Raw genomic sequence first — 48932 nt, 5'->3', positions numbered from 1 at the left:
GGTCCGGGCTTTCGAGGAGCTTCAGCGCGATGGGGTAGGCCTCGTAGCGGTTGTACGGGCGCCCCGGCGGTGTCGCGCCGGGGCGACCCCGTGGCGTGCTACTCCCTGGTGATCTTGAAGGTGCTGGTGGTGTTCTTCACGTCCTGCACGTTGTCCGTCAGGCGCAGGTTGCGGAAGACGGCCTCGCCGACGGCCGGGCCCTGCCCCGGTTCCGGCATTTCGTTGGCCCAGATGCCGACGCCGGACTTGGCATCGAACTCGTCACCGCTCTTGTGGGCCCCGGAGATCGAGACGTCGGTCAGGATGGTGTCCTTGACCGGGAACTGCGGCTGACCTCCCACGTAGTTGGTCTGGAACATGATGCCGTGGTATGTCGGGTCGACGATGTCCACGTCGGTGACCCGGATGCCCTGGAAGACCTTCGAGGCGGAGAAGAGCCAGATGCCGGGGAAGGTCTGCTGACCCCAGAAGTGGCCGCCGGCCCGCTCGATCGTGATGTTCTCCAGGTTGGTGGGGTCGGTACCGAAACCGTTCATCGGGTAGCCGAAGTCCAGCGAGGAGATCGTGATGCCCGAGTAGACGAGGGTGTCGGCGATCCGGATGTTGCGGAAGGTGTTGTGGTAGCCGCCGTAGACGGCGATGCCCGCGGCGCGCCAGGTCAGCAGCGAGGTGAGGTTCTCGTAGACGTTGTTCTTCTCGTCCGCGCCGCCGGCGTCGATGGCCGAGAAGAGCGCGAAGCTGTCGTCACCGGTGGCCCTGGCCTCGCTGTTGGACACGACGTTGTCGGTGCTGCCGTTGGTCATGTTGACGCCGTCGGCGAAGGTGTTGCGAATGCGGGCGTTCTTGATCGTCATGTGGTCGGTGTTGGCGCCCCAGTAGAGGCAGACCATGTGCTCGGCCCAGATGTTGTCGATGGTGATGTCGGAGACGTTGGAGAAGTCGAAGACCTTGCCGGGGCCGTCGATCCGCGAGGTGTAGTTGCCGAAGTACGCGAAGCCGGAGAAGACGGAGCCCTTCGCGGTGGCGTCGGCGCGGAAGCCGATGTCGGTGTTGGATTGGGAGGAGGGGGCGCGGAAGCGGGTGAACCAGGGGCCCGCACCGACCACCTTCACGGCTTTGCCGTAGACCTGGAACTTGCTGGACGTCTCGTAGTCGCCGGGCGGCAGGTAGACGCCGACCAGTTTGCCGGTGGTGTCCATGCGTACCTTGTCCAGGGCGTTCTGCACGTCCTGGTGGCTGAAGCCGGCCGGTGCCACGTACGCCGCCGGGTCGGGGTTGGGGGCGGCGGTGACCTGCTCCAGGTCGATGAAGTCGATCGCGTACTGGGAGGTGTTGGCCGCGTCCTTCTGCAACCGGATCTTCGCGCCTGCCGGGACGGTCTCGCCCAGCAGGAGCTGCGCCTCGTCGTAGATGTGCCGCGGGCCACCGGCGCCGGGGTCGTTGCCGGGCCCGGTCTCCGCGCCGTACAGCCAGGCGTACTTCGAGGTCAGCGAGATGGCCTTGCGGAAGGTGCCGTTGACGTAGACGTTCAGCGTCGCGTCGGTGCCGCCGCCGCCCGGCGCGTCCGGGATGGAGAAGCGGGTGACGAGGCTGTTGGTGGCGGCCTTGGTGGTGAACTCGACGTACTCACCCGTGTTGTTCAGGGTCACCGCCTTGCGCCCGGACGCCTCACCCGCGAGGTCGCCGACCTTGCGGTTGGGACCGACGGACTTGGCCCCGCCGCCGAGCACACCGTCCTCGGCCTCGTACGTCTCGTACGGCATCGAGGCGCCGCGGCCGACGAACAGGGGCTTGGTGCTGGTGTTGTTCTCCCGCTTGGCCGGGATCTCGTTGGCGTCGTCGGCGACCGTGACCTTGACGGTGTACTTGCCGTTCGCGGCCGTCCAGCTGCCGAGCTTGACCGGTTCGGTGGTGCCGCCCGCCGCGATGGTGCCGTTGTAGGCGCCGGTCAGCGTCTTGACGGTGGTGCCCGAGGCGTTGACGACGGACAGCGTGAGGGCGTGGCTGCCGCTCGCCGAGGGCTGGGTGCCCTGGTTCTTCAGGGCGACGGAGAAGGCCACGCTGTCGTCAGCGGACGGGGCGCCGGGCGACCAGGTCACCGCGGAGGCGACCAGGTCGGAGCTGGCGACCGGCTTGACCGTGAGCGGGGTCTGGCTGGTGTAGCCGTTGTTGCCCTCGTTCTCCTCGATGACGGTGTTGGCCGGGTCGACGGAGGCGCTGAGGGGGTAGGTGCCCGCCTCGCGCGTACCGATGTTCTTGGTGACCGTCGTCGTCTCGCCCGCGGCCAGCGCGCCGACGGAGGCGGTACCGGCCTTCTCCCCACCGAGCTGGAAGGCGACGTCGGTCGCGGTGGAGGCCTGCGTCCCGATGTTGCGTACGGTGGCGCCGAGGGTGATCGCGTCCGACTCGACCGGGGACTGCGGTGACGTGGTCAGCCCGGTGACCTGCAGGTCCGGGTTGGGCGCGGGGACGCCCATGACCTGGAACTCCGCTGCCTGGCCGCCCGGGGCGCCGGAGTTGGCGGTGAACCTCAACTGCACATCGGCGATCCTGGCGGTCACCGGGATGGTGATGCTGTTGCCACCACTGGCCGGGTTGAAGGTGTAGTCCTTCGCGGCGACCAGGCCGGTGAAGCCACTGGCCTTCTGCTCGCGGCCCAGCACCTCGATGCGCTGGGTGCGGGTGGACCAGATGCTGTCGGGGTTGAGCTTGACGACGACGGAGCTGACGTCGGCGTTGGCACCGAGCTTCACTCCGAGGGTGGTCGGGTAGCTGCCCGGCGCGCCTTCCCAGTACGTGCTCGTCTGTCCGTCGTTGGCGTTCTTCGCGACGTAGGTCTGGGTGTAGGAGGAGGCGGTGACCTCCTTGCCCACGGCGAGGTTAGTGGCCTCGGCGGCGCGGCTCCCGTCCTCGCGTGCCGGCGACCGGCGCTCAGGAGCGGCCGGTGCAGTGGCCTTGGCCCGGCCCTTCTTGCGGGTCACGGCCCGGCTGTCGGGCGACTGGTTGCCGGCGGCGTCGCGGGCACGGACGGTGTACGTCACGGCGGCGCCGGCCGTGTCGGTGTCGGTGTACGTGGTCACCGTGCCCGGCAGGCTGGTGCGCAGCCGGCCGTCGGCGTACACGTCGTACGCGGTGACCTTCTTGTCGTCCGTCGCCCGTGGCCAGGTGAGGGTGGTGTGGCCGGGGCGCGAGGCGGCGGCCAGGGAGAGTCCGCCGGGTGCGGAGGGGGGCCGGTTGTCGCCGCCCGCAGGGCCGCGCACTTCGAGTTCCGCGAGTCTCCCGCCGCTGGGCAGCAGGACGCGGACGTAACGCGTCGCGGTGGTGCCGAGGGTGAACGTGACGGAGCGCTTGCCACTGCCGCCGAGCCGGTGTCGCTGTACTTGGGTCAGGTCGGTGAAGTCCTTGCCGTTGGTGCTGCCCTGCAGTGTGAAGGCCTGAGCCGGGGCCGGTCCGCTTCCGGGCAGCCGCAGGGTCACCTGGTCGATGCGTCGGGTGGCGCCGAGGTCGGCCCGCACCCACTGCGGGCGCTTGCCCTTCGCGCTCTGCCAGTACGTCGACGGATCGCCGTCGAGGGCCTGCGCGGCGCCATGGCCCCGCTGTGCGCTGCTCGCCTTGGCCTTCGTGCCTTTCGCGACGTTCGGTGCGGGGGCCGCGGTGGCCGCCGGCAACGGCAGGGCGGTCACCAGCAATCCGGTGGCGAGGAAGGCGACGGCGCGCCGTCTGGCCCGGTGTGGTCGTGGCAGGTGTGGTCGTGACATGGATCCCCGATCTTCTGCCTCGCACGCGCCCGGCGGCGAGGGAGCGGCTCTGGTGGGAGCTCCGGTACGGAGGTACGGAGCCGGGTCTTGCAGAAGCGTCAAGCGATCTAGTGCTCAGTTCTTGCGTTCAGCGGCTGGAGAATCCCAGACAATTGTCGAGTGGTCTACGTTCCTGCCTGACTTTCCTTCCGTTGCGGACGTGGTTCGGCGCGGTACGGAACCAGCGTTCACGCCAACTCCGCTGGCCAGGGCGGAATTGGTACGGACCGATACGTCGGCACAACTCATCTGCCCCTCGCCGCGAGGACTTTCATTGCCTTGCGTACGAGCAGCAAACCGCTTGCATCCCTTGCGATAGCGTTGCGGCCATGACGCGACGACTTGCTCAGGTTGCCAAGAAGGTCGGGGTCAGCGAGGCCACTGTCAGCCGGGTCCTGAACGGCAAGCCCGGGGTCTCCGAAGCCACCCGCCAATCGGTGCTGTCCGCCCTCGATGTGCTGGGTTACGAGCGGCCGACCCAGCTGCGCGGCGAGCGGGCCCGGCTGGTCGGGCTGGTCCTGCCCGAACTGCAGAACCCGATCTTCCCGGCGTTCGCCGAGGTGATCGGGGGGGCGCTGGCGCAGCAGGGCCTGACGCCGGTGCTGTGCACGCAGACCAAGGGCGGCGTCTCCGAGGCGGACTACGTGGACCTGCTGCTGCAACAGCAGGTGTCCGGCGTGGTCTTCGCCGGCGGGCTCTACGCCCAGGCCAACGCGCCGCACGAGCACTACGAGCAGCTCGCCGAGCGCAAGATCCCGGTGGTGCTGGTCAACGCGGCCATCGACGATCTGGGCTTCCCGTGCGTCTCCTGCGACGACGCGGTCGCCGTCGAACAGGCCTGGCGGCACCTCGACTCCCTGGGGCACGAGCGCATCGGGCTGGTGCTGGGCCCCGACGACCACATGCCCTCGCGCCGCAAGCTGGCGATGGCGCGGACGGCGGCCGCCGCGGCCGGGCGGACCCTCCCCGACGAGTACGTGGCGCGGGCGATGTTCTCGCTGGAGGGCGGCCAGGCCGCGGCCAACCGCCTGCTGGAGCGCGGAGTCACCGGCATCGTCTGCGCCAGCGACCCGCTGGCCCTCGGGGCGGTGCGCGCCGCCCGGCGGCGCAAGCTCGACGTACCGGCGGACGTGTCCGTGGTCGGCTACGACGACTCGGCGTTCATGAGCTGCACCGAACCCCCGCTGACCACGGTGCGCCAGCCCATCGAGGCGATGGGCCGGGCCGCGGTGGACCTGCTCTGCGCGCAGATCCAGGGCGGTGCCGTATCGCAGGAGGAGCTGCTGTTCGAGCCCGAGTTGGTCGTGCGCGGATCCACCGGACAGGCCGCACGGAAGCGCACCGCATAGCCACAACGGCGGTTCCTCGCCCGCCACTTCGGAAGCGGGCCCCATCTCTGTCAATTTTTTACGGACTCCGTTCGACATATTGCGGCCGACCGTCGGCGGTGGTTGAGTGTGCGCGCCGCACAGCCCTCTGCTGTGCGCTTCCCGCACTCCTGCCGTAAGGGGTCCACCGATGAGACGTTCCGGGTTCCGTCGTGCCTGCACTGCCGCAACTGCCACCGCGCTCGCGCTCACCGGGGTCGCCGCCTGCGGCTCCGGTGGTGCCGAGGCCACGGACGGCCGGACGCGCATCACGGTGAACTGCTGGCCGCAGCCGAGCGCGAAGATCGACCACAAGCGCTTCGACGAGGACGTGCAGACCTTCGAGGAGCAGCACCCGGACATCGATGTCGTCGCCCACGACGCGTTCCCGTGCCAGGACCCCAAGACCTTCGACGCCAAGCTGGCCGGCGGCCAGATGGAAGACGTCTTCTACACCTACTTCACCGACACCCGGCACGTCGTCGGCATCAACCAGGCCGCCGACCTCACGCCCTACCTCAAGGACCTCAAGGGCTACCAGGACATCCAGCAGGCGCTGCGCGACGCGTACACCGTGGACGGCAAGGTGTACGGCATCCCGCGCACCAACTACTCGATGGGCCTGCTCTACCACCGCACGCTGTTCAAGAAGGCCGGCCTGGACCCGGACAAGCCGCCGGCCACCTGGGCGGAGGTCCGCACCGCCGCCAAGAAGATCGCCGGACTCGGCGGCGGCACGGTCGGCTACGCCGACTACAGCGCGCAGAACCAGGGCGGCTGGCACTTCACCGCCGAGATCTACTCCCAGGGCGGCAACGTCGTCAGCACCGATGGCAAGAAGGCCACCGTCGACAGCCCCGAGGGCCGGGCGGTGCTGCAGAACCTCAAGGACATGCGCTGGAAGGACCGCTCCATGGGGTCCAAGCAGCTGCTCATCATCAACGACACGCTGCAGATGATGGGTTCGGGCAAGCTCGGCATGTACCTCGCGGCGCCCGACAACGTACCGCGCATCGTCAAGGAAGCGGGCGGCGACTACAAGGACCTCGCTTTCGCACCGATGCCCGGCGGCAAGGGCACACTCATCGGCGGCGACGGCTACATGTTCAACAAGAAGGCCACCCCTGCCCAGATCAAGGCCGGTCTGAAGTGGCTGGAGTGGACCTTCCTCACCCCCGGCAACGGCTACATGAACAACTACGCGCGGCTGGCGAAGGACGGCTCCCCGGTGGGCCTGCCCGAACCGCGGCTGTTCACCGGTGCCACCGACGCCACGGACCAGAAGCTGAAGAAGAAGTCCGCCAACGTCCCGGTCGGGAACTACGCGAGCTTCGTGGCCGGCAACCAGAAGCTCGACATGAAGCTGGAGCCGCCGAAGGCACAGCAGATCTACACCGTGCTGGACGGCGCCGTCTCCGCGGTCCTCACCAAGGAGGACGCCGACGTCGACCGGCTGCTCAAGGACGCCCAGTCGAAGATCGACGGCATTCTGGCCCGGGGCTGACACCGTCATGTCGACCGCCTCTCCCCACACAGCCCCACTTCCTGCCGCCCCGCCACCCGCACGGAGCGCCGCGCCCGCACCGCGGAAGGCCTCCCCCGGCCCCCGGCGCCCGCTCCGCCGCCGGCTCGCCGATCAGGCCAGGGCGTACGCCTTCCTCCTCGGCGGCCTGCTCTGCTTCGCACTGTTCTCCTGGTACCCGGCGCTCCGCTCGGTGGTCATCGCCTTCCAGAAGTACACTCCGGGCGCCGATCCGGAGTGGGTGGGCACCGCCAACTTCACCCGGGTGTTCCAGGACCCGGAGTTCGGCGCGGCCTGGCGCAACACCGCCACGTTCACCGTGCTCGCGCTGCTCATCGGCTTCGCCGTGCCCTTCGTCATGGCACTGGTCATCAACGAACTCCGGCACGCCCGCGCCTTCTTCAGGGTCGTCGTCTACCTCCCCGTGATGATCCCGCCGGTGGTCAGCTCCCTGCTGTGGAAGTGGTTCTACGACCCCGGCGCGGGCCTGGCCAACGAGGCGCTGCGCTTTCTGCACCTGCCCACCTCGAACTGGTCCAACGGCGCCGACACCGCGCTCGTCTCCCTGGTGCTCGTCGCCACCTGGGCCAACCTCGGCGGCACGGTGCTGATCTACCTGGCCGCACTGCAGAACATCCCCGGCGAGCTGTACGAGGCGGCGGAGCTGGACGGCGCGAGCGTGTGGCAGCGGGTCCGCCACGTCACCGTCCCGCAGACCCGCTTCGTCATCCTCATGCTGATGCTCCTCCAGATCATCGCCACGATGCAGGTCTTCACGGAGCCCTTCGTCATCACCGGCGGCGGCCCGGAGAACTCCACCGTCACCCTCCTCTACCTCATCTACAAGTACGCCTTCCTCTACAACGACTTCGGTGGCGCCTGCGCGCTCAGCGTCATGCTGCTGCTCCTCCTCGGCGCGTTCTCCGCCCTCTACCTGCGGTTCACCCGCACCGACGACTGAGAAGGAGGGCATCGTGTCCCAGGCCGACCAGCGTGCCGTGCGCACCCTCGTCTCCCCGCTCACCCTGGCCTCACCGCGCGGCAGGGTCCTGTACTGGACCGTGTTCGCCGGGGTGGTCCTGGCCTTCGCACTGGCCTTCCTCTTCCCCGTGTACTGGATGGTCACCGGCGCCATGAAGTCGCCGGACGAACTGGTACACACCCCGCCCACGCTCGTCCCCGAGTCGTGGCACCTCACCGGCTACACCGACGCCTGGGAGCTGATGTCGCTCCCCCGGCATCTCTGGAACACCGTCGTCCAGGCCTCGGGCGCCTGGCTGCTGCAGATCGTCCTGTGCACCGCGGCCGCGTTCGCCCTCTCCAAGCTCCGCCCCGCATTCGGCAAAGTGATCCTGGGCGGCATCCTCGCCACTCTGATGGTGCCGGTGCAGGCGCTGGTCGTACCGAAGTACCTGACCGTCGCCGACCTGCCGCTGCTGCACATCAGCCTGCTGAATGACCCGCTGGCGGTCTGGCTGCCCGCCGTCGCCAACGCCTTCAACCTCTACCTGCTCAAGCGCTTCTTCGACCAGATACCGCGCGATGTGCTGGAGGCCGCGGAGATCGACGGTGCGGGGAAGCTGCGCACCCTGTGGTCGATCCTGCTGCCCATGTCCCGCCCGGTGCTCGGCGTGGTGTCCATCTTCGCGCTGGTCGCGGTCTGGCAGGACTTCCTCTGGCCGCTGATGGTCTTCTCCGACACCGGCGAGCAGCCGATCAGCGTGGCGCTCGTCCAGCTCTCCCAGAACGTACCGCTGACCGTGCTCATCGGCGCGATGGTCATCGCCGCGCTACCCATGATCGTGATGTTCCTGGTGTTCCAGCGGCACATCATCGCCGGCATCGGCGCCGGCAGCACCAAGGGCTGACACCGGCACCCTGCTTCGCCCCGGCGGGCGGTACGGAATCCGCTCTCTCGCCGCCCCTCCCCCGCATCCTTGTTGATGCGCCCTGCCCGAAAGGAACCCGCTCATGGAAGGCAGCCGGCATTCCGGCGACGACTGGTGGCGGTCCGCCGTCATCTACCAGGTGTACGTCCGCAGCTTCGCGGACGGTGACGGCGACGGCACCGGCGACCTGGCAGGCGTACGGGCCCGGCTGCCCCACCTGGCCGAACTGGGCGTCGACGCGCTGTGGTTCACGCCGTGGTACGTCTCACCACTGGCCGACGGCGGGTACGACGTCGCCGACTACCGGGCCATCGACCCGGCCTTCGGCACCCTCGCCGAGGCCGAGAAGCTGATCGCGGAAGCACAGGACCTGGGCATCCGCACCATCGTCGACATCGTGCCCAACCACGTCTCCGACCAGCACCCGTGGTTCCGGGCCGCGCTGGCAGCGGGCCCCGGCAGCCCCGAACGCCGGCTCTTCCACTTCCGGCCAGGGCGCGGCGCGCACGGGGAGCTGCCGCCCAACAACTGGGCCAGCGAGTTCGGCGGCGTGCCGTGGACCCGGCTGGACGACGGTGACTGGTACCTCCACCTCTTCGCCGCCCAGCAGCCCGACCTCAACTGGGCGCACCCCGCCGTCCGCCAGGAACACGAGGACGTCCTGCGCTTCTGGTTCGAGCGGGGCGTGGCGGGGGTGCGCATCGACTCGGCGGCGCTGCTCGCCAAGGACCCCGAGCTGCCCGACATCACACCGGACCGCACCCCGCACCCGTACCTGGACCGCGACGAGCTGCACGACATCTACCGCTCCTGGCGTGCGGTCGCCGACGCCTACGACGGGATCTTCGTCGGCGAGGTCTGGCTGCCGGACTCCGAACGCTTCGCCCGCTACCTGCGCCCCGACGAACTGCACACCGCCTTCAACTTCACCTTTCTCACCGCACCTTGGGACGCGGCGAGCCTGCGCACCGCCATCGACAACACCCTGGCCGAACACGCGCCCGTGGGCGCGCCCGCCACCTGGGTGCTGTGCAACCACGACGTGACCCGTACGGTCACCCGCTACGGCCGCGCCGACACCGGTTTCGCCTTCGCCGACAAGGTCTTCGGCACCCCCACCGACCTGCGCCTGGGCACCCGCCGCGCCCGGGCCGCCGCGCTGCTCTCGCTCGCCCTGCCCGGTGCCGTCTACCTTTACCAGGGCGAGGAGCTGGGCCTTCCCGAGGCGGACATCCCGCTCGACCGCATCCAGGACCCCATGCACGCGCGCTCCGGCGGCACCGATCCGGGGCGGGACGGCTGCCGGGTGCCGCTGCCGTGGGCGGCCGGCGAACCGTACGCCGGGTTCGGCTCGGTGGGTGAGCCGTGGCTGCCCCAGCCGCCGGGCTGGTCGACGTACGCCGCCGACGTCCAGGCCGCCGACCCCGGATCGGTGCTCTCCCTCTACCGGGAAGCGCTCCGTCTGCGCCGTACGGAAACGGGTTTCGGCGACGGCGCACTGCACTGGCTGCCGTCCGCGGAAGGCATCCTCGCCTTCGCCCGCCCCACCGGCCTGACCTGCGTCGTCAATCTCTCCCCCGAACCTGCTGTCCTCCCCCACCACCGCGAGGTCCTCCTCGCCAGCGACCCACTGGACGCCGAGGGCCGGCTGCCGCAGGACACCGCGGTGTGGCTGCGCGACTGAGCGGAGACGGGCCGGGGAAACACGAGCGCGCGGGGTGCGTGTGCACCCCGCCCGAACTCCCGTACCCCTCACATCGGCGTTACTGTTACGCCGTGGACAGCTCGCTGTCCTCGCGCTCGCGCGCGACGCCGATCTCGTCCAGCTCGCTGTCGCGCCGGTCGGGGGCGAAGGCGATCGCCACCATCGCGATGAGCGTGGTGACGATGGCGAAAGCGATCACCATCCACAGGCTGCCGTCGGCCCAGAGAACCATCGCGCCGGCCAGCGCCGGGGTGAAGCTGGCGAGCAGGATCGAGGCCATCTGGTACCCGATCGAGATGCCCGAGTAGCGCACCGCGGTGGGGAACATCTCGCAGTACAGCGCGGGCAGCGGCGCGTAGACCATGGCGTGCCCGAGCGCCAGGAACAGCACCACACCGGCGACGATCGCCCACAGTTGGCCGGTGTGGACCAGCGCGAAGACCGGCCAGGTGGTGATCACGATCAGTGCCCCGCCGACGAGGAAGGTCCGCACCCGTCCGAAGCGGTCGGACAGCGCCCCGAAGACCGGGATCATCACGATGTTCACCGCCGCGCCGATCATCGACGCCGTCAGGCCGTAGCCCTTGGGCACACCGAGTGTGGTGGTGACGTACGACAGGATGAAGGTGGTGAACAGGTAGTAGTTCCCGGCCTCCGCGAACCGGCCGAACACCGTGATCAGCAGCGGCTTGCGGTGGTCGCGGAAGACGACAGCGGCGGGCGCCTTGCGGCGTTCCAGCTCGGCGTCCATCTTGGCCTTCTCGGCGAGGAAGGCCGGGCTCTCGGCGGCGCGCAGCCGGATGAAGAACCCGACGGTCGCGAGGATGGCGCTGAGCAGGAACGGCACTCGCCAGCCCCACTCGCCGAAGGCGTCGCCGGAGATCCACGACGCGAACGACACCGCCGCCGTACCCAGCAGGAGTCCCGCCGAGACGCCGATCTGCGGCCAGGAGCCGAAGTACCCGCGCCGGGCCCGCGGTGCGTTCTCCACGGCGACGATCGCCGCCCCGCCCCACTCGCCGCCGACCGCGAAGCCCTGTGCCAGCCGCAGTACGCACAGCAGCAACGGTGCCGCCACGCCGACCTGGTCATAGGTCGGCATGACACCGATCGCCGTGGTGGCCACCGTCATGATGGAGAACGTGAGGATCAGCGTGGACTTGCGTCCGAGCCGGTCCCCGAGATGCCCGGCGACGAACGCACCGATCGGACGGGCCAGGAACCCCACGCCGAACGAGGCGAGCGAGACGATCTGACCGATGCCGGGCGAGAGGTTCGGGAAGAACAACTGCCCGAACACCAGCGCGGCGGTGACACCGTAGACCGTGTACTCGTACCACTCGACGATCGCGCCGATGGTGCCGGACTGCAGTGAGCGACGGCGGACCTGCTCCGGCGTCAGGTTGGCGGCGGTGGCCATGGGATCTCCGTTGATCGGGGGGGGCGTGCGGCGGGGCGGTGGCGTCAGACGCGGGCGCCTTCGAAGTGGCCGGTCCAGGACAGCGGGGCACCGGCGTACTTGGCGGCCCGGACGTCACCGGAGCGGGCGTGGCCCTCGAACAGCTCGACGCGGGCCGCCCGGCCGCACAGCACACCGAGGTCGGCCGACGCCTGCTGGTCGCGCACCTCCTGGTAGGTGACGGTGCGGAGGTACATGCCCACCCACAGGCCGCCGGTGTAACGCGCAGCGCCGCGCGTCGGCAGCACGTGGTTGGTGCCGATCACCTTGTCACCGTAGGAGACGCAGGTGCCCTCGCCGAGGAACAGGGCTCCGTAGGCGTGCATCTTGTCGAGCGCCTCGCGCGGGTTCTCGGTGAGGACCTGCACGTGCTCGTAGGCGAAGCCGTCGGCGACGCGGTAGGCCTCGTCGAGGTCGTCGGCGAGGATGATCTGACCGTGGTCCCGCCAGGCCGGGCCCGCGATGTCACCGGTCGGCATGTCGGGCAGGATCTCGTTGATGTGCCGCTCGGTCTCGCTCGCGACGCGCTCGCTGGTGGTCACCAGCACGGCGGGCGAGTCGGGGCCGTGCTCGGCCTGCGAGAGCAGGTCGACGGCGACGACGAACGGATCGGCGGTGTCGTCGGCCACGACCAGGATCTCGGTGGGGCCCGCGAACAGGTCGATGCCGACCTCGCCGAACAGCTGCCGCTTGGCCTCGGCCACGTAGGCGTTGCCGGGGCCGGCCAGCATGTCGACGGGCGAGATCGTCTCGGTGCCGACGCTCATCGCGGCGATCGCCTGGACACCACCGAGGATGTAGATCTCGTCCGCACCGGCAAAGTACATCGCGGCGACGGTGGCGGCGGGGATCTCACCACGGATCGGCGGGGTGCAGGCGACCACCCGGGGTACGCCGGCGGCCTTGGCGGTCACGATGGTCATGTGCGCGGAGGCGGTCAGGGGGTACCGGCCGCCGGGGATGTACGCGCCGACGGACTGGATCGGCACGTGCCGGTGACCGAGGAAGACGCCCGGGGAGGTCTCGACCTCGATCTCCGACATCGACTCGCGCTGCGCCTCGGCGAACCGGCGGACGTTGGCCTGGACCGTCTTGATGTCCTCGATGACCTGGTCGTCGAGCGTGCCGATGATCTCGGCGAGCTGCTCCTCACCGAGGCGGAAGGACTCCGGCTCCCAGCGGTCGAAGCGAACCGACAGCTCCCGGACGGCCTCGTCACCGCGCTTCCGGACGTCGGCGATCAGCTCTCGTACGGCCTGCCCGACGGTGTCGTCGCCCGACGGCGCGGTGGACGAGGTGGTGGCGGCCTTGATGGTGCGGGACACGCCCAGCTCCTTTGCTCGCGGTGTGGATACGTATCCAATGGATGCGTATCCACAGAATGCGAGACGGATGGCGGAGCGGTCAAGGGGTGTCCGGGAAGCAAACGAAAAGGAGCCCCTCGGGCGGGGCTGCGCACCGGGGAATCAAGATGCCCGGTGAGAGGACGTGCGTACGGCGGCGCGGTGCGCCTCAGACCCTCACACCGGGGCGGTGGTGGAACGCCCGACGAACTCCACCGGCAGGACCTCGTGCCGGTGCGGTGCGTCCGGATTCGCCAGCCGGTCCAGCAGCAACTCCACGCCGACCTGCGCGATCCGCTCCAGCGGCTGACGCACCGTCGTCAGATCGATGCGTTCCCACGACGACAGCGGCACGTCGTCACAGCCCACCACGCTCAGCTCGCGCGGTACCGCAACGCCCGCCGCCGCGGCCGCGTTCAGCGCCGCGTACGCCATGACGTCGTTGTGGCAGAACAGCGCGGTGGGCGGCTCGGCACCGGCAAGCAGCGCGCGCACCGCGTCGTAGGCGGTGCCGTAGTCGTAGGCGCCGTCCAGTTCGGTCAGGGCGACCTCCCCGCAGTCCCGCACCCTCTCCCGGAACCCGCGGCCGCGCTGCTCCGCCGTGCTCGCCCCGGCCAGGCCGCATACCATCCCGATACGGCGATGTCCCAGGTCCAGCAGGTGCTCGGCGGCCAGCCGGCCGGCGGTGACGTTATCGGCCTCCACCTGGTCGGCTTCGAAGTCGTCGAGGGTGCGGTGACACAGCACAACGGGTATGCCGTGCCCCCGGATGCGGTGCGCCAGCGGTTCGTCCCGTACGGCCGAGGTGAACACCACGCCGTCCACGCCCTCGCGCCGCAGCAGCGCCAGGCCCTCGTCGGCGGTCATCACATCCGTCACCAGCGACAGGCGCAGTCCCTGCCCGTGCAGCACCCGCTCCATCGCCTTGACCATCACCGGATAGAACGGGTTCGTCAGGTCGCGGATGACCACGCCGATGAGCCCCGAGCGGGCCCCCACGAGACTCCGTGCGGCCTGACTGGGCTGGAAGTCGTACTTGGCCACCACGTCGAGCACCCGTTGCCGGGTCTCGGGGGCCACGCTTCCGCCGTTGAGGACGCGGGACACGGTCGACTGCGCCACACCCGCCTCACGGGCGATCTGCACGCTCGTGACGGTCGGCCGCCGTGCCATGGGTCCCCTCACCTCCAGCTGGTATCGGAGCCACCATACCGCCCCCTTGCGGCGGTACCGGGCTCCGCACGCGGCGGGCGCGGGTTCAGCACCTGGGGAAATCCCTCACCCACATCAACTCAACTTCGTATCCAGGGAGTTGGTTACGGATCAGGAATGGCTGCGGCCCCACCCGACTGCGACCTCTGGCGTCTGCAGAAGGGTGGGGCCGGCGGAGTGTGCCCGGCCGCTACGCATCAACGGCGGGATATGGGCCGCGCACCCGCGCCTCCCAGCACAGTGCCCAGCCCGCCTCCGCGCACGGCCGGCCAGGCATTCGCGTGAACGCTCCGCAGCAGCGAGGGGCCCGTGCACCACACCGGGGCTCGCGCCGTCGGCGGTCAGGCGCCCGTGACGACCCGTACGAAGACGACCGGTTCGGCGCCCCCGTTCCGGTAGGCGTACTCCTGGTCGGTGGGGATAACGGCACTCTGTCCGGGACCCAGCTCCCGGGGGCCGGCCGAGAGGGCGAGGGTCAGGCGGCCGGACAGGATGTGGTGGATCTCCTGTGCGCCGCGGCGGTCGGGCTCGGCGTCGTAGTGCCCACCGGGCGCCAGGGTCCAGCGCCACAGCTCGGCCCGCGGTTCCTCGGTCGCGCCGAGCAGGAGCGCCCGGCTGCCGTCCGGGGCCTGCCACACGAGCGTCCCCTCGACCTCCGCGTTCGCCGCATCGTCCGCGGGCAGGGCCAGGGCGGCGAAGTCGGTGTCCAGGGCCCGTGCGACCCGGTCGACAGTGGCGAGGCTCGGGTTGGCCTGGCCCAGCTCTATCTGGGTGAGCATCCGCCGACTGACGCCGCCGGCCTCCGCCAGCTGCTGCACACTCCAGCCGCGCTGCTTGCGCAGCGCGCGGATGCGCCCGCCGATACGGGTGACGAACTCCTGCGTGGCACTGCTGCCGACGGCGACCTCACTCCTCATAGCGAGCAGTATAGTGCGCAAAAAGTTGCCAGGATCCGCGAGTGGGCAATATATTGCTCATCATGCGTGTGATCACCTCTCCCCACGTCTCCGAGCAGGCCGTGCTCGCAGCACTGCGCGAGGCCTTCGGAGCCGTCTCCCCCACCGATGACCCCACCGATGACCCCACCGATGTCCCCACCGATTCGGCCGCTCCCGGCCGGTTCGTCGTCGACCTGCCCGGCGGCGGTGACGTCATCCACTTCCCGGCCGTACTCCCCGCCGCCGGGGTGTACGCGGTCAAGGTCTCCCCGTACCTGCCCCGGCCGGCCGGCCCGGCGGTCGTCACCGCCTGGACGATGCTGGTGAGCCTCTCCACAGGGCAGCCGGTCGCGCTGCTGGACGCCTCGGACCTGACCGTGGAACGCACAGCGGCCACCACCGTGCTGGCCGCCGACCTGCTGCTGCCGCCCGACGCCCGGAGTGCGGCCGTCATCGGGTACGGGCGCGTCGGCCGCGCCCACGCCCGCTATCTGCGCCAGGTACGCCCCGGCATGACCGTGCGCGCGGTCTCCCGGAAGCGGCCGGAGCAGGTCGACGACGGCGTCCGGGCCGTCGCCACCCTTCAGGAGGCCGTGGCGGGCGCCGACCTGGTGATGCTGTGCACCTCGGCAGCCGAGGACGTCCTGGACCCCCGGACCCTGGAGCCGGGAACGGTCGTCACCTCCCTCTCCACCAACGCACCCGGAGCGCGCGAGATCCCGTCCGCCGCGGTGCCGGAACTCGACGTGTACGTGGACGCACACACCAGCCTTGAGGTGGCCACCGAACTCGTGCAAGCCACCGCATCCGGCTGGGATTCCGCCTCCGTACGCGGCGACCTCGCCGGCCTGGTCACCGGCAGCGCACCGCGCCCGAGCGGGGACCGCCCGGTGTACTTCCGATCCGTGGGACTCGGGATCGAGGACGCGGCGGTCGCCTGGGCCGCCTGCCGGAGCAACGACAACGACACGACGGAGGAGCAGTCGCGGTGAAGATTCGTGAGTTCGCGGTCGAGCAGTGGATGAACGAGTACGAGGAGACCTGCCGGTACAACCTGGCCGAGACCTGCGTCCGCTCCCTCACCACCGGTGAGCTGCTGAACCTGTCCGGCCGACGCGAGGACGTGCTGACCGAGCTGGCAGCCACCCCGCTCACCTACGGGCCGATCCCGGGCAGCCCCCGCCTCCGCGCCCTCGTCGCGGACCTGTACGCGGCCCAGGCCCCGGACAACGTCCTGATCACCCACGGCGCCATCGGCGCCAACGCGCTCATCCACGCCACCCTCGTCGGTCCCGGCGATCACGTCGTCGCCGTGGTCCCCACCTACCAGCAGCACTACTCCATCCCGGACAGCTACGGCGCCCGCGTCGATCACCTGCCGCTGCGCGAGGACCACGGCTGGCTGCCCGACCTCGACGCACTCGACCGCCTGGTCACCCCGGACACCCGGCTGATCGCGGTCAACAACCCGAACAACCCCACCGGCGCACTCATCGACGAAGCCGGGCTGGACCGTATCGCCGAGATCGCCGGCCGCGTCGGTGCGTGGGTGCTGTGCGACGAGGTGTACCGGGGTGTGGACCAGCACGGTGACGGCTTCACCGCCTCGATCGCCGACCTGTACGAACGCGGCATCTCCACCGGCAGCATGTCCAAGCCGTACTCCCTGGCCGGCCTGCGACTGGGCTGGATCGTCGGCCCCACCGCACTGCTCGCCGACGTCGCGACGCACCGCGACTACACGACCATCAGCGTCGGACGCATCGACGACCTGCTGGCGTGCGTCGCACTGGAGAACAAGGACGCGATCCTCGCCCGCTCCCACCGGATCACCCGCACCAACCTGGCGATCCTCGACGAGTGGGTCAACGGCCGCAACGACATCACCTACGTACGCCCGGCCTCGGGCACCACCGCACTGCTCCGCTACGACGCTCCGCTCGGCTCCTACGAGTTCTGCACCCGCCTGCTGAAGGAGACCGGCGTCATGTTCACCCCCGGCGCGGCGTTCGACATCGAACACACCGTACGCATCGGCTTCGCCGATGACACCGAGACCCTGCGCACCGGCCTGCGACTGGTCGGCCAGTTCCTCGACGGGCTCGCGCCCACGGCGTGAACACCGACCGATCTCCCGTCACCGGGTCGTGAGCGGCACGACTCAAAAAGTCCCACCTCAAAGGTCCCGTCTCACTTCGGTGTTCACGGCCGTGAGCATGCCGACCGAAGTGCCGGCGCGACAACGCATTTCTTCTCTCGGAGCCGTACTCCCTGACCGCCATGCGAGCGAAAGGGCGCGCCCGGACGTTCGGTGCGGGGGTGCGGCGCGGGATGTCACCGGGGGAAGAAGCCTGCGGCGCAACGGCGAAAGGTCCGGCAGTGGTGAGACAGGTGGACAGTGGCGCGGGCCCGAGTGGGCTGTGCATCGGTGCGGTCGTACCGCGGACGGGCCGGCTGGCCAAGCTGGGCGACCCGCTGTCCTTTGTACTCGACCGCCTGGCACCGCGGCTGTCGCAGCCGGCCCGCGGCTCGCGCCGGAGACCGGTCCGGCTCGCGTGGCGTGACAGTCTCTCCGACCCCGAGGCCGCGCGGCGGGCGGTATCGGAGCTGGTGCACCGGGAGCGGGTGCAGCTGGTGGTGACCATGGCGGGCACGAAGGTGCTGCCGGCCGTGGCCGACGCCTGCGAAGAAGCGGGCGTGGCGTGCGTGACCACCACTTTCCCCTGGCAGGCGTTCGTCCACGGACGCGGCGGCGATCCGCGACGGCCGTTCACCTGGACGTACCACTTCGCCTGGGGGCTGGACGACATCGCGGCCGTCTTCGCCGAGATGTGGGAACAGCTGGGTACGCAGCACACCGTCGGCTGCCTGTGGAACGACGACCTTCAGGGGCGGCTGCTGCGCCACGCGGAGCACGGATTCGTACCGGTGGCGGCCGGCCGGGGCCACCGCCTGGTCGACCCGGGCGGCTATCAGGAGCCGGCGCGGGACTTCACACCGTCCCTCGACTCCTTCCGCGAGCAGGGCGCCGACATCGTCACCAGTGCCGCCACCGCCGAGGACCTCGCGCTGTTCCACCGTCAGGCGCGCGAGCGCGGGGCGCGGCCGCGCCTGATCACCTGCTCGCGCTGGCTGGCCTACCCGCGCGGGTCGACGCTCGCCGAGCTCGACCGGGCGGGCGTGGCCACCCTCGTGTACTGGTCACCCCGGCACCCCTACCGGTCCTCCCTGGACGGCACCACGGCGGCCCGGCTGGCCGAGGAGTACGAACAGCGCACCGGCAACCGGTGGCTCCAGCCACTGGGCCTGGCCCACGCCCTGCTGGAGGTCGCTGCCCACGCCCTGGCGACCGCCGACGATCCCCACGACCGCCGCTCGGTCGCCGACGCGGTCGGACGCACCCGCCTGTCCACCACCGCCGGGCTGCTGGACTGGACGAGCGGGCCCACTCCCAACGTCGCGCTGGTACCGCTGGCCGGCGGGCAGTGGAAAACGGGAGGCCACCACGGCCATGAACTCGCCGTGGTGGCCAACTCCCGCTGCCCTGACGTTCCGGTGGAGGCCGACCTCACTCCCGCGTACTGAGCGCCGTACGGCCGTCGTTGTTCAGCAGCTGAGGTTGCCGCCCGCTTCGACGCCGAGGACCTGGGTGAAGCGCTGGTAGTTGTCGATGCGGCTCTGCACCTGACCCGGGTTGCCGCCGTTGCATTCCAGGCTGCCGTTGATGGCGCGGATCGTCTCGCCGAAGCCGGCGCCGTTGACCATGGCGTCGTGCGGTGTCATGGTGCCGGGGCCCTTCTGGGTGTTCCAGTACCACAGGCCGGTCTTCCAGGCGACGGCCGCGTCGTTCTGCACCAGGTCCGGGTTGTTGAGCAGGTCGATGCCGAGCGCGTCACCCGCGGCCTTGTAGTTGAAGTTCCAGCTGAGCTGGATGGGCCCGCGGCCGTAGTACTTGTCGTTACCGGCCGGGCAGCCGTAGGGCTGGGTGGTGTCGCAGTAGTGCGGGTAGTTGGCCTCGTTCTGCTCGACGACGTGGACCAGCCCGCCGGTCTCGTGGCTGACGTTGGCGAGGAAGGCGGCGGCCTCCTGCTTCTTAACCGTTTCGCTGCCGGTGTTGGAGAAGCCGGGGTAGGCGCTGAGCGCGGCGGTGAGCCCGTTGTACGTGTAGAAGGAGTTCCGGTTCGGGAACATCTGGTTGAACTGGGCCTCGCTGACCACGAATTCGGCGGCAGCGATGTTCTTGTCGGCCTTCTGGGCGGAGGCCGTGGGGGCCAGCGTCAGGGTGCAGAGAGCGGCGGCCGCACCGGTGGCGGTCAGCAGTCCGAGTATGCGACGGTGCACGGGGTCGACTCCTGAGGGGTGTGGGGGTGTGGGGCGGGCCGGCCCCTCGCGGGGCCGGCCCCCGAGCTGCCTGTCAGCCGCCGACGTTGACGTCGATGCAGGCGTAGAAGGCATTGTCGGTGTCGGCCACGTTCCAGACGGCCAGGACCTTCTGCTTGCCGCTGAGGTTGCCGAAGTCGACCTGGTGGTTCACGACCTCGCCCGGCTTGGCACCGCCGTCGTCGAACAGGGCGATCCGCTGGCCGCCGACGTAGTACTCCCAGGTGCTGGTGGAGTGGCGCGCGGTGAGCTTCCACGAGAACGTGGTGTTCTTCGACACCGGCGTGACGGTCCAGCCCTTGCTGTCGTCGTCCAGCTCGGCGAACCGGCTGTTGCCGCCGCTGCAGCTGGACAGGCCCTTGGGGCCCTCGACGCTCTGCGGCTCGTACGTGATGTCTCCGCAGGACACCGTGCCCGCGGCGCACTGCGCCTGACGGCTGGGCGGGTCGGAGATGTAACCGTGGGCGCTCGCCGAACCGGCGGGGAGGCTCAGGGCGATGACGGGGGCGAGAGCGGCGCCGATCAGGGCAGCCGTCTTCCGGGTGGTGCGCATGGGGGAACTCCTTCACATCAGGCCCTTCCCCGGACGCACGCGGTCGTGTGGGGTGCCGCGTGCGGTGGGGCAGGCCTCTCGTGGGTGGGGCCAAGAGGCGCGAAGGTGACGCGCTCTCACCGCCCGCGCAGGGAGAAGTTGCGTCCCGTGCGGGACCAACTCCCGGCTCGAACCGGCGAGTTCTTTGGACTAGACCATACAAGCGGCGGTCATCACCGTGTCAAGGGTGTGACAGAGAGGTATCCGTGGGGCGCCGGGCACGCGTCAGACCGGCGGGGCGGGCCGTGCCACCCCGCCGGGTCCCTCTTCTCACTCCCCCTCGCCCCCGCCCTCCCTTCTGTCGATGGCGACGAGACCTTCCAGGATCCGCAGTGCCTGGGTCAGTCCGCCCGGGCGGTGGATGCCCGGAGTCGGGCGCGGTGGCCAGCCGGGACCGGTGGCCAGGACGGCCGGGTGGAAGCGGGACCCCTTCAGGCCGCGGCCGGGGCCGTGCGCCAGGGGGAACAGTGCGGGGTCGGCGGTGGAGCGGGTCTGCGACCACAACACAACGGCACACGACCCGGCTCTCCGTACCGCCTCGGCCAGCGCGCCCGTCGGCACCGCGCAGCCGAACATGCGTACCGGGACGCCACGATCCCCCAATGCCGCGGTCAGCGCCTCCAGCCCCAGGGTGTGGCCCTCCCTCGGGGCGCAGGCCAGCACCACGGGCCGCCCGCCCGTGGCCGTCGCGGCGAATCCGGTGGACCGGCGCAGCGCCGTGGAGAGATGCCAGGACAGCAAGTGTTCCGCCTCCACATACCGTTCACCGTGCGGGTCGCCGGAACAGGCCCACTTGCGGCCGATGGACCGCAGGGCCGGGGACATGACGCGTTCCCAGGCACCGACCAGGCCGTACTCGGCGAGTGTGTCGGTGAGCAGCTCGTCCAGCAACTGGGCGTCGAGGCGGACGGCGGCGCGGCCGAGGCCCCGCACCCGCCGCCGGGCGTCCGCATCGTCATGCGTCGTCGCCGTACCGTCGGTGGGAGTGTCTCCTGTCCCGGAGGACGCGGAGCGGCTTTGCCGGGGCAGGGCCCACACCTCCTCCGCCACCTTCTTCGGTACGTCGCCGGCGGCACGGGCCAGTTCGGCGGCCTCCGCTGTGGGCACACCGTGGGCGGTCAGCTCGCACACCCGCTCCAGCACCGCGATGTCCCGCTCGGTCCAGCGCCGGTGTCTGCCGCCCTGGTGGCCGGAGGGGCCCAGGCCGTAACGCCGGTCCCACGAGCGCAGCGTGGCCGGGGCGACGCCCAGCCGAAGCGCGACATCTCCAGTGGTCAATCTCGCCTGGCGCGTTTGAGGTGGTGCGGTCTCCATGACGGAACGGTAGGGCCTACGGGCGTGGCGTGCCGCCCACTCGGCCCATCACACACCGGGCAGGCGGCACAAACGCCACACTCCCACGCCCCAGCGTGAAGGGCGGCTACCGCGACACGAGCGGGGACCGGGCCCGTGCCACTCCGCCGCGTGCGGCGTCACCGGCCGGGGACTCGGTTCCGGGCCGGTGACGCCTGGACGCGGGGATGCGGTTGTCCCTGTACTCCTTGCCCTCGCATGGTGCGTCCGGGCGGGATGCAGGCGCCAGCTGCATCGTTCGTGCCACGCTTCCGCGCTCGCGGCGTGCCTCCGACGCCAACGACGACCGCCCACAACGATCGCCGGCGATGACCGCTAGCGATGACCGCTGACGAAGCAGAACTCGTTGCCCTCAGGGTCGGTCAGTACCTGGAACTGCCCATAAGGATTGGTCACCAGCTCGCCGACGGACACCGCGCCCACCTCGACCGCTTCGGCCGTCGCCGTGGGGATGTCACCCGCCAGCAGGTCCAGATGTACGCGGTTCTTGGTGTTCTTCGGCTCCGGTACCCGCTGGAAGGCCAGGCGTGGCATGTCGGGCGGATCCACGTAGCTCCAGTCCGCGTTCCGCCGTACCGGTTCGCCGCCCAGCAGCCGGGCCCAGAACGCGGCCAGCTGCTGCGGAGCGTGACAGTCAAAAACGATCTCGTCCAGTCGTGCGCGCATCCCCGCACTCTAGGCGTGACCCGGTGTGTCAGAACGGCTCGTCGAGCAGCGTTTCCAGTGTGACCGTGGTCCCGGCGTCGCACGCGACGACGTCGAACCAGTCCGCGAGCGCACGAGCCACCCACAGACCACGGCCGTGCTCGGCACCGTCCTTGCCGAAGGGTTCCGCACCCGGTACGGAAGGCGCCGTGCCCGGGCCCTTGTCGGCGATGACGCACCGCAGTCCGGTGCCGGTGTGGGTCAGGACGATGCGTGCCTTGCCGCCGCCGTGGACGATGGCGTTGGCCGCGATCTCGTTCACGGCGAGGATGAAATCGCTGGTCCGGTGCGGCGTGAGCCCCATCTCCATGGCACACTGCCGCACGCGGTGACGCAGCCCGGCCAAATCGGTGGCCGCTTCGAAGGTCAGGTCGAGCACAGTGGCGGGCATCGTGGCTCCCTCGACAGGTACGGCCCGTGGAGCCGGACTGCCGTCCCCGTCCTGGCCGTTGCTGTCGCAGTTGAGGGTCACTGCGAGGAACTCCTCTCGTCGATGACGAGTTGAGGAACGCGGGCGCTGCCGCACAGTCGGATCACCGTGCTCTGCTCCGGCCGGCAGCGCACTTCCAGGGCCTGGCCATCAAGGTGCCGGCTCGCCATGTGCACCAGGGCCGCAGCACTGCGGACGTCCATGAAACACAGCTCGGTGAGGTCGAGTACGGCGACCCGCCCCGGCCCGGAGAAGGCTTCGGCCAGGACCGCCATGAACTGCTCGCGCGTATTCAGGTCGGCCTCCCCGGCGACCCGCAGCCCGCTCCCCGAGCGTGTGACGTCCAGTGCGCCCAACCGCGGCAGTACGTTGTGGGAGTGGGCGCGCAGGACACGGTCCCACAGGTCGTCGCCGAACATCCGCCGGTCGTACTCGCAGATGGCCGTGAAGCCGATGTCGGCGAAGAGGGGTGAGAGCCCGGCCTCGTACTCGACCAGCAGATCGTGGTCGCAGCCCGGTGCGGCCGCCCATCCCATGTCACCCATGATCCGGATACCGGAGTAACCCTGGCTCCGGGCCTGCATGGTCAGCTCCATCCAGAGGCGGACCCGCTCCGCCGGAGCGAAACCGCCGCTGCTGCCCGGGCTCGCCCCTGGCACCTCGTTGCGCACGACCAGTTGTCCGTTCGTGAGCGCGGCTCCGTGGTGAAAGCCATGGGCATACAGCCGCTCGGCCGCGATGTCGGGAGTGATTGCCAGATCCGTGAAGAGGACGACGTTCTCGTCGCGGGATACACCGATGTCGGCATAGGCCGCCCGGATCTCCCACAAGGATTCGTCGTCGTCAAAACCCAGGCATGCGTGATCCCCGGAGACCATACGGGTGACCGAGACTGCCCCGACTGCAGAGCTCACGTCCATACATGAAGACTCTAAAACCTGGCGCGGGGCCGAGGTGAGCGGTGACCGCAGTTGCCCGAACCCACCCCCTTCGAGACCAGGTCGGTCTGTACCGGTCTGCCGCGTGATCGGCGATGCCGCCGACGCGACACGTTCCCGCGTTATTGCAGGCACGAACGGGCACGACGAAGGCCCGCACCCTGCGGGGTACGGGCCTTCTGTTGCGCGTGGTGGTCAGGAGGAGCGGCGCAGCCAGTCCTCGAAGCGGGTCTCCGCCAGACGGGCGCGGCCCTCGACGGGTACGAGGCTGCGCTCCCTCAGCTCGGACCCGAAGTAGCGGGCGTGCGGGTCGGCGACGACCTTGCGCGGGTCCTTCCACGCACGCAGCGCCTCGGCGATCAGCTCGTCGAACCGGAACACCTCGGGTCCGGCCACCTCGGTGATGCCCTTGAGCGGAGCCTCGACGGCCGTCCTGGCCACCGCTTCGGCGACGTCGTCCGCCGCCATGGGCTGGAAGAGCACATGCGGGAGATGTACGGTGCCGCCCTCGGTGGCGGTGTCCGCGATGCCCTTGACGAACTCGAAGAACTGCGTCGCCCGGACGATCGAGTAAGGGATCGGCCCCTGCTTGAGCAGCTGCTCCTGGGCCACCTTCGCCCGGAAGTACCCGTTGTCCGGCAGGTCGTCGACGCCGACGATCGAGAGTGCCACGTGGTGCGTCACGCCGGCCCTGCCTTCGGCGGAGAGCAGATTGCGGGTGGAGGTGGTGAAGAACTCCAGCACCGCCGACTCCTCGAAGGAGGGCGAGTTGGACACGTCCACGACCGCCCGGGCTCCGGTCAGCGCCTCGGCGAGCCCTTCGCCGGTGAGGGTGTTGACGCCCGTGCTGGGCGCGGCGGGCACCGCCTCGTGTCCACGGTCATTGAGCTTGGCGATCACTTTGCTGCCGATGAGGCCGGTGCCTCCGATGACCACGATCTTCACGGTGCGTACTCCCTGAGTGATGGCGACCTGTGTGGCGGCGAGTTGCCCGGCGGCCTGTGGGCGGTACTCGTCGTGGGCGGTACTCGTCAGGTCTACGGAGGTCTGCTACGACGCGCGCAGGTGTGCTCGTTGCTTCAGTTCATCGTCGTCGACCAGGACGAGCATGGGCTCTCCCGGCGCGCAGAACATCGTGACGAGGAAGCGCAGGCGTGTGTCGTTGCTGGCGTTGCCGTCCTGGTAGTGGATGACGTCTCCGCCGGGCTCCCAGAACGTCTCCCCTGCCCGTACGATCCGCTCCGGCTCGCCCTCCAGCTCGAAGCGCATCTCGCCCTCCAGTACGTAACCGAAGGCCGGGCCGGAGTGGCGGTGCGGCGGGGTACCGGGGTCGCCGGGCGGGAACTCGATCTGCACGGTCATCGCGTGCGCGCCCGCCGGCGCGGCGGGCGGGGTGACCTCTTGCAGCACGGTCAGCGCGGTCTTCCACGCCTCGGAGCGCGGCTGCCGCTCACCGGTGTCGGACATGGCGGATCTCCTCCTGCTGTCTTGCCGGCGGGTTCGCGGGACACGTGCCCGAGGAGGCCCCATTCTTCAGAGCCCCGGCAGGCTCGGTGAGCGCTGATCCGGACACATCCCGGGCACCGCATCACGCCACACTGCTTCTTCGGGGGTACACGGCTGCTCTTCAGGCGTACGCGCCGTGGCGGACGGCGCGGGGGAACTTACGATGGTCGTCATGGTTGCCGAGTCGCGGGGTGAGAGCGTGGGCAAGAGGGGGACGGCCGGCGGCCCGTCGATGGATGCCGAGCTCACCCTCCCGGAGCTGTTACGCCGCCTCCGTCTGAACCGCGCCGGTGGCGGAGATCTGCCGTTGCGGAGACACCACGGCAGCACCACAACGAAAGCGGCCCGCCGCTCCGGGAAGAGCGACGGGCCGCGTTACCGGGAAATGCTCACATGCCGGGGTGCTGGGACGTCGGCACGGCGTCGGCGCGGACGACGATCACGCTGGCGATCTTGTCGGCGAACGTCTGGCTCTTGGCGTCCCAGATGGCCCACCACCAGCCCAGCCCGAACACCACGTTGTTGAGGAACTGGAGCAGGCGGCGGCCGAGGGCCAGGCCCACGCCGAGCATCCGGCCGTCAGCGGCGCGGATGGCCCGGATGCCGAGGACCTTCTTGCCCACGGTCTGTCCGGTGCGGCCTTCGAGCCGCAGCTGGAAGACCACGGCAACGATCATCGCCAGGATGCCGACCCAGCCCAGGATGGTCGCCAGTGCGTCTCCGCTCTCGCCCGTGCTCTCCTCGATCGCGGTGCTGATGCCGACCATTACCCACAGCGGGCCGAAGTTGATCAGAACATCGATCAGGAACGCGCCCGCGCGCTGGAACCAGCCCGCGTACGGCGGCTGCTGCTGCGGCGGGTACGGCGCCCCGGCCTGCTGCGGATACCCGTACGGCTGTTGCGGCGGGTATCCGTACGCCGGCTGCTGGGGCGGGTAGCCGTACGACGCCTGCGGCGGCGGCCCGGGGTGACTCACTGCTCATACTCCTTCGGTTCACTGCTGGCCCATGAGGGATGTGCAGGACACAGCGTATGGGGCAGGAGTGGCAGCGGTTATCCGACGGGGTGCAGCGCGACAGCCCGGAGGAGCGCCTCCCGGCACGCGAGGATGGCGGGGTGCCGGCTGCGGCCCCGACGTACCACGGTGAAGACGCGGCGGGCGCGCCGGCCACGCGGGAGTCGCCGGAGGGGGACGGCCGGTTGTTGTCCGCGCCAGAGGAGGTCGGGAAGGAAAGCGGCGGCGTGCTGCTGCTCGACGAGGCGGAGGTGGAGCAGGAGATCCGTGGTCTCGAACCGCACATCAGGCTCGAATCCGGCGTTGCGGCACAACGTCATGGCCCAGTGCCGGGCGGCGGTGTCTTCGGGCTCCATCACCCAGGGGTGGTCGGCGAGTGAGCGCAATGCCGCCAGCGGACTGTCGGCAGTGCTCGCCTTGTCGGCCGCTGCGGGCAGCGCGAGGCGGAGGGGGTCCTCGAAGAGGTCTTGCTGTTCGAGGTCGGCGGGCCGCGGATTGGGGTTGCCGGGGTACTCCTCGGCGAGCACCAGGTCGAAATCGCGGGCCTGGAGGGCGGGCAGTGCCCTTTCCGGTTCCATGTGCGTGAGGTGGACGCGCAGGTGCGGGTGGCGGTCGCGCAGCAGGTCGAGCGTGGTCGGCACCAGGGCGAGCGCGGCCGTCTGGAACGACGCGACGCGCAGGGTGCCGGTCAGGTCGGCGAGAGAGGTGGCGATGTCCGCCTCCGCGCGCTCCAGACGTTCCAGTACCGCTTCGGTGTGGGCGACGAGGATCTCGGCCTGCTCGGTCAGCCGTACCCGCCGCCCGACCGGTTCCAGCAGCCGGACGCCGACCTCGGCCTCCAGCTGGGCGAGCTGCTGGGAGACGGAGGACGGGGCGTAGGACAGGGCAGCGGCGACGGCCGCGAGCGTGCCGCGCTGCTTGAGTTCGCGCAGCAGGCGCAGTCGGTGCAGGTCGAACATCGGCAGGCGGGTCTCCTTGCCGTCGCGCAGCGCCGGCCATCGGTTTTGGTCGGGTTTTCCGAAGAGTATCCGTCGGAAACATTCGCTGGACCGATCGGAGGGACGTACCGGACCCTGATCAATGTGACTGATCACGTGGCAAGAAACGCGTCCTCCCTCCGTACGCTGCCGTGGTACGACCGGCCCAGCGCCCGTACGTGGCGGTGCGCACCCGCGCCCGCCGATGTGCGGAGCTTCCACTCCTCCCTGCCCGACTACTCCCCCACTCCGCTGACCGACCTCCCGCCCCTCGCGGCGGAGCTGGGGGTCGGCCGGGTCTTCGTCAAGGACGAGTCGTCCCGGCTCGGGCTGCCCGCCTTCAAAGCGCTCGGCGCGTCCTGGGCGGTCCACCGCACGCTGGCCGAACGGGCCTCGAACGGTGCGGAGCCGGGCCCGGTGACCCTGGTGACCGCCACCGACGGCAACCACGGCCGGGCGGTGGCCCGTACGGCACGGCTGCTCGGGCAGCGCGCCCATGTCTTCGTTCCGCAGGGCGTGCACCCGCGGGCCGTGGCGGCCATCGCCGCCGAGCAGGCACAGGTCACCGAGGTCCCGGGACCGTACGACGAGGCAGTACGGCTGGCCGACCGGGCAGCCGCCGCACCGGACGCCGTCCTGGTCCAGGACACCGCCTGGCCGGGGTACGAACAGATCCCGGGCTGGATCGTCGAGGGCTACAGCACCCTCTGCGCCGAGATCGACGAACAGCTGGCGGCCGCGGGGATCGCGCAGGGGCCCGGCCTCGTCGCCGTGCCGGTGGGTGTGGGTTCGCTCGGCCAGGCGGTGGTCACCCACTACCGCAGCCGCCCGTCCGAGCGCGCCCCGGCGCTGCTGTCCGTGGAGCCGGAAGCCGCGGCCTGCGTCCTGGAAAGCCTCGTGCTCGGCGAACCCGTCAGTGTCACCACCGGCGAGACCATCATGGCCGGGCTGAACTGCGGCACGCCCTCCAGCATCGCCTGGCCCTACCTGCACGGCGGGCTGGACGCCGCTGTCGCCGTCCCCGACGCCGACAGCGTCCGCGCCGCCGCCGACCTCGCCGCGCTCGGCGTCTCCTCGGGCCCCTGCGGGGCCGCGGCGCTCGCCGGCTTGCGTGCGGCGCTCACCGGCGCGGACGCCGACGCACGCCGTACGGCACTGGGCCTCGCCCCGCACTCCGTGGTCGTACTCCTGAGCACCGAGGGCACCACCGCCAACCCGCACTCCCCTGCCGGTCCATGCTGACCCCGCTCCTGGCCGCAGTGGGTGTCCTCGGCCTGCTGACCATCGTTCCGGGCCCGGACATGGCGATCGTCACCCGACGCGCCGTCGTGGCCGGGCCCCGGGACGGGCTGCGGACGGTCGGTGGCATCGCGACCGGGCTGCTGGTCTGGGGCGCGCTGACCGTCGCCGGGCTCGCTGCCGTACTGGCCGCCTCGCCTGCCGCATACCTCGTACTCAAGCTCCTGGGCGCCGGTTACCTGGTCCTCCTGGGCGCACAGACGCTGTGGCAGCACCGCCGCGCCGCCTCTCCCGCCACACCGGATGCCGACGCCCGGGCCACCACCGGCAGTCCATGGCGGACCGGCCTGATCAGCAACGTCCTCAACCCGAAGATCGCCGTCTTCTACACCGGGCTCCTGCCCACCCTGGCCCCCGACGGGCTCCCCACCGCCTGGGCCATGACGCTCCTCGTCCTCCTCCACGCCGCCCTCACCCTGGCCTGGCTGAGCGGCTACGTCCTCCTGCTGTCCCAGGCCGGGCCCGTACTCCACAGGCCGCGGGTCCGCCGCGCTCTCGAACGGACCACGGGCGTCGTACTGATCGGCTTCGGCCTCGCGGTCGCCGCGGCCTCCGGGTGACGCGCGACGTGGAAGGATGCAGCTCACGCAGGCCACCGGGGGCTGACAGAGCATCATGAAGAGAAAGTGACTCTGCCGATGTACACCGCTTCACTCAACGGCACCGTGCTCGCCTACGGCGTCCAGGGACCCGCCGACGGCACACCCGTGCTGCTCGTTCACGGACATCCCTTCAACCGGACGCTGTGGGAACCGCAGGCCGACGCCCTTGCCTCGGCCGGCTATCGGGTGATCACCCCGGACCTGCGAGGTTACGGGCAGAGTCCCGTGAGCGGCGACATCGTGTACCTGTCCGACTTCGCCGACGACCTCGCCGCCCTCCTCGACCATCTGGGCATATCCGCGGCAGTGGTCGGCGGCGTCTCCATGGGCGGCCAGATCACGATGGAGATGCAGGCCCGCCATCCCGACCGCGTCGCCGCCATGGTGCTCTCCGACAGCTCGGCGCCGGCGGAGACACCGGACGGGAAGCTGTTCCGCAATCGCCTGGCCGACCGTCTCCTCGCCGAGGGCATGGACGGGTACGCCGGTGAGGTCATCGACAAGATGCTCGCCGCGTACAACGTCCCTGCCCTTCCCCATGTCGCCGACCGGGTGCTGACGATGATGCGCGCGACCGACCCGCGGGGCGCGGCGGCAGCGTTGCGGGGCCGGGCCGAACGCCCCGACTACCGCCCCGGTTTGAGCAGTGTGGACGTACCGGTGCTGCTCCTCGTGGGGGCCGATGACGTCTACACCCCACCGGCCGACGCCGAAGAGATCCGACGCCATGTCCCGCACGCCCGGCTCGCGGTCATCGACCGAGCGGGCCACCTGCCCGGGGCCGAACAGCCGGAGGTCTTCAACCGGCACTTGCTCAACTTCCTGGCCCGGGAGGTTCCCGGCGTCCCGAAGTAGGCCGTTCCCCGCGGGTCCCGTTCAGCCGAGGATGAGGGGGAGACGCATGGCCGGCTCGCCGAGTGCTGCCCTCTCCCTCTCGGTCGGCGTGCGCCGGCCGGTGCCGATCAGCAGCGCGTCCTTGTCGGAGAGCGCGGCGGGAAAGCCGGCGCCGGCGATCCTCTCCAGTACTGTGCGGGCCGCCGCGAGGGTCTCGGCGGGCGGCTCGGCGGCCGAGGGCCGGTGGGCGATCAGGTCGAGGTGGTGCAGCGTCCATTCGAGTACGTACGCGGACAGGTAGTCGCCGACGGTCAGTACCTTGTCCTGAGTGCTGACGCGGGCGGTGGGATCGGCGAGTCGGGCGGCGCGCCCGGCTGCGGAACCGACGTCGTCGAGGTGGAACTTGAGCCACCTCGGTTCGCCGTACGCGGCGGCCAGCCGGGGGATCAGCGCGTCGAGCGGTTCCTCGCCGGTCGGGGGTGCGTCGGCGAGGTCCCAGTAGGTGGCCGCATCGACGGTCGGTTCGGTGTCGGCGGGCGTGACCAGGGTGATCAGGACGTCCTGGGCGTCGATGACCAGGTGGCACACCAGGTCCCGGACGAGCCAGCCGGTGCAGCCGGACGGCCGCTCGAAGTCCTCGTCGGGGGTGTCGGCGACGGCCGTGAGCAGCGCCGTCCACGAGCGTGAGAAGAGATCCACGGCGGCACGGTACGGCCGGACCGGAGCGGTGGACAAGCGAATTCGGGCGGGCGGGTGGATACCCGGGTGAGTGGGTCGGCTCACGCACCGCACCTCTCTCTGCAATTTCGGAATAGCGTAATATCGGGCCATGGCTGATGCTCTCCCGGCGGACGACTCCACGGGCGGTGGCTCCCCGGCAGGTGGCTCCCTGCCGGAGCGGGTCGCCGCGCTGGAAGAACGCGTAGCGCGGCTGGAGTCGGGTCCCCGAACACCGCGGCATGAGGTGTTCTGGGCTCTTGAGGGGCTGCGTGAACGGCTCACCGGGAACGGGGAGGTGTTGTTCACCGGTGCGCTGGAACTGCCCACGGGCGAACACTACGCATGGCAACAAGGCGCGGTCGCCGAGGAGTTGCTCGAAGCGGACTGGGCGGAGCACGCGGCACCGTACGCGGCGCTCGGGCACCCGGTACGGCTCACCCTGCTGCGGGCTGTCCTGCGCGGGATCCGGTCCGCGGCCTCGTTGCAAGAAACCGCCGGGCTGAACACCACCGGGCAGCTGTACCACCACCTCAAGCAGCTCACGGCCACCGGCTGGCTCCAGGCGGAGGGACGTGGCAACTACCACGTGCCCGCGGGCAGGGTGGTACCGCTGCTCGTGCTGATGTCGGCGGTGGTTCCGGCACCGAATTCAACGACGGAGGGGTAGTTGATGAACCGACGGAAACTTCTGGGCGTGGCGACGGCCGCGGCCGGTGTGTCGCTCTTGCCCGGTAGGGCGATGGCCGCTGAGGGCGATCTGGCCGCGCGGGTGCGGCGTTACCTGGATCGCGCGTTGGAGCACGACAGCCCCAGCGTGGTGTGCGGAGTCATCCGCGGCGCACAGGAGTACATAGCGGGGGCGTCCCGGAAGGGGCGCGACGCGGCACCGGACCGCAGAACGGTGTTCCAGCTCGGCTCGATCGGCAAGACGCTCACCGCCACGGCTCTCGCGCGCGCGGTGAGTGCGGGCACGGTCCGTCTCGACGCGCCGCTCACCCTTCCCCCCGGGTTCACCGTCCCGGGCAAGGGCCCTCGGCGGATCACCCTGGCCGACCTGGCGACCCACTCCTCCGGCCTGCCCCAGCTGCCGCCGAACCTGCTGGCGGAGGCGGACCCGTACGACCCGTACGCGCACTACACGCTGGACGACCTGGCCGCCGGTCTGGAAAAGACGACGCTGCTCACCGACCCGGGCACCGCCTACCAGTACTCGAACTTCGGATTCGGGCTGCTCGGCCAGGCCCTCGCCTTCGACGACGTGGACGCGATGGTGCGGCGCCGCGTGACCGGGCCGCTGCGCCTGTCCGACACGACGACGGAGCTGCGGCCGGACATGGCGGCGCGCAAGGCCGTGGGCCATCTCGCGGGGGAACCCGTCCCCGACTGGCACGACCACGTGCTCAGCGGTGCGGGCACCTCGCTCTACAGCACCGCCGGGGACATGGTCCGCTTCCTCCGCGCACAACTGCGGCCGGAGCGCTCGCCGTTCGGAGACGCCATCGAACTGACCCAGCGTCCGCACTTCACAGCGACCGAGCACCTGCGGCTCGGGCTCGGCTGGCACCTCGGCTCCCTGTCCAACGGCCGGCCCATGACCTGGCACAACGGCGGCACGGGCGGCTTCAGCACCTGCACCGCGTTCAGCAGGCGGAGCGGGACGGCAGTGGTGATGATGGTGAACACCTTCAGCGAGGGGAACGAGGCCGACGGCGGGCTCCGCCCCGTCGACTCACTGACCTTCGGCCTCCTCTCCGAGCTCGTCGGGAGCTGACCTTCCGCGGGCTCGGTCGGTAAGTGGGTCGGCGGGTGGGTCGTTAGGTGCGGGGAGCGGCGTCTTCCGGGCCCGGTTCCGGACCCGGAAGGGCGGAGGGCGGGCCGGGCTCGCCCCCGCCGGCCAGGGCGCGGGCGACGCCGGTGTCCAGATCCGCGTGCAAGCCCGTGTCGAAGGCCTGTTGGTAGGCGTGGGCACCGAGCGCCTGCCGGGCCCGCTGTTCGCAGGCCCGGCGATCGGCCTCCCAGGCGGGGATGCCCAGCTGCGGCCGGCCGAGGGTGCCCCAGATCTGCTGGGCGAGGCCGAGCAGGTAAGCGGCGTGCTCGCTCCGGCCGAGGCCGGCCGTGGCCTGGGCCAGTACCTCGATGGCCATGCCCCTGCCCACGCCTTCGTGCAGCCGGTGCTTCACCTGGAGGGCGGACCGGGCGTACTCTTCTGCGGTCAGGTGCCGGCCCAGGGCCAGCTCGGCCTGCGCGTAGTTGATCTCGACCCAGGAGCGCAGACAGCACTCACCGTGCCATGAGCAGTGGGCGTGCAGCCCGTCCAGTACGGCGACGGCCCGTTCGATGCGGCCGGTGGAAATGTACGCGTGTCCGCTGGCGGCCATCGTCATCACGATGGGGTAGTCGACCTCGTCCATGCGGGACCGCGGGACCGGCAGCGACTCGGTCAGGGTCACCAATTCCGTGTAGTCACTCCGCAAGATCGCCAGGAGTACGGCGGTGGCGGTCGCGGTGGCGGCTTCGGCTTCGCCGAACCGGCCTGCCTGTTCGGCGCACTGGGCGGCCCAGATCTCGGCACCGGCTTGGTCACCCAGCTGGGCCAGGAGCATGCAACAGCCGAACAAAGCCCTGACGCGTGTACGGCTGGGAGCGGTGTCCGCGGTCAGCGCCCGGGTCAGGTAGTACTGGCCCTCCGTGACGAAACCGCAGCCGTACCAGAAGAACCACAGCGCTCCGGCCAGTTCCAGTGCGGTGTGATGGTCCGCCGGCCGGGACAGGCAGAACTCCAGCGCGGCACGGAGATTGCCGTGCTCGGCCGTCATCCGGTCGCACCAGGCGAACTGGTCGGGCCCGAACCAGGCGGCGTCCCCGGCCTGTGCCAGACGCAGGTAGTGGTCGCGGTGTCTGCAGTGCAACACCTCCTCCTCGCCCAGCCGGCTCAGCCAGCCGGCGCCGTACTCGCGGAGGGTGTCGAGCATCCGGTACCGCTCCCCCGCCTCCGCCGGCTGCCAGGTCAGGAGCGACTTCTCCACCAGGGAGCCGAGCAGGGCCGGAATGTCCGCGGCCGGCAGCCGTACGTCGGCACACACCTGCTCGGCCGCCTCGGCGTCGAAGCTCCCGGCGAACACCGACAGCCGGGCCCACAGCAGCCGTTCGGCCGGGGTACACAGCTGATGGCTCCAGCCGATCGCGGTACGCAGCGCCTGGTGCCAGGGGGGAATGGTGTCCCGCACCGCGTGCTCGGTCTCGCCGAGGAGTGCGTACCGCTCCTCCTCCAGCCGCCGGTTCAGCTCCGCCAGCGGCAGGTGGCGCAACCGCGCCGCGGCCAGCTCGATCGCCAGCGGCAGTCCCTCCAGCCGCCGGCACAGGGTCACGAGCTCGGCCCGGTTGGCGGGGGTGAGCGCGAAGCCGGGCACCGCGCGGACGGCACGGTCGGCGAGCAGTACGAGCGCATCGGCCTCGGCGCCGTCCGCTGCGGTCCCGCCTGCTGCCGAATCCGCCGGGGCTGCTGGATACCCCGGGCCCGCCAGGCCCACCGGGCCGGCAGGGTCGAGGCCCCCGCCCTCTCGCTTCGTCGGTGCCGGGAGCGGGAGTGGTTCGAGTGTGAACACCTCTTCGGTGAGCAGGTTGAGCGGGCGGCGGCTGGTGGCCAGGATCCGCAGTCCCGGCGCGGCGTGCAGCAGCGCCTCGATGACCATCTGGCACTCCTCGACCAGATGCTCGCAGGTGTCCAGCACCAGCAGCAGCTGACGGCCCGCCAGGTGGTCGGCCAGCATGTCGATCACCGGCCGGGTGGAGTGGTCGGCGAGCGGCAACGCCTCGGCGATGGTGTGCGGCAGCAGCTTTCCCTGGCGCAGCGGCGACAGTTCGACCCACCATGCCCCGTCGGCGAACAACGGCTGGAGCGTCGCCGCGGTACGCAGCGCCAGCCGGGTCTTGCCCACCCCGCCCACACCGGTCACCGTCATCAGCCGGGAGCGCCCGACCCGCCGCGCCACCTGCGTCAGCTCGGCCCGGCGCCCGACCAGAGGGCTCGCCTCGACCGGCAGATTCCCCACCCGCTGTTCCGTGACCAACCGGCCATCCCCTCGTCCGGCCCCGGTGCGTTCCGCGGCCTCGTGCGTCCCAGGTGCACGTTCCGCTCGCCCGTGCTGTTCCCGGTGCTACAGAATGCCGTGGTGGGGCGCGGCAGTTCTCCGGAACCGGCCCGGGATTCCCCGGCCGGGTGAAAGGGTGCGGTCCAACACCCCGCCAAAGGGCGCGGACCCACACCCGACCGTCGCCGTCGGCAGTCCCCGAGACCGACTACAGCTCGTAGATCTGACCGGTCTGCGCGCCTTCCACCGAGCGTACGTACGCCTGGGCGACACGCTCCAACGGTACCGAGCCCATGCCCGGGAAGAAGTCGCCGTAGGTGTCCAGGGACTCGGTGACGACGTTCGGGGAGACCGCGTTCACCCGGTGCGGGGCGATCTCGATGGCGGCGGCGCGGACGAAGGCCTCGACGGCGCCGTTGGCGAGGGAGGCGGCGGCGCCGGTGAGGATCGGTTCGTGGGTGAGGATGCCGGTGATCAGGGTGAAGGAACCGCGCGCGGCGACGTGCGCCAAGCCCTGGCGGACCAGCTCGACCTGGGAGAGCACCTTGCCGGTGAAGGCGGCCTGCCAGTCCTCCGGACCGAGCTCGGCCACCGGCTTGAACGGCACCGAACCGGCCGCGCTGACCACCGCGTCCAGCGGCCCGGCCGCCTCGTACAGGGCGGTGACCTGCGCCGGGTCGGTGATGTCGAAGCGGAGGTCGCCCGCTGAGCGGCCGACGGTGCGGACCTTGTGGCCACGGTCGGCGAGAGTCTGGTGCACGGCGCGGCCGATGGTGCCGCGCGCGCCGATCAGGAGAATGTTCTGCTGTCGGTTCGTCATGGCAGTCACGCTAAGCGGATCTCGTGGGCCCGGGGAAATGCCTTCTGTTCACTGCTTATGCTTGCCGTTTATGAATGTGGAGCTGCGCCATCTGCGAGTCCTGGCGGCGATCGGCGACGAGGGCACGCTGACGGGTGCCGCGCACGCGCTGCGCGTCACCCAGCCCGCGCTCTCGCGCACCCTCGCCCAGCTGGAGCAACGCCTCGGGGTGCGGCTTGTGGAGCGTACGACGCGCAGCCTGCGCCTGACCGAGCCCGGCACGCGGCTGTACGAGAGCGCGCACCGAATCCTCGGCCAGCTCGACGACGCCCTCGCCGATGCGGCCGGGCGCGGTACACCGCGTCCCCTGCGGCTCGCCTTCGTATGGGCCGCGCTGGGCAGCCACACCGTGCCGCTGCTGCGCGCCTGGCGCGAGCGGCATCCCGAGTTTCCGGTGGACATCAGGCGGGCCGACGATCCGGTGGCGCTGCTCCGCCGTGGCGAGGCGGACCTGGCGTTCCTACGGCTGCGCCCGGAGCCCGACGACTCGTACGTGGTGCACCGCGCGCTGATCCGTGAGCGCCGGATGGCCGCCGTGCCCGTGGGGCATCCGCTCGCGGACCGCGCGGACGTGGCGTTGGCCGAACTGTGCGAGGAGACGGTGGCGCTGTGCGCGACGGCCGCGACGACCAGCGCCGAGCTGTGGCCGGCGGGGCAGCGGCCGCACACCGTGACCGTACCGGGCGTGGACGAGTGGCTGACGACCATCGCGACCGGCGCGGCGGTCGGCGTCACGGCCGAGGGCACCGTGCACCAGCACCCGCATCCGGGGGTGTGCTATCTGCCGGTGCGCGACGCGGACCCGGTCACCGTCCTCCTGGCATGGCCCGCGCGCGCCGCCCACCCGGCGACGGACACCTTCCGCCGCCATGTGGAACAGCAGGTGTCGGAAGCCGGCCGGCCCGCCTGAGGGAGTCAGCGCACCAGTGGCGCGGCGTGCGCGACGAATGCCTCGATGGCCTGCTTGGCCTCGGCGTCCCGGCTGTTCCGGTCCGCCTGGTCCACCGCGTTGGACACCTCCCGGGTGCACTCATAGGCCCGCTCGGCCGCGCGGATCACCCCGGTGTCGTCGGTGAGCAGTTTGACCCGGTAGAGCGCCTGCCGGGCCACGGTTCTCAGGCGGTGTGCCTCGTCCCGCGCCGCGAGGAACGCCTCCCCTTCCGGCTCCTTCTTCTTGCGGTACCAGCGGTCCGCCTGGCCATGGCGGTACTGCTCAGCCGCCTCGGCGAACGCGCTGTAGGTGGCCATGCGCTCCTGCCGCAGCGCCTCGGACCGGGTGAACAGCTCGCTGCGCCGCGACGCCCGCCGCTGGAAGGCATGCGTGATGACAGAGCCCAGCAACGTGCCGACAACGGCTACGACAGTCGTCCAGATGGCTTCCACGACACCAGTCGATCACAACAACTCCGGGGCGGGGCAAGCAGTGTGCCGTCCTTCCGCCCTCGCCCCCTCAGGCGGCGAGCCGCTGGGCCTGAGCCTGGGACCGGGCCACCGCGCGTGCGGGAGCGGCCGGCAGGCGTACCGGGGTGGGCGCGATGCGGGCGGGCTCCGTCGGGGTGTGGGTGGTCAGGACCCGGTACGTCGTCTTGGTCGGGTCCTCCAGCGGCTCGCCCAGGGACAGCCGGCCCGCGGAATACAGCTCGTCGCAGACGGCGGTCGGCAGCGCCACGTAGCAGCCGCCCTTGTTGGTACGGGAGTCGTACGGCTGCCAGTAGCCGTACCGGCGTCGTCCGCCGGCCCGTACGGTGACGAACACCGGAGTACGGGAGTCGGCGATGGTGCGCAGGACATCGGCGGTGGCAGCGCCGGACGGGCCGGCGGCGCGGGAGCGCGGGGCGGGGCGCGAGGACGGACGGGAGACGGCTCGGGCGGGGCGCTGGGGCCGGGACGGGGGCCGGTACGGAGACTGGTGCTGGGCCTGGAACATGATCACCCTCCCGTGACCGCAGTGCGCAGAACACCGAGTCGTCCGGCCGGGGCAGGCCGCCTCGACAGCGGTCTGCCGCTGGATATGGCAGATATGACAGATGCGGCGGGTTCAACAGGCGTCGCCCGGCCACGCGTGAGCATGAGCTTCCCGGTCGGTACCCGGTTGAGGTCGGGAGACATCAGGGCACACCTTTCCGAGGACGGAGACTCATGATCACGTACCCCCATTCAATCAGGTGTTGATCATTCCACCCAACTTCCTTATGGGTGCGTGTCTTTATGTGTTCCGTACTGCTCGGGTCCCGCTCGGCCCGGCGGGCGTTCACCGACAAAACCGTCCTCGTCCCGCTCCAGCAGCGGCAGCCGGCGGGCGGCCGGCAACCGGGGCGTGAGGGCCTGGTACGCCAGCCCCTCCAGCCGTACGGTGTCGGGCCACACCGCGGGGTCCGCCTCGATCGCCTTGAAGGTGGAGTCGTGCAGCTTGACGGCGCCCTCGATGGGCCGGGCGTCGCGGAGGGTGAGCTGACGGGCCTCACAGCTGCTGAGCCCCAGTGCGACTCCGCCGGGGTTGTGCAGCCGTGCCTCGATGAAGGAGATCCAGCCGCCGGCCCTGGTGCCGGTGAGTCCGACCCGGCCCTCGGCGACCGGACCGCCGGCGTTCAGGAGGGTGCCGAGGCTGAGGCCGGGCGCGTCCAGCGCGGTGCTCCCCGGGTTGTGCAGCCGCGCGTCCTCCAGGTCCAGGGCACACCCCACCTGCGCCGCCTCCGGTACGACGGCGCCGTGTGCCACCAGACGCGGGGCATTGATGTCGCCCTCGACGTGGGCGCGGCCCAGCCGCAGGGGCCCGGTGACGTGGCAGCCGGCGAGCAGGAGGTCGCCCTCGACACGGAGTCCGGTCGCGGTGAGCCCGGGGAGCCGCGCGCCACGGAGGTCGAGTTGGCGCAGACGGGTGCCGCGCAGGTCGGGTGCCTGCGCGAACTCGCAGTTCGTCAGCCGCACCAGATACGTGATCTCGGCGAACGCGAGGTCGAGCCGGCCGGTGACGATCACGCCGTCGAGCACCAGTGCGGGTACCCCCCCCCGCCCTCCGTGTCCGGCGCCGAGAGGAGCAGTGCGCGCAGGACGGCGGCTCGGACCGTTCCGGCTCGGACCGCGCTTCCGGCCGGCTCCCGCTCCTCGCGGGCGAAGGCGCGCTGGATGGGGGCTTCCAAGGGATTCAGGTCCATGAGGGCCACGCCGCGACGCTACCGAGACGGAAGGGGTCGTAGGTGGTCATCGACTACGCACGGGTTCGTCGGTTCCGGAGGTGTTCGGCGATCGTTTTTGGGGCATTCGGGAGTCAGGCGGACGTCCGGGTCTGCAGGCCGGACCCCTGCCAGGGTATGTCGGTTCGGACCAGGAGCGGGTGTGCCCGATGGGCTCCATGGCCAGTCACCAGCTGGCCATGGAGCGCAGTCCCCCGCTACGGAAGAGCCCTCTCGTCAGTTCCCTGCTGCGAGTTCGCCGCTGAGCCGGCCGTGCAGGTGCGCGCTGGGGTCGTTCAGACCGGTGATCTCGACGGTCTTGCCACGCTGTGCGTACTTGGTCTCGATCGCGTCCAGTGCGGCGACGGACGAGGCGTCCCAGACGTGAGCGGCGGACAGGTCGATGATCACTCTGTCCGGGTCACCGGCGTAGTCGAACCGGCCGACGAGGTCGTTGGAAGAGGCGAAGAACAGTTCGCCGGTGACCCGGTAGACGGCGGTACTGCCGTCGGGGTCGGTCACGGCGGTGACCTCGGCGAGGTGCGCGACCCGCTTGGCGAAGACGACCATCGCGGTGATCGAGCCGACGACGACACCGATGGAGAGGTTGCTGGTCGCGACCACGACGACGACCGTGATGGCCATGACGGTGGTCTCGCCGGCCGGCATCCGCTTGAGCGTGGCGGGCTTGACCGAGTGCCAGTCGAAGGTGCCGACCGAGACCAGGACCATCACGGCGACCAGCGCGGCCATGGGGATCTCGGACACGACCGGCCCGAGGACGATGCAGAGGATCAGCAGGAAGAAGCCCGCGAGGAAGGTGGAGAGCCGGGTCCGCGCCCCGTTCTTGACGTTGATCATCGTCTGGCCGATCATCGCGCAGCCGCCCATGCCGCCGAAGAGCCCGGTGACGATGTTGGCGATGCCCTGGCCGATGGACTCGCGGGTCTTGTTGGAGCGGGTGTCGGTCAGCTCGTCCACCAGCTTCGCCGTCATCAGCGACTCCATCAGTCCGACGAGCGCCATCGCCAGGGCGTACGGGGCGATGACGGTCAGGGTGTGGAGGCTGAAGGGGACGTCGGGCAGCCCCGGAACGGGCAGGGACGACGGCAGCTTGCCCTTGTCGCCGACGGTGGGCACGGCGATGCCGGCCGCCACGGTGATCACGGTGAGGATGACGATGGAGACCAGCGGCGCGGGCACGGCCTTGGTGATCCGGGGGAAGAACACCATGAGCAGCAGGCCGGCCACCACCAGCGGGTAGACCGCCCACGGCACGTCGCGCAGGTTCGGTATCTGGGCGGTGAACAGCAGGATGCCCAGCGCGTTGACGAAACCGACCATCACCGAGCGCGGTACGAACCGCATCAGCTTGGCGACGCCCAGCGCGCCGAGGACGATCTGGAAGACACCGGCCAGGATGACGGTCGCGATCAGGTACCCAAGGCCGTGCTCACGGGTGACCGGGGCCACCACCAGGGCCACGGCGCCGGTGGAGGCGGAGATCATCGCGGGCCGGCCGCCGACGAAGGCGATCACCATCGCCATGGTGCAGGCCGCGAACAGTCCCACCGTGGGATCCACCCCGGCGATCACCGAGAACGAGATCGCCTCCGGGATCAGCGCCAGGCCGACGACCAGTCCGGCCAGCACCTCGGTACGGAAGACCTTGGGCGAGGCCAGCCAGGCGGGGCGGCCGGCCGCCTGCAGGCGCCCGCGGGCGGAGGCGAGAGAAGACAACAACGCAGTACCTGTCATGCTCGGGCACGCGCTCGGCGGGCCGGGGCGGCGTGCGGAAGGGCGGGGCGGCCCGGACGGCGCCCTTGCGGGAGACGCACATGCGCGAGCCCGGGGCGGCCGAGGCCGCAGCATGCCCGGATCGTTCTTTCGGGGGCGACACCGGCCCCGAAACGGCAACGGAGAGCAGCAGCACGCACCGCTCTCCGGCCACGATTCTACCCGGGGCGGCTGCTCCGCCCTTACCCCGGCCGTACGGCCGTCACGTGCCCAGGGGCACATCCGCGCCGGTCAGCGTCGCCCGGATGCCTTCCTTCGTCACGGAGATGCCGCGCAGCCGGAGGTCGCCCGGCAGATCGTCCGGCAGCTGGGCCGAGAACTCCATGTCCTTGGCGACCTTCGGCTCCCGCACCTTCTGCAGGCCGCGGATGAGCGACGGATCGATGCCGGCGGGTTCGAGGACCGAGGGATGCTCGGCGAGGGCGTCCAGCGCGCGGCCCTTCATCAGCTGGTCCGGGAGGAGGCGCTGCCCGGTCGCCTGCTGGAGGTCGCGCCCGTCCATCTTGTCGGCAGCGGGCGTGGCCAACTGGAGGCCACCGCCCTCGCCCGGGGTGTACGTGAGCAGACCGGGCACCACCACTCGGGCGTTCGCGACGGTCAGGGCCAGGCCGTGGTCCCCGGTACGCCGCAGGTGTGCCCGCGCCCGGATCTCCGCCTGCTTGCCGGCCACCGGCAGATCGCCGTGGACCTGCACGCTGTTCTTCTGCGGGCCGGGGGCCAGCTGGACCTGCGAGGCGCCGACCTCGCGGTTCAGGTCGTCGAAGTCGAGGAAGACGTCGCCGCGCACCCGGCTGAGGACCGCGCCCTTGACCGAGGTCGGGAGGCTGCCGACGATCCGTATGTCGTCCACCGTCCCCTTCACCTGGGCGACGGAGACCCGCCCGGCGGGTACGTCGGGCACGTTGACCTCGACGTGGTCGAGGCGCTTGGTGACAAGCTGGCCGAGGAACGGGAAGCTGTCGATGTGCACCTCGGGCTCGGCACGCAGCTTCAGGGCGTCCTGCACCTTCTCCGCCGCCAGGTTCTCCGCGTAGAGCACGGCCCAGCGATCACCGAGGGCCAGGAACGCGAGCACGACGGCCAGGGCGACGACCGTCTTCACGGTCCTCCGCACGATGCGACGGCCGCGGGAGGGCCGGCCCCCGGCGGCCGGAGATGTCTCATGAGGAGCCGCTGCGTAGGTATCCGTGGTTTCCCTCGGTGTTGTCTCGGTCTGTGGCGTCGCGTGTTCGGGAGATCCGTTCCAGTTCACCGCCACATGCGATCACAGGGCGGATGCGTTCGTCCAAGTCCCGTACGACTGCACGCAAGTCGGACTCATCCGGGGAGCATGGCGCGCCGCCCGGGGGCGGCGGAGGACTGCATGCTCATCCCGCCGTCCACGACGAGCACTTGGCCGGTGAGATACCGGGATTCGTCGGAGGCGAGGAACACCATGGTGTGGCCGATGTCCTCGGGAGAGCCCAGGTACGGGAGGGCGTTGCCCCGCTTCAGCGTTTCGACGACGTCGTCGGGCAGATTGTTCTCCAGGGCGGGCGTCATGACGGCGCCGGGGGCGATGGCGTTGCAGCGTACTCGCTGTGGCCCGTACTGGACGGCGATCGACTTGGTGATGCTGACGACCGCGGCCTTGACCGCGCCGTAGGAGGTCTGCAGGACATCACCGACGAGTGCGGCGACGGAGGCCGTGTTGATGAGGGAACCGCCGCCGGCGCGGATCATGTGGGGTACGGCGTGCCGCGCGCCCAGGAGGGTGCTGCGCATGTTGAGGGCGACGGCCCGGTCGAACTCGTTCATGTCCATGCGCAGCAGGTCCAGGTCCTTGCGCGGATCGGTGCCGCCGACGTGGTTGCAGAGGACGTGCAGCGCACCGAACTCGTCGATGGTCGCGGCGGCCATGTCGGCGACCGACCCCTCGTCGGTGACGTCCACGGTGACGGGCAGTGCCCGGCCGCCGGCCGCCTCGACGAGTGCGGCGGTTTCCTCGGCGCCCCGGGTGTCGTGGTCGGCGACCACGACACGTGCGCCCTGCCGGCTCATCAGCTCGGCGGCGGACCTGCCGATCCCGCTGCCGGCGCCGGTGATGACCGCGACCTTGCCCTTGAGCCGTTCCATGACCCTGCCCTTTCGTCTTCGTACCACGTGTCGTCGTACGCGTTGATCGCCCCGCCCTGCCGCCCCTACCAGCCGACGTGGAGGGTGTTGAAGCCGTGGATACGGCTGTGTGTCTTGAGGTCGAAGCGCTCCGGGTCGTCCACCAGGCGGAGCGTGGGCACCCGTGTGAACAGGGCCCGGAACGTCAGCAGCAGCTCCAGCCGGGCCAGCGCCTGGCCCAGGCACTGGTGGGTGCCGTGGCTGAAGGCGAGGTGCCCGCGTGCGGGGCGGCGGATGTCGAAGGTGTCCGGATCGTCGAAGGCCGCCGGGTCCCGGTTGGCCGAGGGGAGGGAGATCAGTACGCCGTCGCCCGGCTGAAGGGCGCATCCGGCCACCGTCACCTCCCGCCGGACGGCGAGCTGCCGCGGGTGCTGGGCGACGGAGAGGTGGCGCAGCAGCTCCTCCACCGCGTTGGCCTGCAGCGTCTCGTCGCCGGCCAGGAAGAGGTCCCGTTGTTCGGGGTGCTGGAGGAAGAGCGCGGTCCCCAGGCCGATCATGTTGCCGGTGGTCTCGAACCCCGCGACGAGCAGCGTCATCGCGATGTTGACCAGCTCCGCCCGGTCCAGGGCGCCGGGCTCCAGGAAGTCGCGTATCAGTTGTGAGAGGACGTCGTCGTCGGATGCCCGGGTTTTCTCGCGTACGAGGGCGTCGAGGTAGTCGCCGAGTTCCCGCAAGGCGATGCGTACGTCGGCGGGATCGGCGTCGCCGGCCAGGGCGCGGGCTGCGGCCTGCTGGAAGAAGGCGTGGTCGGCGTAGGGCACGCCGAGCAGCAGGCAGATGACGCGGGACGGGATGGGGCGGGCGACCAGGCCGATCAGGTCGGCCGGCGGCTCCGCGGCGAGGAGGTCGTCGAGCGTGGAGTCGATGACCCACTGGATCCGGTCGCGCATCGCGTGGACGCGCTTGACCGTGAAGTGGCGGGTCAGCCGGCGCCGGCGGGTGAGGTGGTCGGGGTCGTCGCTGCGGATGAGGCTCTCGACGCGGTCGTCCCGTTGCTGTACATCGCTGGGGCTGAACAGCGGGAAGCCCGGGGTGTCCAGCCGCGCCGAGAAGTCCGGGCCGGCGAGTACGGCCTTGGCGTCCTCGTAGCGGGTGACCAGCCAGGGGCGGCCGTCTTCCAGCGCCCGGGTACGCGGCAGCCCCGGCCGGGCGCGGAGCCCGGCGAACTCCGCGGGCGGGTCGAAGGGGCACGTCCGTACGGTCGGGTACGGGACGGCGACTTCCTCCGCTGCCCCGGGTTCTCCGGGCCGGCCTGCGCTCATACGGATCTCCCTGGCTTGCGCATGTCGATGGGGGGCGGCGCACGGCGTCTCACGAGTGCCACACGGACACCGCAATGCGCACCATGCACATGATGCGCACAGTACACACGATGTGCATAATGAACAAGGTTGCTAGAGGCAACGTTCTCTCGCGCGGCCTCCGGGCAGCCGCCGGGAGCCATGCGCGATGATGAGGAGGAACCGAGGCGGAAGAGGAACCAAGGACATGAGCGAACAAGAGCGTCGGCTGAGCGATCTGGAGCGAGAGCTGACCCTGCTGTCCCGGCACTTCGTCGCCTCGCGAGGACCCCGCATCGGACAGAGCCTGGAACGCTCGGCCTATGTCCTGCTCACGCGCCTGGAGGTCGGCGAGCCGCTCACGCTCAAGGAGCTGGCGCACACCTTCCAGGTCGGCATCTCCACCATCAACCGCCAGGTCAGCGCCATGCTCCGGAACGGTCTGGTCGAGCGCATCCCCGATCCCGACGGCGGGATGGCCCGCAAGTTCCGCCCCACACCGCTCGGCCTCGAACGCCTGGAGGCCGACCGCGCCATCAGCCGCGCCGGGGCCACCCGCCTCATCGAGGCGTCCGGCTGGAGCGAGGGGAAGACCGAGCAGTTCCTCACCCTGCTGATCGAGTTCAACCAGAGCATCGAGCAGCTCGAAGGACTCACCTGGTCCCGCTCGGACCGCCCCGAGAGCACGCCCGACACCGACTGATCCCCGAGCCGAGCGGCGCGGCCACCTTCTGGCGCGCCGCCCCTTCCGGGCCTCTCCCCTACCTCAGTGCGCCGAGGCCCGTTCCCGCCAGATCTGCCGGGAGGTAGCCACCGGGTCGGCGACCGCGGTGGCGGGGGCGTCCCAACGCCGCATCAGCGCCTCCCCCGGGCGGTATTCGGGCCATCCCGGGTCGCCCGTGACCGCGAAGCCGACCCAGGCGCCGCGCAGTTCGGCCGAGAGCGAGGCGAACTCCGGCGGCACCGGGCTGCCCAGCAGGGGCTCGCCCATCCGGGACGCCGAAGGTGAAAGGCACGTCGACGGAGTGGCAGGCCCCCAAGAGCCCGTCGCGTACCGGCGAACGCCAGCCGAAGACATACCCCCACGTGCGGCCGCCCGCCGCGGCATGCCCCTCCGCGCACCTCAGCGACGGCATCCGGAAGACCTGGTCGCTGAGCAGCAGCCCGTACAGGTCCACGTCGCTGATGCCCGGATGTGCCGCACGGTACGCGGCGATGGCCGACGCCGGGAGCCGCATGCCCCGTGCCGCGCCGACCGGGTCGATGCCGGACAGGTCCGCGTCCGCCGTGCATGAATCGGCGTCGGCCGGAGGCCGTTGGCCGGAACCATCCGGACGGGTATGCGATCCCTAGTGCCAGGTCACAGGGGTTGGGCACAATCGGCCGGGCCGGACGCGCCGACCGCATCCCGCAGCGCTCGCGGTCGTTATCCGGCCGAGTCCCCGACGAGAGGAAGCCCGTTGGCATCGCTGTCCCAGCCCCGTCTGCGCCTCGCGGTCCTGGCAGTGTCCACCATCCTGCTCGGTACCGCCGCGACCGCCTCGGCCTCGGCCCCCGCGGTCCCCGCCGCTCCCCCGGCCGGCGGCCAGCCGGCGGGCGGCCGCCCGTACATCGAGACCAGCCTGTTCTTCGGTACCGCCCATCCGGACGGCAGCCCGCCCGTCACCGACAAGCAGTTCCAGGGCTTCGTGGACGAGTTCGTCACGCCGCGCTTCCCGGACGGGCTGACCGTCCAGGAAGGCGAAGGCCAGTACCGGGACGCGCACGGGACCATCGAGCGTGAGCGCTCCTACGAGCTGATCCTCTTCTACCCCACGGGCCAGGCGGGACCCAGCGGCCGCAAGATCGAGGAGATCCGCTCCGCATACGAGAAGAAGTTCGCCCAGGAGTCGGTGGCCCGCGTCGACGACCGCACGACGGTCGACTTCTGACCCGGCGGCCGACCGCTTCTGGCCTGCAGGCCGGACCGCTCCTGACCCGGCGGCCGGACCGAGACCGTACCGGTGACCTGGCGCTCGGACCGTACCGGTCCCGGCGGGCGCAGCCCGACCCGGCATCCGCCGTTCGAGTGAGGAGGCGAACGGCGGACGCCGGGTCGGGCGCGCTCCGTGCGTCTACTGGGAGGAGTCCTGACCCCGGTCCCGGCCCATCTGGTCCTTCATCTTGTCCTGGGCGGTGTCGACGTGGCGGCTGTACTTGCCCTGGGTCCTGTCGTCGAGGAGGTCACCGCCCTTGTCGATGCCCCGTCCGGCTTGGTCCTCGTGGCCCTTCAGCATCTGCTTGAGCTTGTCGATCATCGACATTGTGGCCCTCCTTCGGTTTCCCGTCCCTTTCAGGGTCGGGGACCATCGCCCGGGCCGCATCTTCTGGCCCTGACCTGCGGGTCATCGGCGGGAGCGAGCCATCTGGAGGCCTGTGGAGCGCGTGGCGCGAAGCCGCGCTCGGGTGGCGGCTGCGTGAGGTGGCCGGGGCCGGACACCACGGCGCGCGGCACGCCCCTGCAGGGCAGGGCGGCGCCGCGCGGTGCCGTGTTCACTTCGGTCAGGCAGTGGCGTGACGCCGTTCGCTGCCGTCGGAGGACGTGGTGCGGTCGGCTTCGTCCTGGACCAGCAAGGAGAGCAGAGCGGCCACCGTCAGGCCGGATTCGGCCGGGTGGCGAAGTACCCTACTCGGGTCGATCTGGTACGTGTTGGCGCGCCCCTCCCGGGTGTGGGAGAGGTAACCATCCTGCTCGAGGTCGGCGATGATCTTCTGGACGGCGCGTTCGGTAAGCCGGCAGTGAGCCGCAATGTCACGGATACGAGCGTTGTGATTATCGGCAATCGCTGCCAGCACCCGCGCATGGTTGGTGAGAAACGTCCATCCGGTGTGTGGCTCGGGCACTCCATCCATGCCCCAACTCTAGCGACTAGATATACACGCATTCAAAAGCACGTACTCGATTTCCGGTATTAGTTGACGTACATGACCTGCGAACGGCAGCCTGGGGGCGGCGGTAGGCACTATGAGGGAGAGAGGCCATGCCGGAGCCTGCGTACTCTGAGCAGCCCCTCATCGGGGAGAACATCGGCAGCCCGCAGGGTCACCACGAGTCCGCGGACACCCCGCCCTTCCCGGCGACGATCGACGTCGTGCCCGACGGCGACCGGATGACCGTGACAGTGCGCGGCGAGCTCGATCTCGATGCCTGCCAGCAGCTCCGGCCCGGCCTGAACCAAGCCCTCAGCCGCTCGGTCAGCGGCCTCGACCTGGACCTGACCGGGGTGGGCTTCTGCGACTGCTCCGGCCTCAACCTCCTGCTCACCCTGCGCGAGCGCGCCCTGGACGACGGGAAGACGGTCGTCATCGGTGCCGTCGGCCCCGCGGTCGAGCGAGTGCTCCACCTGGCCGACTCCCGGAACCACTTCGCCCCCTTTGCCCCTTTCACGCCCCCTACCTCGAACGACAAGAACATGACTGAGTGCGCCGACCACGACACAGACCCGCAGCAGACCACCGATCAGGACCTGCACACCCTGGTCGCCCAATTGCGGCGGGCGATGCAGACCCGGCCGACCATCGACCTGGCCCGCGGCATCCTGATGGCCTCCTTCCGCCTGAGCCCGGAGGCCGCCTGGGACGTCCTGGTCAGCGCCTCGCAGAACACCAACACCAAGCTGCACCGGCTGGCCGGGGACCTGGTGAGCACCATCCACGGACCGGAGCTGCCCGAGTCGGTACGCGCACACCTCGCGGCCGCGGTCGCCAAGGTGAACGCCGCGGACCCGAACCCGCCGGCGGAACCAACGCCCCCCGCCGAGCCCGCGTCCGCGCGCGGAGAGACCGGCTCCCTGCCCGACCACTGACCGCCCAAGGGGCCACTGACGGATCGGGAAGGCGCTCACGCGTAACGGACGACTGACGGTGCCGGTGCGTCGGCCGGCTGGCAGAGGATGAGGGCGAGGTCGTCGGTCAGCGGGCCGCCGGTGTGCGCGGTCACCATGCCGTACAGGGCGTCGAGGGCGTCGGAGGGCGAGGGCGCGGTCAGCGTGTCGCCAACCCGTTCGAGCAGAGGGAAGGCGGTGCCCTTCGCATCGCGGGCCTCGGTCAGCCCGTCGGTGTAGAACAGCAGTTGATCGCCGGGCTGCAGGAAGACGCGGTGCAGCCGGGGTGTCGGGTGCAGGCCCAAGGGGAGGGCGAACTCGGGCGGTTCCAGCAGCTTGATCTGATTCCCCAGCCGAATGGGGGCGGGGTGGCCGCAGTTGACGAGGCGGACCTCTCCGGGGGTGAACTCGGCCAGGACGGCGGTGACGAAGTCTTCCGGCCCCAGGCTCGGGGAAATGCGTGCGTCCAGGGCCCCAGCCAGGTCGGCGAGGCCAGGGGTGAGGTAGGCCAGGTCCCGGAAGGCCCGGATGGTCGCCGCGGTGGTCACCAGGGCGTCCAGGCTGTGGCCGCGCACGTCGCCGATGAGCAGGCGCGTTCCGTACGGGGTGTGGACGATGTCGTACAGGTCTCCGCCCGCCGAAGCGCCCGGTACGGGACTGTGGTGCCGGGTGCATACGCTGACGCTGCCGAGCTGCGCGGACACCGGGTGCAGTATCGCGTTCTGAGAGGCGTGGGCCACTTCCATGGCCCGGGCCAGCGCAGTCTCGGTGGCCGTGTATTGAGCCGCGTTGCGTACGGCGAGCGTGCTGCCCGCCAGCAGCACCAGGAATTCCACGACGAAGCCCGGTGTCGACACGCGCCGCTGTGCGGCCCCCGCTGCGAGTGCGAGCAGCAGCGACCAAGCGGCGACCGCAGCGGTGCGCCGCATGTCCAGGCGGATGCAGGCCAGTAGGGGGCCGATGAGCAATGCAGCGATTCCTGGTGACCAGCTGCCGGCCGACGCGTTGAGCACGGCGAGAAAGGTGCTCGCCCCCACCGCCAATGCCAGTCGGCTCCACTCGCGCCACTTGTGCTTCCTCACCGACCGCCCCCACTTGCCGACGGCCATGACCCAGCCCCCTGCCTTCCGT

Annotated in this window: 46 protein-coding genes; 17 read left to right on the top strand and 29 right to left on the bottom strand. The window is 70.6% G+C overall.

The features are described 5' to 3' along the window. Window positions 1-98: 98 nt before the first annotated feature. Window positions 99-3758: a discoidin domain-containing protein gene (locus ABZ840_RS23020; protein WP_361561968.1), complete on the bottom strand. Its 3660-nt coding sequence runs from the start codon at window positions 3756-3758 to the stop codon at window positions 99-101. A 368-nt stretch (window positions 3759-4126) separates the two neighbouring features. Between ABZ840_RS23020 and ABZ840_RS23015 the strand changes: the two genes are divergently transcribed. The 5 genes from ABZ840_RS23015 to ABZ840_RS22995 all read left to right on the top strand — a co-directional run bounded on the left by ABZ840_RS23015 (window position 4127) and on the right by ABZ840_RS22995 (window position 10259). Continuing rightward, window positions 4127-5146, top strand: coding sequence for a LacI family DNA-binding transcriptional regulator (locus ABZ840_RS23015; protein ID WP_361561967.1), 1020 nt, complete (start codon window positions 4127-4129; stop codon window positions 5144-5146). 169 nt (window positions 5147-5315) lie between these two features. Then, on the top strand, window positions 5316-6668 hold the full coding sequence (locus ABZ840_RS23010; protein ID WP_361561966.1) for an extracellular solute-binding protein: 1353 nt from the start codon (window positions 5316-5318) through the stop codon (window positions 6666-6668). Between the two features lie 7 nt (window positions 6669-6675). Beyond that, window positions 6676-7647, top strand: a complete 972-nt coding sequence (locus tag ABZ840_RS23005) for a sugar ABC transporter permease (protein WP_361561965.1) — start codon at window positions 6676-6678, stop codon at window positions 7645-7647. Between the two features lie 13 nt (window positions 7648-7660). Then, window positions 7661-8554 (top strand): carbohydrate ABC transporter permease, encoded by an 894-nt coding sequence (locus ABZ840_RS23000; RefSeq protein ID WP_361561964.1) that lies wholly within the window; start codon window positions 7661-7663, stop codon window positions 8552-8554. Between the two features lie 103 nt (window positions 8555-8657). After that, entirely contained in the window at window positions 8658-10259 is a 1602-nt protein-coding gene (locus ABZ840_RS22995) for a glycoside hydrolase family 13 protein (RefSeq protein WP_361561963.1), read from the top strand. A gap of 85 nt (window positions 10260-10344) precedes the next feature. Here ABZ840_RS22995 and ABZ840_RS22990 read toward each other — a convergent pair whose 3' ends face one another. From ABZ840_RS22990 to ABZ840_RS22975, 4 genes are all read right to left on the bottom strand, one after another. Beyond that, entirely contained in the window at window positions 10345-11700 is a 1356-nt protein-coding gene (locus ABZ840_RS22990) for an MFS transporter (protein WP_361561962.1), read from the bottom strand. A gap of 44 nt (window positions 11701-11744) precedes the next feature. Beyond that, complete coding sequence (gene hisD / locus ABZ840_RS22985) at window positions 11745-13064, bottom strand: histidinol dehydrogenase (RefSeq protein WP_361561961.1); 1320 nt, start codon at window positions 13062-13064, stop codon at window positions 11745-11747. Window positions 13065-13259: 195 nt separating this feature from the next. Continuing rightward, window positions 13260-14255, bottom strand: coding sequence for a LacI family DNA-binding transcriptional regulator (locus ABZ840_RS22980; RefSeq protein ID WP_361561960.1), 996 nt, complete (start codon window positions 14253-14255; stop codon window positions 13260-13262). Between the two features lie 380 nt (window positions 14256-14635). Continuing rightward, the gene (locus ABZ840_RS22975) at window positions 14636-15211 is read right to left on the bottom strand and encodes an XRE family transcriptional regulator (protein ID WP_361561959.1); all 576 of its coding nucleotides are present in this window, start codon (window positions 15209-15211) and stop codon (window positions 14636-14638) included. 62 nt (window positions 15212-15273) lie between these two features. Here ABZ840_RS22975 and ABZ840_RS22970 point away from each other — a divergent pair, with 62 nt between their 5' ends. From ABZ840_RS22970 to ABZ840_RS22960, 3 genes are all read left to right on the top strand, one after another. Next, complete coding sequence (locus ABZ840_RS22970) at window positions 15274-16224, top strand: NAD(P)-dependent oxidoreductase (protein ID WP_361561958.1); 951 nt, start codon at window positions 15274-15276, stop codon at window positions 16222-16224. Beyond that, a complete protein-coding gene (locus ABZ840_RS22965) occupies window positions 16221-17351 on the top strand; it encodes an aminotransferase (protein WP_361561957.1) in 1131 nt (376 codons plus the stop codon). The genes ABZ840_RS22970 and ABZ840_RS22965 overlap by 4 nt, the downstream gene beginning before the upstream one ends. A gap of 260 nt (window positions 17352-17611) precedes the next feature. Beyond that, window positions 17612-18817, top strand: a complete 1206-nt coding sequence (locus tag ABZ840_RS22960; RefSeq protein ID WP_361561956.1) for an ABC transporter substrate-binding protein — start codon at window positions 17612-17614, stop codon at window positions 18815-18817. A 21-nt stretch (window positions 18818-18838) separates the two neighbouring features. On the opposite strand, the gene ABZ840_RS22955 is transcribed toward ABZ840_RS22960, so the two are convergent. The 10 genes from ABZ840_RS22955 to ABZ840_RS22910 all read right to left on the bottom strand — a co-directional run bounded on the left by ABZ840_RS22955 (window position 18839) and on the right by ABZ840_RS22910 (window position 27111). After that, window positions 18839-19573 carry a chitinase gene (locus ABZ840_RS22955; RefSeq protein ID WP_361561955.1) on the bottom strand — a complete coding sequence of 245 codons (735 nt, stop codon included), beginning with the start codon at window positions 19571-19573 and terminating at the stop codon, window positions 18839-18841. Between the two features lie 73 nt (window positions 19574-19646). After that, the gene (locus ABZ840_RS22950) at window positions 19647-20165 is read right to left on the bottom strand and encodes a lytic polysaccharide monooxygenase auxiliary activity family 9 protein (protein ID WP_361561954.1); all 519 of its coding nucleotides are present in this window, start codon (window positions 20163-20165) and stop codon (window positions 19647-19649) included. A gap of 309 nt (window positions 20166-20474) precedes the next feature. Next, window positions 20475-21482: a MerR family transcriptional regulator gene (locus tag ABZ840_RS22945; protein WP_361561953.1), complete on the bottom strand. Its 1008-nt coding sequence runs from the start codon at window positions 21480-21482 to the stop codon at window positions 20475-20477. 390 nt (window positions 21483-21872) lie between these two features. Continuing rightward, a complete protein-coding gene (locus ABZ840_RS22940) occupies window positions 21873-22223 on the bottom strand; it encodes a VOC family protein (protein ID WP_361561952.1) in 351 nt (116 codons plus the stop codon). A 28-nt stretch (window positions 22224-22251) separates the two neighbouring features. Further along, the gene (locus ABZ840_RS22935) at window positions 22252-22653 is read right to left on the bottom strand and encodes an ATP-binding protein (protein WP_361561951.1); all 402 of its coding nucleotides are present in this window, start codon (window positions 22651-22653) and stop codon (window positions 22252-22254) included. Window positions 22654-22730: 77 nt separating this feature from the next. Next, the gene (locus ABZ840_RS22930) at window positions 22731-23606 is read right to left on the bottom strand and encodes an MEDS domain-containing protein (protein ID WP_361561950.1); all 876 of its coding nucleotides are present in this window, start codon (window positions 23604-23606) and stop codon (window positions 22731-22733) included. Between the two features lie 219 nt (window positions 23607-23825). Beyond that, window positions 23826-24575, bottom strand: coding sequence for an SDR family oxidoreductase (locus tag ABZ840_RS22925; protein ID WP_361561949.1), 750 nt, complete (start codon window positions 24573-24575; stop codon window positions 23826-23828). 105 nt (window positions 24576-24680) lie between these two features. Continuing rightward, complete coding sequence (locus ABZ840_RS22920) at window positions 24681-25097, bottom strand: cupin domain-containing protein (RefSeq protein ID WP_361561948.1); 417 nt, start codon at window positions 25095-25097, stop codon at window positions 24681-24683. A gap of 428 nt (window positions 25098-25525) precedes the next feature. Continuing rightward, window positions 25526-26113 carry an RDD family protein gene (locus tag ABZ840_RS22915; RefSeq protein ID WP_361561947.1) on the bottom strand — a complete coding sequence of 196 codons (588 nt, stop codon included), beginning with the start codon at window positions 26111-26113 and terminating at the stop codon, window positions 25526-25528. A 77-nt stretch (window positions 26114-26190) separates the two neighbouring features. Then, the gene (locus ABZ840_RS22910) at window positions 26191-27111 is read right to left on the bottom strand and encodes a LysR substrate-binding domain-containing protein (protein WP_361561946.1); all 921 of its coding nucleotides are present in this window, start codon (window positions 27109-27111) and stop codon (window positions 26191-26193) included. 135 nt (window positions 27112-27246) lie between these two features. On the opposite strand from ABZ840_RS22910, the gene ABZ840_RS22905 reads away from it, so the two are divergent. From ABZ840_RS22905 to ABZ840_RS22895, 3 genes are all read left to right on the top strand, one after another. After that, on the top strand, window positions 27247-28371 hold the full coding sequence (locus ABZ840_RS22905) for a diaminopropionate ammonia-lyase (RefSeq protein ID WP_361561945.1): 1125 nt from the start codon (window positions 27247-27249) through the stop codon (window positions 28369-28371). Continuing rightward, entirely contained in the window at window positions 28365-28988 is a 624-nt protein-coding gene (locus tag ABZ840_RS22900) for a LysE family translocator (RefSeq protein WP_361561944.1), read from the top strand. Before ABZ840_RS22905 ends, ABZ840_RS22900 begins: the two co-directional genes overlap by 7 nt. A gap of 78 nt (window positions 28989-29066) precedes the next feature. After that, entirely contained in the window at window positions 29067-29885 is an 819-nt protein-coding gene (locus ABZ840_RS22895; protein ID WP_361561943.1) for an alpha/beta fold hydrolase, read from the top strand. A gap of 21 nt (window positions 29886-29906) precedes the next feature. Here the strand turns inward: ABZ840_RS22895 and ABZ840_RS22890 are convergent, their stop codons facing one another. Next, complete coding sequence (locus ABZ840_RS22890) at window positions 29907-30563, bottom strand: maleylpyruvate isomerase N-terminal domain-containing protein (protein ID WP_361561942.1); 657 nt, start codon at window positions 30561-30563, stop codon at window positions 29907-29909. Window positions 30564-30693: 130 nt separating this feature from the next. On the opposite strand from ABZ840_RS22890, the gene ABZ840_RS22885 reads away from it, so the two are divergent. Then, window positions 30694-31251 carry an ArsR family transcriptional regulator gene (locus tag ABZ840_RS22885; RefSeq protein ID WP_361561941.1) on the top strand — a complete coding sequence of 186 codons (558 nt, stop codon included), beginning with the start codon at window positions 30694-30696 and terminating at the stop codon, window positions 31249-31251. A 72-nt stretch (window positions 31252-31323) separates the two neighbouring features. Continuing rightward, window positions 31324-32355 (top strand): serine hydrolase domain-containing protein, encoded by a 1032-nt coding sequence (locus tag ABZ840_RS22880; RefSeq protein WP_361561940.1) that lies wholly within the window; start codon window positions 31324-31326, stop codon window positions 32353-32355. Between the two features lie 43 nt (window positions 32356-32398). Here the strand turns inward: ABZ840_RS22880 and ABZ840_RS22875 are convergent, their stop codons facing one another. After that, window positions 32399-34636: a regulator gene (locus tag ABZ840_RS22875; RefSeq protein WP_361561939.1), complete on the bottom strand. Its 2238-nt coding sequence runs from the start codon at window positions 34634-34636 to the stop codon at window positions 32399-32401. A gap of 247 nt (window positions 34637-34883) precedes the next feature. Further along, window positions 34884-35495 (bottom strand): short chain dehydrogenase, encoded by a 612-nt coding sequence (locus ABZ840_RS22870; protein WP_361561938.1) that lies wholly within the window; start codon window positions 35493-35495, stop codon window positions 34884-34886. 70 nt (window positions 35496-35565) lie between these two features. Here ABZ840_RS22870 and ABZ840_RS22865 point away from each other — a divergent pair, with 70 nt between their 5' ends. Further along, entirely contained in the window at window positions 35566-36444 is an 879-nt protein-coding gene (locus tag ABZ840_RS22865; protein WP_361561937.1) for a LysR family transcriptional regulator, read from the top strand. Window positions 36445-36449: 5 nt separating this feature from the next. Here ABZ840_RS22865 and ABZ840_RS22860 read toward each other — a convergent pair whose 3' ends face one another. The 7 genes from ABZ840_RS22860 to ABZ840_RS22830 form a co-directional block, all read right to left on the bottom strand. Beyond that, window positions 36450-36917 carry a hypothetical protein gene (locus ABZ840_RS22860; protein WP_361561936.1) on the bottom strand — a complete coding sequence of 156 codons (468 nt, stop codon included), beginning with the start codon at window positions 36915-36917 and terminating at the stop codon, window positions 36450-36452. A gap of 67 nt (window positions 36918-36984) precedes the next feature. Further along, the gene (locus tag ABZ840_RS22855) at window positions 36985-37461 is read right to left on the bottom strand and encodes a hypothetical protein (protein WP_361561935.1); all 477 of its coding nucleotides are present in this window, start codon (window positions 37459-37461) and stop codon (window positions 36985-36987) included. Between the two features lie 263 nt (window positions 37462-37724). Continuing rightward, entirely contained in the window at window positions 37725-38525 is an 801-nt protein-coding gene (locus ABZ840_RS22850; protein WP_361561934.1) for a hypothetical protein, read from the bottom strand. Window positions 38526-38944: 419 nt separating this feature from the next. Continuing rightward, window positions 38945-40465 (bottom strand): SulP family inorganic anion transporter, encoded by a 1521-nt coding sequence (locus ABZ840_RS22845; protein ID WP_361561933.1) that lies wholly within the window; start codon window positions 40463-40465, stop codon window positions 38945-38947. 241 nt (window positions 40466-40706) lie between these two features. After that, a complete protein-coding gene (locus ABZ840_RS22840; protein WP_361561932.1) occupies window positions 40707-41606 on the bottom strand; it encodes a DUF2993 domain-containing protein in 900 nt (299 codons plus the stop codon). A 215-nt stretch (window positions 41607-41821) separates the two neighbouring features. Further along, a complete protein-coding gene (locus ABZ840_RS22835) occupies window positions 41822-42619 on the bottom strand; it encodes an SDR family NAD(P)-dependent oxidoreductase (RefSeq protein ID WP_361561931.1) in 798 nt (265 codons plus the stop codon). A 65-nt stretch (window positions 42620-42684) separates the two neighbouring features. Further along, window positions 42685-43920, bottom strand: coding sequence for a cytochrome P450 (locus ABZ840_RS22830; RefSeq protein WP_361561930.1), 1236 nt, complete (start codon window positions 43918-43920; stop codon window positions 42685-42687). 226 nt (window positions 43921-44146) lie between these two features. Between ABZ840_RS22830 and ABZ840_RS22825 the strand changes: the two genes are divergently transcribed. Further along, complete coding sequence (locus ABZ840_RS22825) at window positions 44147-44641, top strand: MarR family winged helix-turn-helix transcriptional regulator (protein ID WP_361561929.1); 495 nt, start codon at window positions 44147-44149, stop codon at window positions 44639-44641. Between the two features lie 63 nt (window positions 44642-44704). Here ABZ840_RS22825 and ABZ840_RS22820 read toward each other — a convergent pair whose 3' ends face one another. Beyond that, window positions 44705-44929 carry a hypothetical protein gene (locus tag ABZ840_RS22820; RefSeq protein ID WP_361561928.1) on the bottom strand — a complete coding sequence of 75 codons (225 nt, stop codon included), beginning with the start codon at window positions 44927-44929 and terminating at the stop codon, window positions 44705-44707. Window positions 44930-45398: 469 nt separating this feature from the next. On the opposite strand from ABZ840_RS22820, the gene ABZ840_RS22815 reads away from it, so the two are divergent. Continuing rightward, window positions 45399-45869 (top strand): DUF3574 domain-containing protein, encoded by a 471-nt coding sequence (locus ABZ840_RS22815; protein ID WP_361561927.1) that lies wholly within the window; start codon window positions 45399-45401, stop codon window positions 45867-45869. Window positions 45870-46052: 183 nt separating this feature from the next. On the opposite strand, the gene ABZ840_RS22810 is transcribed toward ABZ840_RS22815, so the two are convergent. Together ABZ840_RS22810 and ABZ840_RS22805 are read right to left on the bottom strand one after the other, a co-directional pair. Next, window positions 46053-46241 (bottom strand): antitoxin, encoded by a 189-nt coding sequence (locus ABZ840_RS22810; RefSeq protein ID WP_361561926.1) that lies wholly within the window; start codon window positions 46239-46241, stop codon window positions 46053-46055. 238 nt (window positions 46242-46479) lie between these two features. Then, window positions 46480-46830: a helix-turn-helix domain-containing protein gene (locus ABZ840_RS22805; RefSeq protein WP_361561925.1), complete on the bottom strand. Its 351-nt coding sequence runs from the start codon at window positions 46828-46830 to the stop codon at window positions 46480-46482. A gap of 128 nt (window positions 46831-46958) precedes the next feature. On the opposite strand from ABZ840_RS22805, the gene ABZ840_RS22800 reads away from it, so the two are divergent. Then, on the top strand, window positions 46959-47783 hold the full coding sequence (locus ABZ840_RS22800) for an ANTAR domain-containing protein (protein WP_361561924.1): 825 nt from the start codon (window positions 46959-46961) through the stop codon (window positions 47781-47783). A gap of 35 nt (window positions 47784-47818) precedes the next feature. Here ABZ840_RS22800 and ABZ840_RS22795 read toward each other — a convergent pair whose 3' ends face one another. After that, the gene (locus tag ABZ840_RS22795; RefSeq protein WP_361561923.1) at window positions 47819-48910 is read right to left on the bottom strand and encodes a PP2C family protein-serine/threonine phosphatase; all 1092 of its coding nucleotides are present in this window, start codon (window positions 48908-48910) and stop codon (window positions 47819-47821) included. Between the last annotated feature and the right edge of the window lie 22 nt (window positions 48911-48932).

Origin of the sequence: Streptomyces sp. NPDC047117 (assembly GCF_040643545.1) — a bacterium.
GTDB lineage: Bacteria > Actinomycetota > Actinomycetes > Streptomycetales > Streptomycetaceae > Streptomyces.
This window is presented reverse-complemented; position numbering and strand designations above follow the sequence as displayed.

Coding starts and splice junctions, on each gene's coding strand:
- ABZ840_RS22870 (WP_361561938.1), bottom strand. CDS start 35,495: ATGACGAACCGACAGCAGAACATTCTCCTGATCGGCGCGCGCGGCACC.
- ABZ840_RS22950 (WP_361561954.1), bottom strand. CDS start 20,165: ATGCGCACCACCCGGAAGACGGCTGCCCTGATCGGCGCCGCTCTCGCC.
- ABZ840_RS22810 (WP_361561926.1), bottom strand. CDS start 46,241: ATGTCGATGATCGACAAGCTCAAGCAGATGCTGAAGGGCCACGAGGAC.
- ABZ840_RS22845 (WP_361561933.1), bottom strand. CDS start 40,465: ATGACAGGTACTGCGTTGTTGTCTTCTCTCGCCTCCGCCCGCGGGCGC.
- ABZ840_RS22835 (WP_361561931.1), bottom strand. CDS start 42,619: ATGGAACGGCTCAAGGGCAAGGTCGCGGTCATCACCGGCGCCGGCAGC.
- ABZ840_RS22935 (WP_361561951.1), bottom strand. CDS start 22,653: ATGCCCGCCACTGTGCTCGACCTGACCTTCGAAGCGGCCACCGATTTG.
- ABZ840_RS22885 (WP_361561941.1), top strand. CDS start 30,694: ATGGCTGATGCTCTCCCGGCGGACGACTCCACGGGCGGTGGCTCCCCG.
- ABZ840_RS22830 (WP_361561930.1), bottom strand. CDS start 43,920: ATGAGCGCAGGCCGGCCCGGAGAACCCGGGGCAGCGGAGGAAGTCGCC.
- ABZ840_RS22795 (WP_361561923.1), bottom strand. CDS start 48,910: ATGGCCGTCGGCAAGTGGGGGCGGTCGGTGAGGAAGCACAAGTGGCGC.
- ABZ840_RS22825 (WP_361561929.1), top strand. CDS start 44,147: ATGAGCGAACAAGAGCGTCGGCTGAGCGATCTGGAGCGAGAGCTGACC.
- ABZ840_RS22805 (WP_361561925.1), bottom strand. CDS start 46,830: ATGGATGGAGTGCCCGAGCCACACACCGGATGGACGTTTCTCACCAAC.
- ABZ840_RS23015 (WP_361561967.1), top strand. CDS start 4,127: ATGACGCGACGACTTGCTCAGGTTGCCAAGAAGGTCGGGGTCAGCGAG.
- ABZ840_RS22990 (WP_361561962.1), bottom strand. CDS start 11,700: ATGGCCACCGCCGCCAACCTGACGCCGGAGCAGGTCCGCCGTCGCTCA.
- ABZ840_RS22970 (WP_361561958.1), top strand. CDS start 15,274: ATGCGTGTGATCACCTCTCCCCACGTCTCCGAGCAGGCCGTGCTCGCA.
- ABZ840_RS22900 (WP_361561944.1), top strand. CDS start 28,365: ATGCTGACCCCGCTCCTGGCCGCAGTGGGTGTCCTCGGCCTGCTGACC.
- ABZ840_RS22880 (WP_361561940.1), top strand. CDS start 31,324: ATGGCCGCTGAGGGCGATCTGGCCGCGCGGGTGCGGCGTTACCTGGAT.
- ABZ840_RS23010 (WP_361561966.1), top strand. CDS start 5,316: ATGAGACGTTCCGGGTTCCGTCGTGCCTGCACTGCCGCAACTGCCACC.
- ABZ840_RS22980 (WP_361561960.1), bottom strand. CDS start 14,255: ATGGCACGGCGGCCGACCGTCACGAGCGTGCAGATCGCCCGTGAGGCG.
- ABZ840_RS23020 (WP_361561968.1), bottom strand. CDS start 3,758: ATGTCACGACCACACCTGCCACGACCACACCGGGCCAGACGGCGCGCC.
- ABZ840_RS23005 (WP_361561965.1), top strand. CDS start 6,676: ATGTCGACCGCCTCTCCCCACACAGCCCCACTTCCTGCCGCCCCGCCA.
- ABZ840_RS22975 (WP_361561959.1), bottom strand. CDS start 15,211: ATGAGGAGTGAGGTCGCCGTCGGCAGCAGTGCCACGCAGGAGTTCGTC.
- ABZ840_RS22895 (WP_361561943.1), top strand. CDS start 29,067: ATGTACACCGCTTCACTCAACGGCACCGTGCTCGCCTACGGCGTCCAG.
- ABZ840_RS22920 (WP_361561948.1), bottom strand. CDS start 25,097: ATGTCCGACACCGGTGAGCGGCAGCCGCGCTCCGAGGCGTGGAAGACC.
- ABZ840_RS22940 (WP_361561952.1), bottom strand. CDS start 22,223: ATGCGCGCACGACTGGACGAGATCGTTTTTGACTGTCACGCTCCGCAG.
- ABZ840_RS22995 (WP_361561963.1), top strand. CDS start 8,658: ATGGAAGGCAGCCGGCATTCCGGCGACGACTGGTGGCGGTCCGCCGTC.
- ABZ840_RS22865 (WP_361561937.1), top strand. CDS start 35,566: ATGAATGTGGAGCTGCGCCATCTGCGAGTCCTGGCGGCGATCGGCGAC.
- ABZ840_RS22855 (WP_361561935.1), bottom strand. CDS start 37,461: ATGTTCCAGGCCCAGCACCAGTCTCCGTACCGGCCCCCGTCCCGGCCC.
- ABZ840_RS22800 (WP_361561924.1), top strand. CDS start 46,959: ATGCCGGAGCCTGCGTACTCTGAGCAGCCCCTCATCGGGGAGAACATC.
- ABZ840_RS22910 (WP_361561946.1), bottom strand. CDS start 27,111: ATGTTCGACCTGCACCGACTGCGCCTGCTGCGCGAACTCAAGCAGCGC.
- ABZ840_RS22820 (WP_361561928.1), bottom strand. CDS start 44,929: ATGGGCGAGCCCCTGCTGGGCAGCCCGGTGCCGCCGGAGTTCGCCTCG.